Below are 57,671 nucleotides of genomic sequence, written 5' to 3'. Positions count from 1 at the left end.
AAACTTCTAGCTTCTTTAGTTCTTTATAATTTCTGTTTAAACGCTTAATTAAAATTCCATATATTAATTTGTAAAACAACCATATAACAGTTAAGAAAACAGCAGTAAAAATTATTACTATTAAAAGCATTATGGCTAATTGGGCAGAAGAAGCTGTACTTATTTGTTTAGAAAGTTCAGGATGTTCGCTTATGGAGAAAGAAAGCGAAATAGGAATACTTATTAGCGCTAATAACAGGTTATAAATCACATAGTATTTGATTATTTTTCTCGTTTTTAAAATGCTTTCCATTAATTTTTTAGCATTATCTGTTACAGAGATTGCTTTGTGTGCTTTCCATAAAAGATAGATAAATAAAATAATAACAGAATAACTTATTATGTTTAGCCCAATATAAACCCAACTATGACTCATTTCTTCAAGTTGCCCTTTCAAGCTATCTGAAAGTACAAATGGGAGAAAGTTTATCAATATCCAAAAGACCAATTCTGCCATACTAATGTAAAATAATGTTTTTACAATGGTAGACGATTTTTTGTGGCTCATTTTATAGATATCACTATCTGAAAATGACTTATATTGATTGTCGGATTTTTTCCAATCCTTTTTTAATAATTCTAATTCATCCATAATGTTACGGATTTAGTATGGTTCTTAATTTCTTTTTTACGCGATTCATCTTCACTCTTGCATTAACTTCCGTTATACCTAATGTTGCGCTTATTTCTCTGTAGTCTTTGTCTTCTAAATACAAGAAAACTAATGCCTTTTCAATATCATTTAATTGATGTACTGCTTGATACAAGAGTTTTAATTGTTGCTCTTCTGTATCATCATATTCTTCAGCCTTTATTTTGAACTCTACAGCATCAAATTCTTGTGTGTTAATACGTCTTTTCGATTTCCTGTATAACGTAATTGCTGTATTTAATCCCACACGATACATCCATGTACTAAACTTTGCCTCACCTCTAAATTTAGGATAAGCACGCCATAATTGTATGGTAATTTCTTGAAACAAATCGTTATGAGCATCTGCATTGTTAGTGTATAAACGACACACTTTATGTACAATGTTTTGATGCTTTTGCAATTGTTCTACAAAACTATGTTCTAGTTCTTTGTTCAATTATTGAAATGGTTGGTTAACTTATTAGTAGTAAGAGTAACAGTTTTGTTACAAAAATATTTAATTATTATGCTAGGAGAATTTAGAGATTTACTTTTTATATTAAATTTAACTTCTAAATATTGGTGTTATAATTACCCTTTTGTGAATTTAGAGACATAAATATTATTAAATTTTTAAAAATATCCATAAAAATAAGCATCATTGTTTTTTTTACAGATTTTATGATTTTTTGTTAAATTATTAGGTGCTTTTCTGATGTGATAAGTTGTATTTTTGGGGTATAATTTCAATACTTATTTAATGAATATTCCTCAGTCTAACCTACCGAGAATCGTCATAATAGGCGGTGGCTTTGCAGGTGTGAATCTAGTAAAAACATTAGCGAATAAAAATGTTCAAGTTGTGCTTATAGACAGGCATAATTATCACACATTTCAACCTTTATTGTATCAGGTCTCTAGTTCTGGTTTAGAACCAGGGTCTATTGCTTATCCCTTGAGGAAGATAATTAAAAAGCACGATACTACTTTTTTTCGTTTAGCAGAAGTTGAACAAATTTTACCCGAAAGTAATGAGGTTATTACTTCAATAGGAAATTTATCTTACGATTTTCTGGTGGTTGCTACTGGGACAAAAACAAATTATTTTGGTAATAAAGCTATTGAAACCAATAGCATGCCAATGAAATCTGTTCCGCAAGCACTAGATATAAGAAGTCTTATTTTAGAGAATTTTGAAAATGCAGCCATTGCAAAAACTAAAGAAGAACGTGAAGCTTTTTTAAATTTTGTTATCGTAGGTGCTGGACCAACAGGAGCAGAGCTTGCGGGAGCAATTGCTGAATTAAAGAATAATATATTACCTAGAGATTATCACGATTTAAACCCTGATGATATGCACATTCATTTACTTGAAGGAGCAAGCCGTGTTTTGCCTCCAATGAGTGAGCATGCCTCTAAAAAAGCATCAAAATTTTTAAATAAATTAGGGGTTAAAGTACATTGTAATACTTTTGTTAAGCATTATGATGGAAAAACGGTAACAACGAATTCTGATTTGGTATTAGAGTCAGAAACTTTAATTTGGGCAGCCGGAGTTACAGGAGCGCCAGTTCAGGGATTAAAAGCAGATGTTATTTTAGAAAGGCTTAACCGCTATAGTGTAAATCAATTTAATCAAATAGAAGGTTATACTAATATTTTTGCTCTTGGTGATATCGCTTTAATGACTACGGATGCTTATCCAAAAGGACATCCACAAGTTGCTCAACCAGCTATTCAGCAAGGAAAGTTATTAGGTAAAAACTTGTTGAGGTTATTAGAAAATAAACCCATGAAACCTTTTGTTTATAGAGACAAAGGTTCAATGGCAACTATTGGTAGAAATAAAGCTGTTGTAGATTTAAAACACTACAGATTTGGTGGTTTCTTTGCGTGGTTTATTTGGATGTTTGTACATTTAATGTCACTAGTAGGTTTTAGAAACCGTATTATGGTACTCTTCAGTTGGACATATAGTTATATTAACTTTGATAAAGCTGCAAGACTTATTATTAGACCTTATAAGAAGTAGTTTTATTTAAAAACATAAACCAGTAAAACAAATAGTTTTACTGATTATAAATTAGAGTGAAGCCGTTATTAAATAATATTAATAACGGCTTTGGTTTTAATATACTTTAGTGAATTAAATATTGATTTCAAAATAGGTATTGGTATCATCAATTCATTTCGTCATCGATAATTAACAGTTCAGTAAAATAGAATTCATGTTGGCTTAAATATGATTCATGTTTGCATTATCAATTAATTCTGAGTTTAATTCAGGATTTATAATCAATCAAAACATGAACAAGTTAATCACTATATTTATTTTACTTCTAGCAGCTTTAGGGAACTCGCAAACTACAGTTTCAGGAAAAGTATTAAATACTAAAAATGAACCTATTATTGGGGCTAATGTTTATTTAGACGGGACCTATGATGGGGCAACGACAGATGAGGAAGGTACTTTTATATTTTCAACCGATATAAAGGGGACACAAACCTTAGTTATTTCATATTTATCATTTGAAACCAAAAGAATGATTAATGACGTATCAAAATTAAAAAACCTTCACATTAAACTAAGAGAAGATATGGAAGCTTTAGATGTGGTGCATATTAATGCAGGTACGTTTGAAGCGAATGATAATAGTAAGGTTTCTGTGCTAAAACCATTAGATGTGGTTACTACGGCAAGTGCATTGGGCGATTTTGTAGGAGCTTTACAAACCTTGCCAGGTACGTCTAATGTCTCTGAAGATGGACGTTTGTTTGTGAGAGGGGGGAATGCAGAGGAAACGCAGATATTTATAGATGGCGTTCGTGTATTTACACCTTATTCTCCATCAGCGAGCAATACACCAACACGAGGTCGTTATTCCCCTTTTTTGTTTGATGGTATTACGTTTTCTACAGGAGGTTATTCTTCCGAATATGGACAAGCTTTATCTAGTGTTTTGCTTTTAAATACGATAGATGAACCTAGCCAGGAAAAAACAGATATAGGGATTATGAGCCTAGGTGCTAGCTTGGGGAATACTCAAAAACGGAAAAAATCGTCTTTAAGTTTTAATGCTTCTTATGTGAATCTTTCTCCTTATTTATCGGTTTTTAAGGATAAAAATGATTGGAAGACTCCTTTTGTAACGACTCAAGGTGAAACTGTTTTTAGGCGAAAATTAAATAATGGAATGCTAAAGTTTTATGCTGCATTTGATGCGACTAAATTTGAATTAAATCAAGCAGATATTAATTATGATGACGGTATTAATTTTAAATTGAACAATAATAATTTCTACTTAAACACTTCATATAAAGGGGTTTTAGGAAGTGGTTGGAGTGTGCTTTCTGGAATGAGTTATACTTATGCGAAGGATAAAATAGGAATTGAGTCTCAGAAGATCCAAGACACCGAAAACTCAGCACATTTAAAGCTGAAATTAAAAAAACGTTTCAGTAGTCAGTTAAAATTAAGTTTTGGTGCCGAGCAATTTGTAACAGATTTTAAGGAGAACTTTGTAGAAGACGCTTTAAATGAAACTTATGGCTTCAATAATAATATTATAGCCGGTTTTGTTGAAGCAGATGTGGTGTTTTCTAAAAACCTAGCTTTAAAAGTTGGATGGCGTGCAGATTACAGTTCAATATTTAAAACAACAGATATAGCGCCAAGAGCAGCAATTGCATATAAGAGTTCAGAAAATGAGCAGTTTTCTTTAGCTTATGGTAACTTTTATCAGAACCCAAACAGTTCAATTTTAAAATTTGAACAAGATTTAAAAGCACAAAAAACAGCACACTATATTTTTAATTATCAATACATTAATAACGGAAAAATATTTAGAGCTGAAGCGTATAGGAAAGATTACAATCATTTGGTAAAGTTTGATACCGATTTTGCAGCTTATGATAGTAATTTTAATTCATCAGGTGAAGGTTATGCACAAGGTATTGACTTATTTTGGAGAGATAATAACAGTATTAAAACTATAGATTATTGGGTTAGTTATTCATATTTAGACACAAAGCGTAATGATCAAAATTTTGAAACGTCTGTACAACCAAATTATGCTACCAATCATAATCTATCTATAGTTGGTAAATATTGGATAGATAAGTTAAGAAGTCAGGTTGGTTTATCTTATGGGTTTTCTTCTGGCAGACCTTATAATAATCCAAATACAGATCGTTTTTTTAGTGAACGTACAAAAGCATTTAATAGTCTTAGCTTAAACTGGTCTTATTTATTAGATCAGCAGAAAATTTTATACTTCTCGGTAAACAATGTTTTAGGGTTTAATAATGTAAATGGTTATCAGTATGCAGACACTCTAAATCTTGATGGTCAATTTAGTAGAAGAGCACTAACTCCGGCTTCAGATCAGTTCTTTTTTGTAGGATTTTTTTGGACGATTAGTCAGGATGGTAATGATAATCAATTAGATAATCTGTGATCTTGTAAGTGTTTGGTTTTTAGGGGAAAAATGATTTATATCATGATTTGAGATTAGTATATCTGTTACCTTTATAGTACTAAATTAAACGTCATGGAACTCAAAAAAAACCCAAAAGCCAATGTAGGTAGAAACAGCAGTTTATATTTTGCTGTTGGCTTAAATGTAATGTTGCTCTTAACATATTTAGGGCTTGAACATAAGACTTACGAAAAAGAAGAGATAAAGATTGATTTATTAATGTTAGATGATCAGTTTGATGAGGATATACCGATCACTACCATTAATATTCCACCACCACCACCTCCAAAACAGGTTGTTACTGAAGCAATAACTATAGTTGAAGATACTGAAGAAGTAGAAGAGACTGTTGTAGAGAGTACTGAAGTAGGACAAGATGATGTTATTGAAGAAGTAGCTGAAGTTGAAGATGTTGTTGTAGATGAAGTAGAAGAGGATTTAGAGGTGCCATTTGCATTGATTGAGAAAGTTCCTCAATTTCCAGGTTGTAAAGGAAATAATGCTGAATTAAAAGCCTGTTTTGAAGAAAAAATGCAAGCGCATTTACAGAAAAATTTTAGATACCCAGAAGCTGCTGCTGATTTAAATATTCAAGGTAAAGTTTATGTCTTCTTTTTAATAGATAAAACAGGGAAGGTGACTAAAATAAAATCTAGAGGACCAGATAAGCTTTTAGAAACTGAAGCGGAACGTATTATAAGTCTTTTACCAAAAATGATTCCTGGGCAACAGAGAGATATGCCTGTGAGTATGCCTTATAGTGTTCCAATTAATTTTAAGTTAATGCAGTAGCAATATACCCTAATATTATAACCTTAAAATTTTCCTTAATTGAAAACAGAATCCCTGAAAAGGGATTTTGTTTTTTAAATTATTTTAGACATAATTTGTTATAAATTTATTTAAGTAAATTTAAGTCCCTATCTTTTATGTCTCTAAACTTTGAGATAAATAAACTAATAATTTTAAGAGAAATAAATATATTCATATGGAACAAATTATAACATTTGGAGAAGTTTTAATGCGTATTTCGCCAAGAGGTAATAAAAAATTTATGCAGTCTAATATTGCTGAATTTTATTTTGGAGGTACGGAGTTAAATGTAGGTATTTCTATTGCTAATTTTGGAGGTAAAGTAAAACATATAAGTGTTGTTTCTGATGATTTTATTGGCGAAACAGCTTTATCTTATATTAGAAAGTTTGGGGTTAGCACATCTTCAATAGAGTTTTCTAAGCGGCCTTTAGGGGTTTATTTTTTAGAGGTAGGAGCTGTAATGAGACCGAGTAAAATTTCTTATAATAGATCGCATTCTTCTTTTTCAGAAATAGTCCCTTCAATGGTAGATTGGGAAAAAGCTTTAAGAAAAGGGAATTGGTTGCATTGGACAGGGATAACGCCAGCATTAAGTGAAGGTGCTTTTGCTACGTTAAAGGCGGGACTTATATTGGCTAAAGAAAAGGGGATTACTGTTTCTGCTGATCCAACTTATCGAAGTGGTTTATGGAAATACGGAAAAGATGCAAAATCATCTTTGATAGAGTTATTGCATTATTCAAATATTTTTATCGGAGGTGTTAATGAGATTAATGAAGTTTTAGGGACTAATTATAGTTATTCAAACGAAGATTTTCTTAAGGCTAGTAAGGAATTGATGGAAGCGTTTCCATCTATAGAAAAAGTATTTGATAAGATTAGAACCTCTTTAAATTCTTCATGGCATAAAATTAGAGCCAGAATGTGGAATGGAACAGAATTTAAAGAATCTGAAGATTTAGATATTACACATGTTGTAGATAGAATTGGTACTGGAGATGCTTTTGCTGCAGGTTTAATCCATGCTTTACAACAATACGATGATTTTAAGGCTATGCAATTTGCTAGTGCAGCTTGCGCATTAAAACACACTTATGAAGGTGATGTTAATTATGCAAATGCTGATGATGTGATGTCTATTTTAGAAGGTAATATCTCAGGGCGTTTTGTGCGCTAAAACATGTCATTCATTATAAATTAAAATAGTAATAGCTTGCTTGTTCTTTATATAGGCAAGCTATTTTATTTTATTGCTATTATTTAGCGTATGCACCAGATGAGTAGGTTAACTCATAACTGAGTGTGTAAATTTCGAAAACAATTCCAAAAGGATCTTCTACATAACACATTTTAAATGGTTTTTCTCCAGGATAATATTCTCAAATAGGCATACGTTGTTTTCCGCCGTAAACGACAATTTTATCAATTAATTCTTCAATGTTAGGGTCTTGTATGCTAAAGTGAAATAATCTAGTATTAAACAAACTAAATTCAGGAGCTTCTTTAAGGCCATGAGGGAAAGAGAATATCTCTACACCAACACCATCAGAAGTTGATAAATGTGCGATTTTAAATTCGTCCCAATCTTCACAAAACCCATCAATACATATAATACCAATGGTTGTTTCTTTTTCTTCTTTAATGGTAGAAGGTTCCATAATGGTGTAATACAGTTTGTTTTTTTGTTGCAAGAGTTGAATTTAAGGCTCTAAGTATATTTCATTCGATTTTCTGTATTCCGAAGGTCGTTTTCCCATAACCTTACTAAATGTGTTACTAAAGGTTGGTAAACTACTGTAGCCAACCATATTTGCTATTTCTGAAATATTATAATCCGAATTCATTAAATATTCTAAGGATTTAAATATCCGTAATTGGGTGTAGTATTTAATGAAAGACATGCCTACGTCCTTTTTAAAAAGTCTATAAAGTGATTTATCCGTCATGCTAAATTTTGAAGCAAGCTGAGGTAATAAGTGTTCTTGGTGTATTTGGTCTGTTAGGTAATTTATAATATTTGTTAAGCGACCATCCGTAGGTTGTGGTAATTCTAAATGTAGAGATTTAGAGACGGTTTGTTCTAAAAGAGCTTTAAAAGCATAAGCAATTGCATATTTGTTTTTTTGAGACTTCAGAATATCTCCCTTCCAGTTTTTAGTGAATAATAAAAGTTCCATTAATAAATTATTAATAGGGTAAATACCTTCTTTGCTATAGAATTTTGAAGAATTTGTAGGTATGGGGAAATATAGGTTTCTCATAATAACCTTTGGTGTGCTGGGGTAAATGGCATGCCTTACTCGTGAAGGAATCCACATATAGTGCCGAGCTGGTAAATAATATATTCTATTCTTTGTTTTAACGTGTACAACACCACCTTCAGTATATAAAAATTGACCTTTATCATGCCTGTGAGGTTCAATGAATGTTTCCCCCATTAAATTATGGTAACAAAATATGCTTTTAGGATTTTTATCTACCTCGGTTAAGTAATACTTTGTATTCATAATCTATAATACAGTCTTATTTGCACTAAATTAATAAAATATTGTCTTATATCAATAAATAGACATTAGATATCTTGTATAAATTGCATCTTAGTTTTGTGAAAAACATAATCAAACTAAAAATAACAATCAAATAGGTAATTTTTTACCTTAAAAATCTCTAAATATTTAATAATATGCAACGAATTAAATATCCTGATTATTTGGATAAAATACAGACTGCTGAAAAGGCTGCTTTACTAATTAAAAATCGTCACGTGTTGGGTGTTAGTGGTTTTACAAAAGCAGGAGACAGTAAAACAGTTTTACCTCAAGTTGCAAAAAGAGCGCTTCATGAAGATTTGAAAGTAACTGTGTTGAGTGGTGCTTCATTAGGGTACGATACAGATGCCGATTTAGCAAAAAATGGTGCATTGTATAAAAGATTACCGTTTCAGGCAGATCCGACGCTTAGAAAAAGTATAAACAGTCATGAGGTTCTTTATGTAGATCAGCATTTGGGACAAACAGCAGATATGCTTCAGAAAATTGACAAATTTAAAATTGATATTGCTATTATTGAAGCGGTATCTATTACTGAAGATGGTTATATTGTACCAACAACATCCGTTGGTAACTCTCCGATTTTTGCAGAAAATGCAGATCAAATTATTATAGAAATAAATACAACGTTTCCTGAGTCTCTAGCAGGAATTCATGATGTTAAGATTTTAAAAAAACAACCCAATCGAGAGGTGATTCCTATAACAGAATCAGATACAAGAATCGGAGATCCATATATTAAGATTGATCCTAAAAAAGTAGCTGCTATTGTTTATACAGAAGTTCCAGATAGTCCGGCGGTAATAGCTGATCCAGATGAAAAAACAAAAGCGATTTCTGGTCATATACTTAAATTTTTAGAAAATGAAGTAGAAGAAGGAAGGTTAACGGAATCATTATTGCCTTTACAGGCAGGTATAGGTAAAACGGCTAATGCTATTTTATCAGGGTTTACGAATAGTAAATTCAAAAATTTAACGATGTATTCTGAAGTGCTTCAGGATAGTACTTTTGAGCTTATCGATTCAGGTAAATTGCTGTTCGCATCTGCGTCTTCAATTACGGTAACTGAAGCGTGTTCTAATAAAGTGTTTAATAATTTTGAACAGTATAAAGACAAACTTCTATTAAGACCGCAAAACATTAGTAATGCAGCTGAGGTGATTAGTCGTTTAGGTATTATTGGAATTAATACAGCAATCGAAGTAGATATCTATGGAAATGTAAATTCTACACATATTGGAGGGACTAAAATGATGAATGGAATAGGAGGTTCTGGGGATTTTGCTAGAAATGGATATCTAAGCATTTTTGCTTGTCCATCAATATCAAAAGAAGGACGGATTTCTCATGTAGTTCCTATGGTGTCTCATACAGATCATACCGAGCATGATGTAGATATTTTGGTAACAGAACAAGGTTTAGCTGATTTAAGAGGTTTGGCACCTGTAGAAAGAGCACGACTTATTATTGAAAACTGTGTACATCCAGAGTATAAAGATCAAATGTTAGATTATTTTGAAGAAGCTCATAATATTGGTGGACAAACACCACATATTTTAGAAAAAGCCTTTAGTTGGCATACGCAACTTAAAACTAAAGGGACAATGAAAATAGAAATACTTGTTAATCATTAGGCTTAATTATTTAGTTTATAAATGCTACTATTTTTAATTATCTATTACCAATAGCCTGTATTTTTCAGTTTGCTTTAATGACATCAGTTTTTAATATGTGCTAACATTACTATTAAACAAGTTAAGTAATTTTAGTTGTTAATGCTAATTTTGTGGAGAACCAAAAATAAAAACTATGTCATTACTTACTATAATCTTATCCATTTTATTACCTCCGTTAGCTGTGTTCTTAAAACATGGACTAGGAACTGAATTTTTAATCAGTGTTGTCTTAACAATTATTGGTTGGTTACCAGGTGTGATTTATGCATTTTATGTAAATAGTAAATAAAAAAAAGTAAAAAAATAATGGAAAATATATTAGTTGCTGGTGCTAACGGTACCACAGGAAAACAAGTCGTTAACTTATTAAAATCATCACAGTATTTTAATCCAATTGCAATGGTGCGTAAAGAAGAGCAGCAGAAGCAATTTAAGGCTGATGGTGTAAAAACTGTCTTAGCAGATTTAACGGGTGATCTTACAGATGCTGTAAAAGGTGTAGATAAAGTAGTTTTTGCGGCAGGATCTGGCGGAAAAAATGTAATAGAAGTAGACCAAGAGGGTGCAAAGCGCTTAATGGATGCCTCAAAAGAGGCTAATATTAATCGTTTTGTAATGCTGAGTTCAATGGGAGCAGATCATCCTGAGGCTTCAGACGATTTAAGAGATTATTTAAAAGCAAAACAAAATGCTGATAAACATCTTAAGGAAAGTGGGCTTAAATATGTAATTGTAAGACCAGGAGCTTTAAATAATAATATAGGAAAAGGAGAAATAGAATTAAGTGAGAAGTTGAGTAAGCGAGGTGAAATTAGTAGAGCCGATGTCGCTAAAACTTTAGTAAGTACATTAAGTGATGATGCGCCTTATAATACAACTTTCGAGATTTTAGAGGGGGATACTATTATTGGAGAAGCCTTAAGTAGCTTGTCTAATTAAAATAGAAGACAAGAATTCTTAAGACATATAAAGATAAATTTAAATAAAAAGAGAGGCTTTTAAAGTCTCTCTTTTTTAGTATTATATAGGTTTTTATTCAATCTTTTATTTAGCTAATATAATTCCAGATATTTCTGTATTTGCTCATTTGTCTGTACGTGTTAAGAATCACTTTGTGCTCTGGTAGAGTTAAACTTGGGTCTTGCTTTAAGATGCTTTTAGCATAGTGTCTCGCTTCCTGAAGAATGTCTTTATCTTTTACAATATCTGCAATTCTTAGGTTTAAAATACCACTTTGCTGTGTCCCCATAATATCTCCCGGTCCACGTAATTTTAAATCGACTTCAGCAATTTCAAACCCATCGCTACTGCGTACCATGGTTTCTAATCTTGTTTTACTATCCTGACTTAATTTATAGCTCGTCATTAAGATGCAGTAACTTTGTTCTGCTCCACGACCAACACGACCACGTAATTGATGTAGTTGAGATAAGCCAAAGCGTTCTGAGCTCTCAATAATCATTACAGAAGCGTTAGGGACGTTAACACCAACTTCTATAACTGTTGTAGCAACCATGATTTGGGTTTCTCCTTTTACAAAGCGCTGCATTTCATAATCTTTATCGGCAGGTTTCATTTTACCATGAACAATAGAAATTTGATATTTGGGCATAGGGAATTCTCTAGAGACACTTTCATAACCATCCATTAAATCTTTATAATCCATGTTTTCGCTTTCTTGAATTAGCGGATAAACAATATAAATTTGTCTTCCTAAAGCGATTTCATCTTTCATGAATTTGAAAACTTTCAGGCGATTACTATCAAAGCGATGAACTGTTTTTATAGGTTTTCTACCTGCAGGTAATTCGTCAATAACAGAGATATCCAAGTCTCCATAAACAGACATTGCTAGGGTTCTCGGAATTGGTGTTGCAGTCATCACAAGAACATTTGGAGGAAGTGTATTTTTGCGCCACAATTTACTTCTTTGAGCGACTCCAAATCTGTGCTGTTCATCTATAATTGCAAGACCTAAATTTTTAAATTTAACCTTGTCTTCAAGTAAAGCATGCGTACCAATTAAGATCTGTAAATCGCCATTTTCAAGATTTTGGTGAATAATTTTTCTTTCTGAAGTTTTAGTTGAGCCTGTTAATAATGAAACACTGATATTTAGTGGTTTGCATAATTCACTTAATCCTTGGTAGTGTTGGGCTGACAAAATAGCAGTAGGCGCCATTAAGCAACATTGAAAACCGTTGTCAAGTCCCATGAGCATTGACATAAATGCAACAATGGTCTTCCCAGAACCTACATCACCTTGTAAAAGTCGATTCATTTGTGCATTTGAACCTAAATCGAATCTAATTTCTTTTAAAACACGCTTCTGCGCATTGGTTAAATTAAAGGGTAAATGGTCTTTGTAAAAGGTATTAAAATAAGTGCCAACTTTATCAAAAGTGAAGCCTTTAATTTTAGATTTATGGATAAGATTTTTAATAATTAATTGCAGCTGAATGTAAAATAATTCTTCAAATTTTAATCGGAATTGTGCTTTTGCTAAAAGCTCTGGAGTCTTCGGAAAATGAATATTAAAAAGTGCATCTGGTTTCGCAATTAATTTCAACTCCGACATTACAGAATCAGGTAAAGTTTCAACAAAGCGTCCGTTAGTTTCCAAAAACAATTGTTGCATAATTTTGGTCACCACACGATTTGTCACGCCTTTGTTTGAGAGTTTTTCGGTTGATGGATAAATGGCTTGCATGGCCGAGCGTAAATTACCTTCGTGCTCCGTTTGTAATTCAATTTCTGGGTGTGGCATGCTAAATTTTCCGCTAAACCAATTCGTCTTACCAAAAATAACATAGGTTTGCCCTATTTTAAGGTTTTCTCTAATCCATTTCTGACCTCTAAACCAAACGAGTTCCATTGAGCCTGTGTCGTCTCTAAAATTAGCAACAAGACGTTTGCCTCTTTTTTGTGCTACTTCTTTAAAACCTGTGATTTTTCCTATAGTTTGAACTTCGGCATTATTTCGTTGCAGTTCGTTTATCTTATAATAACGGGTACGATCAATATAACGATTGGGAAAAAGGTTAATTAAATCTTGGTAGGTTTGGATGCCTAATTCTGAGCGTAACAAATCCGCACGATTGGGACCAACGCCTTTAAGATAATCTATGGGGGTTTGTAAATTAACACTCATGACTGCGAATTTAATTAATTCCTTTGAAATCTATGATTCATCAATTTATTATTAACTGATATTTAGGAAAGAATGTATTCTATTGCTTAAATTCCAATTGGCAATATCTAAAATAATGTTATTTATTGTCTGTACTTTTTTCGAAACGGCATAAAATCTTTACATTGGTCATTATTCTTGTCGATATTTTTTATGAAGAAATTTTTTATCATCGTTTTTGTGCTTTTAGTAGCTCATGCTTTTGCACAACAAACCAGTTATGTTAATTTTATTAAAGCCAATGCTACATTAAATTTAATACCAGATTCAACTTTGGTTGAAGGTAATGTTTCTTATGAAATAAAAATTTTGAAAGCTACAGATTCTATTTTCTTAGATGCTGTAAATATGAAATTTAATACTGTTGAAATAGCTAAAAGTGATGCTGTTTTTGGTGCGCTATCATATTTAAATATTGATAATAAAATCTATTTTAACTACCCATTTAAAAAAAATGAATCTTATGTGGTTCGTTTTAACTATTCGGCAAAGCCTAAAAAAGCAATGTATTTTTTAGAGCGTGAAAATGCACCACAGGTTTGGACGCAAGGTCAAGGGAAATATACAAGTAATTGGTTTCCTAGTATAGATGATGTTAATGATAAAATTATTTTCAATTTAAGTTTAGTAGGAGATTCTGAATATAAACTTTTATCAAACGGAGCTATAACGGAGCGTATTGAATTGCCAAACGGAAGCGTTAAAACATCTTATAAGATGAAGAAGCCAATGCCAAGTTATCTATTAGCTTTGGTTTATGGTAAATACAATAAAGAAACAAAGACATCTAAAAGTGGTATTCCTTTAGAGTATTACTATTATCCTGAAGATTCTTTAAAAGTGGAGCCCACTTACCGTTATTCAAAACAAATGTTCGATTTCTTAGAAGAAGAAATAGGATTTGCTTTTCCGTGGCAGAATTACAAGCAAGTACCTGTTCATGATTTTTTATATGCAGGTATGGAAAATACAAGTCTTACGGTTTTTTCAGATGCTTACGTGGTAGATTCTATTGGTTTTAATGATAAAAACTATGTAAATATTAATGCGCACGAATTAGCACATCAATGGTTTGGAGATTTGGTTACGGCAAAATCGAGCGAGCATCATTGGTTACAAGAAGGTTTTGCCACCTATTATGCGCTTTTAGCGGAACGCGATATTTTTGGTGAAAATTATTTCAACTTTAAACTTTTAGAATCAATAATAGATCTAAGTCATCAAGAGCTTTCGGGAGAAGGAACATCTTTGTTAGATCCTAAGTCTAGTAGTTTAACCTTTTATCAGCGTGGAGCGTGGGTTTTACATGTTTTAAGAGGTGTTGTTGGTGATCGTGTTTTTAAGCAAGCGGTTATAAATTATTTAGAAAAGCATCAATTTGGAAATGTAGAAACTTCAGATTTTATTAAAGAAGTAGAACGTCTTTACGGTAAGTCATTAACCAGTTTTGTTAATTATTGGATTAAGAATAAATCCTTTCCATACGAAAAAGCATATGAGGTTTTAAGGAAGGAATCAGAATTTATTAATGAATATGCTATGGTAGATTGTGAAGCTAAAACATCTAAGTGTGCAGATTATTTAAAGTATTACGTGTCAGATGAAGCAAAAGCAAAGGTTATTAGTCAAGTTCCGGATTTAGTGACCCCAGGTACTTTTAAAAATGGTATAAAAGTGCGTCAGGCTATTTCGCAATATGTTACTAAAATTCCAGAAAATCTAAAGACGGATTACGAATCGTTACTCGATGATCAATCGTACATCACTATAGAGAAAGCCTTATATAACCTTTGGAATAATTTTCCATTAGAGCGTTCTAAATATTTGGCTAAAACACGAGGTATTTCGGGTTTTAGTGATAAGAATGTGCGTTTATTATGGATTGTTTTAAATTTAAACACGGCATATTATCAAACAGACGATAAACAAAAGTTATTTAATGAGTTGGTAGATTATACAGGAGAAGCTTATAATGTAGATTTAAGAATGAATGCATTTCAGTATTTGTATTTAATGAAATCTTGCAATGAAGAATGTGAAGCAAACTTAGAGAAAGCAAAATCACATTATAACTGGAGAATGGTTAAGTTTGCTAAAGAATTATCTAACAAGTTAGAAGAAAATAAAAAGTAATGCGAGCATTAGTAATATCTGGAGGAGGAAGTAAAGGAGCATTTGCAGGTGGTGTTGCACAATACCTTATGGAACGTGAGAAGCGTGAATATGATATGTTTTTAGGAACTTCAACAGGAAGTCTTTTGGTGCCGCATTTAGCTGTAAATGAAATCGGGAAGCTTTATGATATTTTTACTAATGTACAACAGCAAGATATTTTTAGTGTTAGTCCTTTCATTCAGCGTAAAAAAGGGGATAGAGAATATGTTTCAATAGATTTTGTAAATTCAATATGGCAGTTTATTAGAAGAAGACGAACTTTTGGAGAAAGTAAAGCATTGAAAAGACATATTAAAAAGCATGTAACTTATGAGGAGTATTTAAAGATTAGAAAAGAAAAGCACGATGTTGTGGTAACGGTTGCTAATTTATCTATGAACCGTACTGAGTATAAGTCTATACAAGAATGTACTTACGAAGAATTTTGTAATTGGATATGGATTTCTTGTAACTATGTACCATTTATGTCTCTCGCAAAAGTTGATGGTTACGAATATGCAGATGGAGGATTAGGAAGTGTAATACCTATTCGCGAAGCTATTTTAAGAGGAGCCACTGAAATTGATGCTATTGTTTTAGAGGCAGAAACTTTAGGGAAACAGAAAGTTTTGGGTAAAAACCCCTTTTCACTTATGATTAGTTTATTCGGACATCTACTGAATCAGGTAGAACGAAATGATATTATGATTGGCAAGCTTGCAGCCAGAAACAAAAATGTAAAACTTAATTTGTACTATACACCAACAAGTCTTACTGAAAACTCACTAATTTTTAGTAAAAGATTGATGGAGAGATGGTGGCATGAAGGTTATGATTATGCAGAAAGTCGTCATGAAGAGTAATTGAGGTCATACATGAAATCAAAATACGATTATATCATATTAGGAGCAGGAGCTTCGGGTTTATTGCTGGCGTACCGCATGTCTAAAGATGCTTTTTTTAATGATAAGTCAATTTTAATTATTGATAAAGAGAAGCATAAAGGCAACGACAGAACTTGGTGCTTCTGGGAGGATGGAGCAGGTGAGTGGGATGCGCTTTTAACCAAAACTTGGAGTAATGTTTACTTCGGAAGTAATTCGTTTTCTAAAACCATTTCAATTAGACCTTATGTTTATAAAATGGTGAGAAGCGAACCTTTCTATAATTTACTTTGGACGCGTATAAATTCTAATTCTAATTTTACCTTTATTGAAGGCGTAGTAGATCATTTTGAAGAATCGAATACCGGAGTTGAGGTTATTGCTAATAATGAAACCTATTTTGGGTCTAAGCTATTTAATAGTTTACCTAACTCAGAGGTTTATACAGCACATCCTAAATATCCTTTAATCCATCAGCATTTTGTGGGTTGGTTTGTAAAAACTAAAACAGACAAGTTTGATGATTCTAAAGCTACCTTTATGGATTTTACAGTGCCTCAAAAAGGAAATACACGTTTTATGTATGTGTTACCTATTAATAAGCAAACAGCATTATTTGAATACACTTTGTTTTCTAAAGATTTGTTAGCGTTTTCTGAATATGAAGATGGGATTCACTCTTATTTAAAACAGAGGAATATTTTAGATTATGAAATTATTGAAAAGGAGCAAGGTAATATACCTATGACTTCTTTTGATTTTAATAGCTTAAATTCTCAGCACATTCTGAATATTGGAACAGCTGGAGGTTGGACCAAAGCAAGTACCGGTTATACATTTCAGAATACGTCTAAAAAGACTAAAGAGGTTATTAGTTTTTTTAAGAAGAATGAAGACCTATCAAAGTTTCAGAAGTCTACAAAGTTTCGATTTTACGATTTAATTTTCTTAGATGTTTTAGCAAATCATAATGATGAAGGCGCTTCTATATTCTCTTCAATGTTTAGGAAAACAAATATTAAAACGATATTTAAGTTTTTAGATGAAGAATCAACACTTTTTGAAGATTTAAAAATTATTCTTTCAGTACCACCAAAGCGTTTTATGCAAGCATTTTTTAAGCGTTTTATCAGAAAAGTATAGAGGTTTTTTTTTTAATAAATTAACCATCTAACCATCTAACCATCTAACCATCTAACCATCTAACCATCTAACCATCTAACCATCTTGATAAACTTGTCCTCTGTGTGGTTTTAGGCTATCTCGTATTGGTTTCATCTCAGATTCATCCACAACTAAAAAAGCTAAGCTATGCATGTCGCTTATGGTTTCAACACCTGTAATTGTAATATCTAGTTTGTTTATTACAATATATTCTTTCAAATGAATAAGGTGGTGTTCTGCTGTTTTTTGTCCGGCAGGTCCTTTAAAATCCCATATCAATTTTAGTTTTCGCATTTTTATAATTTCTTTTTTATTTAGATGTATGTACAGAGGTTCCTTTTTCAACAAAACGTTTAAAGTTAGTCATATAAGTTTTGGTATGTTTTTTAAATGCTCCAGGTATTAAAAGTAGCATTATGCTCATTTTGAAATTGGTAGGTTGAAAATTGTTTTTGCAAACCCATATAGTGTAATCTTCTTTTGTCGTTTTAAAATAATTTTCTTGAATGTTTTGTAACCCTTTGCTTGCGTATGTAGTGTGTAATTCGTCTGGCAGATTTTGTTTGGTAATAGTTTCTATGACTTCCATTTTACGATTTCCAAAGCTATAATTTAATTTCATCTTTGCACCCAATTCATTCGGGTTTCCGTAAATATGTTCCATATTAATAAAGCCTTCTTGCCAATGTATTATATTGTCAATAGAGTTCATTTTTTTGATAACTAATGAAATAGGTTTGTTAATTAATATTTCAAAAGTGTGTTTCATAGAAAATGTTTTCTATAAATGTATAAAAAAGGTATAGTAATCGTTTTAACTAATCGATGTCTGTACCGTTTTCATTGTTAAAATCATTATAAATCGTATAAGTTGTTATTCTAGATTGGTTTTTACGCCGTAACTAGCGAGCACTATTGAAATAATGCTTTTTAATCAGCTTGCTAAGTACACTAATTATGTTACTTTTGCTAAGTTTGAAAAATAAATATACTTTATCAATAACTATAAAATAATAAAGGATTAATCATGAATTTAAAATTCAAATGTTTGTTTCTAGTGTTTTTTGCACTAAATTTTTCTTTTTCTCAAGAAAGTGATGAGGTACTTCTTAAAGTCGCTGATGATTCCATTATGGCTTCTGAGTTTATTAGGGTTTATAATAAAAATTTAGATTTAGTTCAAGACGAGAGTCAAAAAGATATTGATGGTTACTTAAAATTATTCATAGAATATCAATTAAAACTAAAAGAAGCTAAGCGTTTAAAGTTAGATGAAGATGTAAGTTACCAACGTGAGTTTTCTAGATACAAGAAACAATTGATTAAAAATTATATTGCAGATAATGAAGTTACTGATGCTTTGGTCAGAGAAGCTTATGATCGTAGTAATATTGATATTAATGCATCTCACATTTTAGTCCGCTTAGATGCTTCGTCTAATGATACTATCAGTGCTTATAATCAAGTTTTAGCTTTAAGAAAACGTGCTTTAGAAGAAGGTTATGATAAAGTAAAAAAGGAAATGCATGATGGTAAAACTATTTTCCTTGAAGACTTAGGTTATTTTTCAGCTTTTAAAATGGTTTACGATTTTGAAACTGCTGCTTACAATACCAAAGTTGGAGAAATTTCTATGCCATTTAGAACACAGTTTGGTTATCATGTTGTAAAAGTTAATGAAAGAAGAGGCAGTAGAGGTACTTTAACCGCAGAACATATTATGGTTAATTTTAATCCTAAAGATTCACTTTCAAATCCAGAAGCTAGAATTAATGATATTTATAAAAAGTTGAATCAAGGTGAAAGTTTTGAATCTTTAGCTAAACAATTTTCAGATGATAAAAACTCTGCTAAAAATGGCGGTAAATTAGCACCTTTTAAAAGTGGTCAATTAAGTTCTACAGAATTTGAAGATGTAGCTTTTGGTTTAGAAAATGATGGAGATGTTAGTCAACCTTTTAAGTCAGCTTATGGATGGCATATTGTAAAAAGATTAAGTTTAGAGCCTGTTGCACCGTTTGAAGATTTAAAAGCAACTTTTGAATCTAAAGTAAAAAGAGACTCAAGATCAAAGTTGATTAATGAGGCGATGATTACAAAACTTGAAAATCAATATCAAATTACTTTCAATGATAAGTCAAAACCTTATTTTGTATCAATATTAAATGACGATTTTCTTAGCCGTAATTGGGTAGAGCCAAAAGACTTTAAAGCGACTGAAACTTTATTCACGATTAATAAAACTATTTTCACATATGAAGATTTTGCAAAGCATTTAAAATCAGCACAACGTATTCATAATGCTAAAAACAAGGATTTTGAAAATATTGTAACTACTGAATTTAAGAATTTTTACGAAAAATCAATTCTTCAGTATAGAGAAGATAATTTAGAAGTTGAAAATAAAGAGTACGCAAACATCTTAAAAGAATATAGAGACGGACTTTTATTGTTCGACTTAATGGAAAAAGAAGTTTGGAATAAAGCTTCTAAAGATTCAACGGGAATTGAAACGTTTTACAATACTAATAAATCGAAGTATTTATGGAAAGATAGAGTAGAGGTTGTTATTGCTTCATCTGCTGATAAATCTAAAATGAAGAAAATCCGTAAATTGATGAAGAAAGGGAAATCTGAAGCTTTTATAGAAGAGAAACTAAATACAGAAGACAAGCAAAATGTTATCTTCTCAAAAGGAACTTATACATTAGAAGACTCTACTTTACCTTCAGACTTTAAAGCTAAAGAAGGTGTTTCAGACGTTTATGAAAACCACGATGCATTTCATGTTATTGATGTAAAGACTATTATACCTGCAGGTCAGAAAACCTTAGAAGAAGCTAGAGGTAATGTTATTAGTGATTACCAAGAGGAAATAGAAGCTAATTGGATTAATGATTTATACGAACGCTTTAAAATAGACGTTAATCAAACAACACTAGATGCTATCAAAGCTAAAATTGGAAACTAATTTGTATTTTTTGAAACACTTTATATATATAGGTATTTTATGTTTGCTTTTTTCTAGCTGTGATTTTATTAAACCATCAGAGGATTTAAAGCCAGTAGCTAGAGTTAATGAAAGCTTTCTTTATGAAGAAGATTTAATTGATGTCGTACCAAGCGGAACCTCTAAGGAAGATAGTACTTTAATCGTCAATTCTTATATAGAGCGTTGGGCAAGGCAATTACTTTTAATGGATGGCGCTTTGGTTAATCTTTCAGAAGAAAAACAATCAGAATTTTCAAAATTAGTAGAACAATATAAAAGTGATTTGTATACAAAAGCATATTTAGAAGGCTTAGTTAAGAAAAGTATAGATTCTTTTGTCCCTAGAGAAACAGCAGAGTTATTTTATGAAGCAAATAAGGAATCTTTCAAGTTAAACGATGATCTTATTCAGTTGAGATATGTAAGTTTACCTTTAAACCCTATTAATTTAGATACTATAACAATGCGTTTTAAACGTTTTGAAGAAAAAGATAAAATCTATTTAGATTCTATTTCTGTACAATTCAAATCGTACTCATTAAATGATTCACTTTGGGTTAAATTAAATCATGTTGCAGAAAAAATTCCTATTATAAATAATACAAATAAAAATGAACTGTTAAAAAAAACAAATTTCTTACACCTCAAAGATTCATTAAACCTATATTTGATGCTAGTAAACGACGTGCGACTTCAAAATGATTATGCACCTTTGGATTATGTTAATTCGTCGATTAAAAAAATTGTTATAAACAAGAGAAAACTAGAGCTCATCAAGCAACTCGAAAATGATATTACAACAGATGCTATTAAAAACAATAAATTCGAAACTTACAATTAAAGCAGCGTTATTAGTTTGCTTTATTTCATTTAACATTATTAATGCTCAAGAAATCATCGATGATGAAATTCTTGCTCCAGTAGAACAACCAAAAGACAGTGTTGTAAAGAAATCGAGGATCAAAGCAGACGGTGTTGCAGCTGTTGTCGGTGATTTTATCATTTTAGAATCAGATTTAGACAGAGAAATTGCACAACTAAAAGCACAAGGAGCAGATTTAAAAGATTTGACAAGATGTGAGCTTTTTGGAAGTTTATTAGAAAGTAAATTGTATGCACACCAAGCTATTCAAGATAGTATTCTGGTTAACGAATTACAGATTAGTCAAACTACAGATCAGCAAATACAAGGTATTTTAGGACAAACACAAGGAGATATGCAAGGCTTATTAGAATTTTACAAAAAAGATTCTGAAGAAGCATTGCGTGAAGAAATGAACGAGATCAATAAAAACAGATATTTAGCTCAAGAAATGCAGGCTAAAATTACTGGAGATATTGAAGTAACACCAGAAGAGGTTCGTACTTTTTTTAATGAAATTCCAGAAGACGAGCGTCCAATATTTGGTACTGAATTAAAGTTAGCGCAAATTGTTGTTATTCCTGAAGTGACTGAAGAAGCTAAACAAAGTGTTATTGATAGACTAAATGAATTTAAAAAGGATATTGAAGAAAATGGATCTAGTTTTATAACTAAAGCTATTTTTTATTCTGAAGATGGTTCTAAAAGTGATGGTGGAAGATTACCAACCATGAATAGAAAACAGCCAAGGATGGTTAAAGAATTTAGAGATGTTGTTTTCTCTATGCAAGAAGGTGAAATTTCAAAACCATTTGAAACTGATTTTGGTTACCATATTGTATTCTTAGAAAAAATTAGAGGTCAAGAATATGATGTAAGACATATTTTATTAAGACCAGAATTAACTCAAGATGCAATACAGAAAGCTAAAGATGAAATAGACGAAGTAAGAGCAAAGATTGTTGATGGTTCTTTAACATTTGAAGATGCAGCAAGAGAGTTTAGTGATGAAAAAGAAACGAAGTTTGAAGGTGGTCAATTAACAAACCCTACAACTCAAGATTTTAATTTCGAATTAACAAAAATGGAGCCAGAACTTTATTCTCAAATTCAAGATTTACAAGATGGAGAAATTAGTAAAGTTTTACAAGATGAAGATCGTGTTAATAGAATTAAATTTAAGATTTTAACTGTAACTGATCGTTTAGATGATCATAAAGCAGATTTCGCAAAAGATTATCTTAAAATTAAAAACTTAGCATTACAAGATAAACAAGTTCAAGCTATTGGTAAATGGCAAAAGGAAACGATTGTAGATACTTACATTAAAATTAATGGAGAGTATAAAGATTGTGATTATCAAAGTAACTGGCTAAAAAAATAAGAATATATGTCTGATGTTAATCTGATTGAAAATTTCGTTAAAAAATTTGCTGACTTAAAGCAAGAAGTTGCTAAAGTTATCATTGGTCAAGATGAGGTTGTAGATCAAATTTTAATTTCTATTTTTTCAGGAGGTCACTCACTTTTAGTAGGAGTACCTGGTCTGGCAAAAACATTAATGGTTAACACAATTGCTCAGGCTTTAGGATTGAATTTTAAACGTATTCAATTTACACCAGATTTAATGCCTAGTGATATTCTAGGTAGCGAAATTTTAGACGAAAACAGACAATTTAAATTTATAAAAGGTCCCATATTTTCTAATATTGTTTTAGCAGATGAGATTAACAGAACACCTCCTAAAACGCAAGCCGCTTTATTAGAAGCGATGCAAGAGCGTTCAGTTACAGTTGCTGGACATCCATATAAATTAGATTTACCTTATTTTGTTTTAGCAACACAAAATCCAATTGAGCAAGAAGGAACTTATCCTTTGCCAGAAGCTCAATTAGACCGTTTTATGTTTGCTATTAATTTAGAATATCCTTCATTTCAAGAAGAAGTCGATGTTGTTAAAGCGACAACAACTGATGTTAAAAAAACAGTTAATTCTTTATTTACAGCACAAGAAATTATAGACTTTCAGAATGTCATTCGTCGTATTCCTGTAGCAGATAATGTTATTGAATACGCTGTGTCTTTAGTTGCTAAAACGAGACCAAAAGAAAATTCTGCTGCAGAGATTGTAAAAGAATTTGTAGATTGGGGAGCAGGTCCAAGAGCTTCACAAAATTTAATTTTGGCTGCTAAAACACATGCTGCAACAAAAGGTAAATTCTCTCCAGATATAGAAAATATCCAAGCCGTTGCTACGGGGATTCTAAGACATCGTATTATTAAAAACTACAAAGCAGAAGCAGAAGGTATTACAGACGAGAAGATTATTCAAAGTTTGTTTTAACTAAAAGAGGTTTAATTTTGTAACCTTAGTGATTTTGTAAATGCAATTCCACCTTTACTTTTTATAATTCATATTTATTCTAAATAAGACAACTCACTCATTTTTTTATTAAAATATTGTTTTTTAGTTGCTTATGTGCGTTATTGTCGATAATTAAAATTAATTGTACTATATATTTAAAGAATATGCAATAATGTTACATATTCTTAAAATGTGTAGATTTGTTTCGTTTAAAAACAAAAACAACTTAAAACAACTCTATTATATACTATATGAACATTTATACTGATTACCTAAAGCAGATAGAAGACCGAAAAGGTCAAGGACTTCATCCGCAACCAATTGATGGTTCTGAATTACTTAACCAAATTATTGAGCAAATTAAAGACGTAAATAATGAATATAGAGAAGATTCTCTAAACTTTTTTATCTATAATGTTTTACCAGGAACCACTGCTGCAGCGGGTGTTAAAGCTAAGTTTTTAAAGGAAATCATTTTAGGGGAATCTACGGTTAAAGAAATTACTCCAACTTTCGCTTTTGAGCAATTATCTCATATGAAAGGAGGACCTTCAGTAGACGTATTGTTAGATTTAGCTTTAGGTAGTGATGCTGCAATAGCTAAAGAATCTGCTGAAGTTTTAAAAACACAAGTATTCCTTTACGAAGCCGATATGGATCGTTTAGAAGAAGCTTATAAAGGAGGAAGTGCTATTGCTAAGGAAATTATAGAAAGCTACGCTAAAGCAGAGTTTTTTACTAAACTTCCAGAATTAGATGAAGAAATTGAAATTGTAACTTTTGTTGCTGGTGTTGGTGATATCTCTACAGATTTATTATCTCCAGGAGGTGATGCACACTCGCGTTCAGATAGAGAATTACACGGTCAGTGTTTATTTGAGCATAACATAGAACAACAAAACGAATTAAAAGCATTACAAGCACAACATCCTGATAAACGTGTGATGTTAATTGCTGAAAAAGGTACGATGGGTGTTGGTTCATCTAGAATGTCTGGTGTAAATAACGTGGCTTTATGGACAGGTATTAAATCTAGTCCTTATGTTCCTTTTATTAATATTGCTCCAGTAATTGCAGGTACAAACGGAATTTCTCCAATTTTCTTAACTACTGTTGGTGTAACTGGAGGTATTGGTTTAGATCTTAAAAACTGGGTACAACAAAAGGATGCTGAAGGAAACACAATTCGTAACGAAGAAGGAGAACCTGTTTTAAAAGAAGTATATTCTGTAGCAACAGGAACAGTACTTACAATAAATACAAAAGAGAAAAAATTATATAACGGAGATACAGAATTAAACGATATTTCTGCAGCATTTACACCACAGAAAATGGAGTTTATGAAAGCAGGTGGTTCTTATGCTGTTGTTTTTGGTAAAAAATTACAAACATTTGCAGCTAAAACTTTAGGTATCGTTGCTCCTGAAGTATATGCAACTTCAAAAGAAATTTCTGTAGAAAATCAAGGACTTACTGCAGTTGAAAAAATATTCAATAAAAATGCAGTAGGAACAACGCCTGGTAAAACATTACATGCAGGTTCTGATGTTCGTGTAGAAGTAAACATCGTAGGATCTCAAGATACTACAGGTTTAATGACTTCTCAAGAATTAGAGATGATGGCAGCTACTGTTATTTCTCCAATTGTAGATGGTGCATACCAATCGGGTTGTCATACAGCTTCTGTTTGGGATGATAAATCTAAAGCGAATATTCCAAGATTAATGAGTTTTATGAACGATTTTGGTTTGATTACTGGTCGTGATCCTAAAGGGAAATATTTCCCAATGACAGATGTTATTCATAAAGTATTAAATGATCTTACAGTAGGAGATTGGGACATCATTATTGGTGGAGATTCTCATACACGTATGTCTAAAGGTGTTGCTTTTGGTGCCGATTCAGGTACAGTAGCTTTAGCATTAGCAACAGGTGAGGCTTCAATGCCAATTCCTCAATCTGTAAAAGTTGTTTTTAAAGGAGAAATGAAATCTTATATGGATTTCCGTGATGTTGTTCATGCAACGCAACAACAAATGCTTAAGCAATTTGGAGGCGAAAACGTATTCCAAGGTCGTGTTATTGAAGTTCATATCGGAACTTTAACTTCAGATGAAGCTTTTACATTTACAGATTGGACAGCAGAAATGAAAGCTAAGGCTTCTATTTGTATTTCTGAAGATGAAACATTAATCGAATCTTTAGAGATTGCTAAAGGTCGTATCCAAATCATGATTGATAAAGGTATGGATAACGAAAAGCAAGTTCTTAAAGGTCTTGTTGATAAAGCAGAAACTAGAATTACAGAACTTAACACGGGTATTAAACCAGCGTTAAGACCAGATGCTGATGCTAAATATTACGCGGAAGTGACTATTGACTTAGATGAAATTGCTGAGCCAATGATTGCAGATCCAGACGTAAATAACGAAGATGTATCTAAACGTTACACACACGATAATATTAGACCATTATCCTACTACGGAGGAACTAAAAAAGTAGATTTGGGATTTGTAGGATCTTGTATGGTGCATAAAGGGGATATGAAAATATTAGCTCAAATGCTAAAAAATATTGAAGCACAACATGGTAAAGTAGAATTTAAAGCACCTTTAGTTGTTGCTCCTCCAACTTATAACATTGTTGATGAGTTGAAAGCAGAAGGAGATTGGGATGTTTTAGTAAAATATTCAGGTTTTGAGTTCGATGATAGCGCACCAAAAGGTTTAGCACGTACTAAGTATGAAAACATGTTATACTTAGAGCGTCCTGGTTGTAACTTATGTATGGGTAATCAAGAAAAAGCAGAACCAGGAGATACGGTTATGGCAACTTCTACACGTTTATTCCAAGGAAGAGTTGTAAAAGATGATGGAGAGAAAAAAGGAGAATCTTTGTTATCATCTACTCCAGTTGTAGTATTATCTACAATCTTAGGAAGAACACCAACTATGGCAGAGTATGAAGCAGCAGTTGAAGGTATTGTTTTAACAAAATTTAAGCCTTCTAGCAAAAAGTTAGTAAGCTAAATTAAAAGTTTATTTATAATAGAAAGCCTGAGTCATTGACTCAGGCTTTTTTGTGTTTATTTAAGACTCAATTTATTGAGTTGAAGGAAGCTTTTTTTTTTTTGATAAGAATTGCTGTTACAAGGTTTATATTAAGCTTAACTTTTTTCTTTTTTATAGTTATTCTATATTTTGTATATTGTAGGATTGAATTAATTTAAAAATAACAAGAAATAATATGGCATTCGACATCGACATGATTAAAGAGGTATATACCAAAATGACAGACCGTGTAGACAAAGCACGTAATATTGTTGGTAAACCATTAACGCTTTCAGAAAAAATACTTTACTCACATTTGTGGGATGGAAAAACTGATAAGGCTTTTACACGGGGAAAGGATTATGTAGATTTTGCTCCAGACCGTGTAGCTTGTCAAGATGCAACGGCACAGATGGCTTTGTTACAATTTATGCAAGCTGGTAAGCCAAAAGTAGCTGTGCCAACTACTGTACATTGTGATCACTTAATTCAGGCTAAAGATGGTGCTGCTACAGATTTAAAGAATGCAAATAATACAAGTAGTGAGGTTTTTAATTTTTTAGAATCGGTATCAAATAAGTATGGTATTGGTTTTTGGAAACCAGGCGCAGGTATTATTCACCAAGTGGTTTTAGAAAATTATGCATTTCCAGGAGGAATGATGATTGGTACCGATTCACACACCGTTAATGCGGGTGGATTAGGTATGGTAGCTATAGGTGTTGGTGGTGCTGATGCAGTAGATGTTATGGCAGGAATGGCTTGGGAGCTTAAATTTCCTAAATTAATAGGTGTTAAGTTAACCGGTAAACTTTCGGGTTGGACAGCACCAAAAGATGTTATTTTAAAAGTTGCTGAAATTCTTACCGTTAAAGGAGGAACAGGTGCTATTGTAGAATATTTTGGACCTGGTGCAACCTCAATGTCTTGTACAGGTAAAGGTACTATTTGTAACATGGGAGCGGAGATTGGAGCGACAACTTCAACGTTTGGTTACGATGATTCTATGGAGCGTTATTTACGTTCTACAGATAGAGCAGATATTGCTGATGAAGCAAATAAAATTAGAGAATACTTAACAGGTGATGCAGAAGTATATGCAGACCCAGAACAATATTTTGATCAAGTTATAGAAATTAATCTTTCAGAATTAGGACCTTTATTAAACGGACCTTTTACGCCAGATTTATCTACTGAAGTTGGTAGTGCAATGACAGAAAAAGCGACTGCAAACGAATGGCCACTTCAAGTTGAATGGGGGTTAATTGGTTCTTGTACAAATTCATCTTACGAAGATTTATCAAGAGCATCATCAATTGCACAGCAAGCTTTAGATAAAGGCTTAAAAATGAAATCTGAATTAGGTATTAATCCAGGTTCGGAGCAAGTACGTTATACTGCAGATAGAGATGGAATCCTTCAAGTATTCGAAAAATTAGACGCTAAAATCTTTACCAATGCTTGTGGACCATGTATTGGACAATGGGCTAGATATAGTGATCCTAAAAATGCACCGAAGAATAGTATTGTGCATTCATTTAATAGAAATTTTGCAAAGCGTGCTGACGGAAATCCAAATACACATGCTTTTGTAGCTTCACCAGAGTTAACTGCAGCAATTGCAATTGCTGGTCGTTTAGATTTTAATCCAATGACGGATAAATTAATAAACGAGAATGGAGAAGAAGTAATGTTCGAAGAGCCAACAGGGTGGGAATTACCACCAAAAGGTTTTGAAGTTAAAGAAAATGGATATTTAAAACCCGTAGAAGACGGAAGTGGTGTTGTTGTTTCTGTAGATCCAACTTCAGAGCGTATTCAATTATTAGAACCTTTTACACCATTAGGAAGTTCTATTACTGGAGCTAAATTATTGATTAAAGCTTTTGGTAAATGTACAACCGATCATATTTCTATGGCAGGACCATGGTTACGTTTTAGAGGACATTTAGATAATATTTCTAATAACTGTTTAATTGGTGCTGTAAATGCATTTGGTAAGAAAACTAATTTTGTAAAAAATCAATTAACAGGTGAATTTGGAGGTGTGCCAGATACAGCAAGAGCTTATAAAGCAGCAGGAATAAAAACTGTAGTTGTTGGAGATCATAATTATGGTGAAGGTTCTTCTAGAGAACATGCAGCAATGGAGCCAAGACATTTAGGTGTTGCAGCTGTTATAGTGAAGTCTTTTGCTCGTATTCACGAAACAAATCTTAAGAAGCAAGGAATGTTAGGTTTAACTTTTGATAATGAAGCTGATTACGATTTAATTCAGGAAGATGATACCTTCAACTTTACAGATTTAAATGAATTTGCACCAGACAAACAATTACATCTTGAAGCTGTACATGCAGATGGAAGTAAGGATTTAATTGCTTTAAATCACACTTACAATCAAGCTCAAATTGAGTGGTATAACGAAGGTTCTGCTTTAAATTTAATTAAAAAAGAAAACAATGCTTAGTTGTTAAGTTATAATTAATAAAAATCCGTTAGAGTTTCTAACGGATTTTTTTGTGCCTATAAATTAGGAAGATAGTACTAAAATAAAAAGAGTATATTCGTTTTTACAATTCAATCCTATGAAAAAATTACTACTCTTTTTAAGTGTCATCTTGTTATTGCAAACCAATGAAATTTTGGCACAAACCATCGATTTACCACCTAGTTTATATTTATGTGAAATGGGTTCTCTTGAGCTTGATGGAACTGTAATAAATACAACAGACACAAATATTACGTATCAGTGGTATTATGGATTATCTCTTGGTTCAACTACAGAAATTGAAGGGGCAACTAATTCTATATTTAATTTAAATGGAGCTGTTAATGAAGGTGGCTTTTATAAAATAATAGCAACATTATCTGATGACAGTAATCATGTTGATTGGGTTCAAATCTTAAAGAGTGATACTGTAACGAATTACAATTATGAATTTGTTCAATGTCCTAATTTTTCAATATATGAATTACAGATTGAAAATACGCTAAATAATGTTTCTAACATAACAAAGAAATATTATGAATATGAGAATGATGCTATTCTCGGAAATGATAATAATGCAGTTGGCTTTTATACTTATGGTGATGCAATTACTATTTATTTACGTATAGAAGTAAATGATGGACTATGTTACGATGTGTTACAAATAGATATTTATACTGATTCATTTTATTTTGCTAATTGGGTTTCTAATATGGGAGATTGTTCTATTGATGCCACGGACAACGTATTTGATTTAACTACAAATGATGCTCAAATTATTGGAGGTCAACAATTCGCAGTGGTTAATTATTTTGTTAGCTATAATGATGCTAGTAATCTAAATAATCCAATTACGAATGCTTCTAATTATACGGCATTGTCGCCTAATCAAACTATTTATGCAAGGGTATATGATCCAAATAACACTAATTTTAATTGCGATCCATATCTAAGCATTACTCAATTTCAATTATTATCAATTTCAGAACCAACACCAAATACGGAATTAGATTATATTGTTTGTGATACTACAAGTGGCTCTGCTACTGATGGCATTGGTGCTTTTAATTTAACGAGTAGAAATAGTTTAGTGCTATCTGGCTTAAGTACATATCGGTATAATATAAGTTATTATAATACTTTAGTTGATGCAGATACTAATACCAATCCCATTTCATCTCCTAATAATTATATAGGAAGTAATGAGGTAATCTACGTTAGAGTTGAGAGTAGTATAAACTCAGAATGTGTTCAAATTTCACAGATGAATTTAATAGTACAAGATATTTGTGATGATATTTCAGTGAATTTACTATCATATTGGTCAGCTCCTAGACCTGGATTTACATATAGAAATATGCTAATTGTAAAGAATTATGGCGAGTCAACGGTAAGTTCTGGTAGTGTAACATTTACTAAAGATGCTATTGTTGAATATTCTGGATCAACAGGATTAAGTGCAGGCAATACCATTACATCAACAGCAACTGGATTTACTTTAGACTTTGTGGATTTACTGCCAGGCGAAAGTGAAGTGATTTATGTGGACTTATTGGTCTCAACTTCTGCGAATTTAGGAGATTTGATTACTAATGTTGCAGAATATACAACAGCAACAAGTGATGTGGTCGCTGAAAATAATACATCTAGTTTATCAGAGATTATTATTGGTTCTTATGATCCTAATGATATTAATGAGTCTCATGGACCAGAAATTGAACACGTTAGTTTCACGGAAGACGATTATTTATATTATACCATTAGGTTTCAAAATGTGGGTACAGCTAGTGCCATAAATGTAACTATCAATAATAATCTAGATGAAAAATTAGATAAAACTACGTTTCAAATGTTAAGAGCAAGTCATTCATATGGGATTGAGCGTGATTTTGATAATTTAACATGGAATTTCTATAATATAAATCTAGCAGATGAAACTACTGATGAACCTAATAGTCATGGATTTGTGTATTACAAAATAAAACCATTAGCAGGCTATGAAATAGGTGATATTGTACCAAATACAGCAGGTATAATATTTGATTTTAATGAACCTGTAATTACTAATACTTTTAATACGGAATTTGTAGATGTTTTAGGAATTGAACAGCATAGTTTGAGTGCGCAATTCTCTTTAGTACCAAATCCTTCAAAAGAAGTTGTGAGTTTAAATTTTAATTCCGCGCAATCTAATGTAGAGATTACTGTTTTTGATGTTTTAGGAAAGACGATGTTAACAAACACAGCAGAACAAACTTCAGTTATTCAACTAAATATTTCTTCTTTAGAAAAAGGTGTTTATTTTGTAAAAGTTAAAGATCATAACGGACAATTAGGATTAAAAAAGTTAATCAAAAAATAATGATTTAAAACATGTTATATAAAGCTCCTGTATATCAGGGGCTTTTTATGTTTATAGCGTAAGTAAATCTACTAACGAGCGACCTATTTAAGTATATTAATTATTCCTGATATTTATGAATAGACTTTGTTTTTTTGATGATGTAAACTTATAAGGAAGAACATGTATTCTCTGGCTATAAAAAGAAAAATTTTAAGCTCAGTAATTAAAGTAACTATTATGGCTAACTAATAATAGAAATGAAAGTCTAAAGTTATCTAGAGTTTTGTTATTAAATTTGAAGCACATTATCGTAAAATATTAATGTGCTTCATTTTTTTATAAAGGATGTATTATGACGAAATCTAAAAAAGGTAGAATTTCTAATATTATTTTTATTGTAATTCTTCTACTATTTTTTATACCTCAAACTAGAGAGCCTATTCAAATATGGCTCCATAAAGGACTCAGTTTTATCAATCAGTCTTCTCTTATAGATAAAGAAGAAAGAGTAAATGTAAGTGATGCTAATTGGGAATTAGAATCGGAGAATAATGTAAGATTAAATTTAAAAGATACAAAAGGAAAGGTTGTGCTGATTAATTTTTGGGCTACTTGGTGTCCGCCTTGTATTGCAGAAATGCCAAGTCTTCAAGAATTATATAATGACTATAATACAGAAGTTGTTTTTCTATTTGTTACCAATGATGAACTTGAAACCGTACAGAAGTTTAAAACTAGCAAAGAGTTTAGTTTTGAAGTTTTTCAACCTATTTCTAAGCCACCTGAAACACTCACAACAAGTTCTATACCTAGAACATTCATTATAGATAAAAGTGGAGCAATCGTCGTAGATGAGTCTGGTGCAGTTAACTGGAATAGTACTGCGGTTAGAAAACAGCTAGACGATTTACTTTCAGAATAAAATAAAAACTTATTTAAAATACTTAAAAGGAACAACAAGCATTCCGAAGTTTTCACCTTTATGCTTCCCTGTGTGTTTATGATGCATTTTGTGTGCACGTCTTAAACCTCTTGCGTACTTATTATCAATATTTCTAAGTAATTTAAAGCGTTGATGAATAAATATATCATGAACAATAAAATAAGCCATTCCATAAACTAATATGCCTAAACCAATAGGAAGTGTATACCAAACGTTTTCATAACTCCAAAGGTAAAAACAAGTGATACTTACAATAGCATAAAAAATAAAGAAGGCATCATTACGCTCAAACCAGCTATCATGATCTTTTTGATGATGATCTTTGTGTAAGTTCCATAAAAAACCATGCATAATATACTTGTGTGTAAACCATGCGTTAAACTCCATGATAGAGAATGTTCCGAAAAAGATAAGTATCCAAAAAAATGTTTGCATAATACTGTTTAAATAAATTTAAAGTAAGTTGAGTTGATATTTAACATAACTTCGAGTGAGTAATTCTATTTTTTTATAATTAGGAACCCTAATTCTAGTTGATTTTATTTGTAAAGCCGGAGTTTGTTTAAGTTTATCTAACAGTTTACTGTAATAACGATAAGCCATAAAAACACCAAAACGCGCTTCTAAAGGTAAACGTTTTATGCCTTCTAAACCTTTTGCGAAATCTTCTTCAATTTCTGTTATAATGGCTTTTTTAGAAGCTTCATCGAGTTGCGTTAAATCGGTATTTGGAAAATAAGTTCTGCTTAAATCTTCAAAATCAGCTTTCAAATCACGTAAAAAATTCACTTTCTGAAAAGCAGACCCTAAACTCATTGCAGAATCTTTTAATTCATCAAATTGAGTTTGGTTTCCTTTTACAAAAACTTTAAGACACATAAGACCAACAACATCTGCAGAGCCATAGATGTATGCTTTGTACTCTTCATCTGTTAAATAATCTTTTTTATGAAGATCTAATCGCATACTATTCATAAAGGCATCAACAAAATGTTTGTCAATTCCGTATTTATGATAGGTTTCTTGAAAAGAATTTAAAATAGGATTTAAGCTAATTTTATTTTCTAAAGCTGCTTCAAGATCTTTTTCAAACATGGTAAAAAGTTTCTCTTTATCATAATCATGAAAAGAGTCTACGATCTCATCAGCAAAGCGTACAAATCCGTATATGTTATAAATATCTTGTCTGATGGTATCAGATAACATCTTAGTAGCTAAAGAGAATGAGGTACTGTAAGCGTTTGTAACGACCTTGCTACATTCTTTAGAAACTGTGTCAAAAATTAATTTCATAGGTGTAATTTTTTCTTAGTTGTTAAACTTCATTTTGTTGAATCAGTTCAGCAACTAGCTTTCCTGAAATTAAAGCCGGCGGAACTCCGGGACCAGGTACGGTAAGTTGTCCTGTAAAATAGAGACTGTCTACTTTTTTACTTTTTAATTTTGGCCTTAAAAAAGCAGTTTGCATTAATGTGTTAGCCATTCCGTAAGCATTTCCTTTATAAGAATTGTAATCTTCTATAAAATCATTAACACAATAAGATTCTTTAAAAAGTATATGTTCATTTAAATTTTGTCCTGTTCTTTTTTCAAATCGATCAATAATCAATTTAAAATATTTTTCGCGTAATTCATTGGTATCTTCAAGTCCTGGAGCAATTGGAATAAGGAAAAATCCTGTTTCACAACCTTCCGGTGCCATACTTAAATCTGTCACTGAAGGGAAGTTAACGTAAAATAATGGATTTTTAGGCCATTTAGGATCATCATAAATTTCTTCCGCATGATTTTCGAAATCAGTATCAAAGAATAAATTATGATGTTCTACGTTTTCTAGTTTCTTATTAATACCTACGTAAAAGAGTAGGGAAGAAGGAGCAAATGTTTTGCTGTCCCAATAGGCTTCACTGTATTGTCTGTAATTTTGATCAAGAAGTGTTTCGGAATGGTGATAATCTGCTCCACTTAAAATGACATCAGAAGTTATCGTTTTTCCATTAACAGTAATACTTTTTGCTTTTTTGTTTTCTACACTAATTTTTTCAACATTACTATTAGTGTGAATAGTGACTCCTAAACTTTCAGCTAAGCTTTTCATGGCTTTTACAATTTCGTACATGCCACCTTTAGGATGCCAAGTTCCTAAGCCAAAATCAGCAAAATTCATAAAACTATAAAATGAAGGTGTTTGATTAGGTTTTGCTCCTAAAAACAATACAGGGAATTCTAATGTTGAAATTAATTTAGGGTTCTTAAAGTTTTTACGAACTTCAGAACTGATGGTTTTATAAAATTGATCTAAACGAGTTATAGTATCTTTAGTCACAAGCTCTAAAGGCGATAAACCTGGTTTTAGTACAATTTTGTTTATGGCAATGTTATAATTGTCTTGGGCTTTAGTTATAAAGTTACGCAAGGGAATTGAACTTCCTTTTTCAATACGTTCAAATTCTTTACAAATTTGATCCATGTGATCTCCGATAGTAATAACATCATCCGAAAAGAAAATTTTATACGCAGGACTCAATTTATCGAGTTGATAATAGTCGCTTGTTTTTTTACCAAAATCGTTAAAAAATTTATCGAATATATCAGGCATCCAATACCAACTTGGACCAATATCAAAAGTGAAACCGTCTTTTGTGATTTGCCTTGCTCTTCCTCCAACGGAATCATTTTTTTCGTATAAAGAAACTTCATATCCTGCTTTAGCTAAATAGCATGATGCTGATAAAGCTGAAAAACCAGAACCTATTATAGAGATTGTTTTGCTCATTATAATGTGTCAGTTAGAGATTTAATGGTTTTGAATGCGGTAATGTTGTTTGCTAATTGTTCTGTTTCTAGATCATTAACTCTGTTTCCTAGAATCCAGAAATTTGTATTTGAATCCTTTATTAAACGATCTTTGAACTCATTAATATAATTTAATAAATTTTCTTTTTCTGGTTTTATTGTGAAATACGATATAAATGTAATATCGTCATAATAATTTTTAAGCTCAATTAAACTGTCTAAAGGAACGCTTGGTCCTAAAAATATCGATCTGTGACCATTACTGATAATTTCGTGATGAATAAATGTTAAACCAAGATCGTGTATTTCATTATCAGGTAGATAAAGTACAAAAGTTTTAAGAGGTTTGTGTGATTGAGTAGATTGTATTTTTTCTGTATTTATTAAAATCTTCTGGCGGATGAGTATGGATATAAAATGCTCATGAGCTGGATTTATAGTATCTGTTTGCCATAATAAGCCAATCTCTGTGAGTAAAGGTATAAATATGTTATAAAAAATATTTTCAAAAGATTTTTCTGAAAGTAACGTTTCGTATGTTTTATAAAATAATGCTTGATCAAAATTTAGCATCGCTAATTTAAAAGCATTTATTGCATGACTATCTAAATTTGTTTTAGTAGCAAGTTCTCTTACTAATTGTGGAATTTCTTGCGGTTCAATAGTTGCTATTTTAGAAATTTTATAACCATTATTATTAAGATAACTTACATTAAGTAATTTTTGAAAACTAGCAAGATCATAATATCTTATATTAGTTTCCGTACGCTTAGGCTCAAGAAGGCTATAGCGTTTTTCCCATATTCTTATGGTGTGTGCTTTAATTCCTGTGAGGTTTTCTAGATCCTTGATACTGAATCTATTCTTAATATTGTTCATTTTTTTATAAAAATAGTTAAACAAAAGTAATCTTTATACTAATATCAAGGCTATAATTAACAAAAAAAAAAGAAAAGAAGAGAAGAAAGATGAAAATAAAGTGATTAAAGGCTTAAAAGGAGTATTATTAAAGTAGTGATAATGTGAGTATTTGTGCGCACGAGAAGACTCGAACTTCCACGGACTAATGTCCACCAGCCCCTCAAGCTGGCACGTCTACCAATTCCGCCACGTGCGCAAAATATATGAAGTAAAGATAAAAAAAAAGTTAAGCAGAGAGCTTAACTTTTTTTAGTGACCAGTCTGGGGCTCGAACCCAGGACCCTCTCCTTAAAAGGGAGATGCTCTGCCAACTGAGCTAACTGGTCGTTATGTTTTTCTAACGGGGTGCAAATATAACACCTTTATTTAAATATAAAGAATAAAAATTAAATTTTTTTAAACTTTTTTTGTTGGCTAATTATTCAAAAAAAATGCTAAGCATTACACTTAACAATTTTAGTGACCAGTCTGGGGCTCGAACCCAGGACCCTCTCCTTAAAAGGGAGATGCTCTGCCAACTGAGCTAACTGGTCTTTATCGTTTTTTCTAACGAGGGTGCAAATATATAAGCTTTCTTTAATTTAACAACACTTTTTTTAATTTTTTTTCGTTTTTTTTGTTGTGTCAAAACCTATAGGTTTAATAATCAATTTATAAGCATTATGATTGTAGTTTTAATAGGGTATATGGGATCAGGAAAATCAACTCTTGGAAAGGAGTTGGCTAGATCCTTGTCGTACAGTTTCTTAGATCTCGATGATTACATCGCGGAAAAAGAAACAGCCTCAATATCAGAAATATTTAAGTCAAAAGGAGAAATCTATTTTAGAAAAAAGGAAACAGAATATTTAATCGAAGTTATAAATTCTTCAGAAAATATTGTTTTAGCTTTAGGAGGAGGAACGCCTTGTTATAGTAATAACATGCCATTATTGATCAATAATACAAATGTAAAGAGTTTTTATCTAAAGCTTTCTATTCCGCTTTTAGTGGATCGTTTATTTACAGAAAAAGAAAAGCGACCATTAATTAGTCACTTAACTTCTAAAGAAGATTTAACAGAGTTTATAGGAAAACACCTATTTGAGCGTTCTCAATATTACAGTCAATCTCAATATATGATTAATACAGATCGTAAAACACAACTTGAGATCTTAGATGAACTGAAAGCTCAATTAATCTAAATAAGCTTCATACGGCTGTTTAGATAAATGAACATGTACATGTTCATATAAAGATGTAGAAAGAGAAATCCCTTTAAAATCTGCTTTTACTGGGTATTTTTTGTGATTACGATTTACTAATACAGCTGTTTTAAATTGTTTTAATGGTACATCTAAAAAATGTTTAATACCGTAAATTAAAGTGCTTCCTGAGTTTAAAACATCATCAACAAGAACTAAAGATTTATTAGTATAATCTTCTGCAGCCATAGATGTTTTTATAGGATCTGTCGGTGCTGTCTTGTTAATTTTAACTTTGCAAAGCGTAGATTCGATGTCAGAAATATTATCTAGGTTCGCTTTTATTTTTTTAGCGAGCAAATACCCATTGCTTTCAATACCTGCAATGATAAGTTCTGTTTCATTAACGTTGCTTTCATAAATTTGATAAGCAATACGTTTTATTTTATGCTCTATCTCTTTATGACTTAGAATTGTATTTTTTGTAAGTGCCATTTACTCTTTTTTTCAAAGATAAAAAACAGTTCTTTACCTTGTATTTCTTTTATGAAATTAATTAATCGTTCTAGTATTTTTTATTCTTCTTCATCATCACGGTAATCATCAATGTCTCTTCGGTCTTTTTTAGTTGGTCTTCCGGTTCCTTTTTTTCTATAGTAGTCTTTACTATATTTTAAAAGCTCTTGAGCTTCAAAAGCAGATTTAGGAGTCGTATCCACTCTATATAAATCAACAAGTTTTGCACCAACTCGGTTAGGAGGTAAGTCATTAACCGTTAGTTGATAAATTACTTGATCTTTTCTAAGTTCAATTTTATCTGTAGGAAAAACTTCTCTCGAGGGTTTAACAGCTGCACCATTAACTTTTATTTGCCCTTTTTTACATGCTTTTGTAGCAATGCTTCGGGTTTTGTAATAGCGTACACACCATAAATATTTATCAATTCGCATATCATTTCAATAAAAAACTACATTAATCTAGTAGTACAAAAATATTATATTATTGTATCTTGAGCGTTAAAATTAAGCAATAATGAATATCATGTACAAACTATGATAATTTAAACTTTAAAATTTAGTCTTTTATTAATAGCTATTAATCATAGTTGTAGTTTCTTGTAAGGATGATGAAGATGATGGAATATCTTTTGTAGAAGAAGATAGAACAGAGCAACAAATTAAAGATAATGATTCTATAATTACATATTTGTCAACACATTATTATAATTCTAGTTTTTTGAAATAGGGACTAACCATAAATCTGCAGATATTATAATTGAAGAATTGGCTGAAGGAGAGACTTTACCTACAGGAAATACTTTATTAATTGATGCTGTAGAAACTAAGACGACTATATATTTAGAAGCAGATTATAATTATTATATCTTAAGATTAAATCAAGGAGATGGTGATTCTCCTTATTTTACGGATATCGTTAGTGTTAAATATGAAGGTATTTCAATAAATCAAGCTTTAGATGGTAATAATAAATCTTTTGATTCTAGTGTGCTACCTGCTCTTTTTAATTTGCAAACAGGTTTAAATTCAACCGGAGTAATACAGGCGTGGCAACTTGTAATGCCAACTTTTAATGCTTCTTCTGGTTATGATATTGATGAAAGTGGAAATGTAGATTTTACAAACCCTGGTTTAGGTGTTATGTTTGTACCTTCAGGATTAGCATTTTTTCATCAACAAGTACAGGTTATTCTTATGATAATTTAATGTTTAAGTTGTTACAATTCGAAATTGAAGACCATGATGATGATGGTGTACCTTCTTATCTAGAAGATTTAGATAATGACTTAGATGTTACTGATCATAATACAGATGATAATGGTTTTCCTGATTTTGTTGATGCAGATGATGATGGTGTTGCTACAATTGACGAAGTTCTACAAAATACATATACAGTAGATACTAATATTGGTGAAGAAGAACCTACACTTACTGATAATGAGTATATAAGTGCAAAATCAAAATTAGAAGGTGTTATTACTATTAAAACAGTAATTTTAGTAGATTCTAATAATGATGGTACTCCAGATTATTTAGATCCAGAATATTAATGAATAAATTTTATTAAATAAGTAACTATAAGAAAAGCCACTCAATTTGAGTGGCTTTCTTTTTTATAAAAATTATTTGCTCTTCTTAAAGAGCAATAGATAAACTTAAGATCAATTGATCTGGTCTAGCATCAATTCTATTTAAAAAATTGGTTGTCTCTAAGTTGTTATTGATAAAAGTAGCTTCGTTATGATTAAAACCTCTTTCGTATCTTAGATCTATTCCTATGTTGTTAAAACTAAGAGCAAACCCAAAATTTAATCCTACAGAAAAATCTTCTTCAAAATCATCAACAGTAATACCTTCAAAATCGGTATCTAAAATGTATTGAAAAGAAGGTCCTGCAAAAACACTAAGAGGGCCAATTATTTTAACACCAACTAAGACCGGTAAATCAATTTTCTTCATTGAAAACTCATCGCTATTGTAATCACTTTTTGTAGCGGTGTACATTAGTTCTGGTTTTAAATACAACCGATTTCCTATTTTTCCGAAAACACCAATATGGTATCCAATATTACGATCCGAACTTCTAGCTTCGCTAGCAGATTCAAAATAGTCACCGTTAGCACTATAATTTAAGCCTCCTTTAATCCCGAAAGAATTTCCATTCTGCGCTGTTGCTGTAAATCCAACAAGAGCAAAAAAGGCACTGGCAACAATTGATTTTTTTAAATTATTCATAATGTTCGTTTTTTTTAAGATTAAGCACTTACTTTCAAAAACGGTGCCAGAAGAAAATTATTTCCTTTTCAATACTTTTTTAACAGCATTCTGAATTGCTTCACTATTTAATCCGTATTTCTCCATTAATTGAGCAGGAGTACCAGATTCACCAAAAGTATCTTTTGTAGCAACAAATTCTTGAGGCGTTGGGTTGTGTTCAGCTAAAACTCTAGCAACACTTTCTCCAAGACCACCCATGTAATTATGTTCTTCAGCAGTTACAATACATCCTGTTTTTGCAACAGAGTCTAAAATTGCTTTATCATCTAAAGGTTTAATAGTATGTATATTGATAACTTCAGCAGAAATACCAGCTTCGTTTAATGCTTTAGATGCTTCTAAAGCTTCCCAAACTAAATGACCAGTAGCTACAATAGTTACATCTGTACCTTCTGTAAATTTAACTGCCTTACCAATTTCAAACTTCTGATCAGCAGGCGTAAAAACAGGAACAGCAGGACGACCAAATCTTAAATATACAGGTCCATCATATTCTGCAATTGCTAAAGTAGCTGCTTTTGTTTGGTTGTAATCACAAGGATTAATAACGACCATTCCTGGTAACATTTTCATTAATCCGATATCTTCTAAAATTTGATGCGTTGCTCCATCTTCACCTAAAGTGATTCCGGCATGCGATGCACAAACTTTTACGTTTTTACCAGAGTAAGCGATAGATTGACGTATTTGATCGTAAACTCTTCCTGTAGAGAAGTTAGCGAAAGTTCCTGTAAAAGGAATTTTTCCGCCAATTGTTAAACCTGCAGCAATCCCCATCATGTTAGCTTCTGCGATTCCGATTTGGAAAAAACGCTCAGGATTCTCTTTAATGAATTCGTCCATTTTTAAAGATCCAATTAAATCGGCACAAAGTGCAACTACATTAGGATTTGTTCTTCCTAATTCAGCTAAACCAGCTCCAAAACCACTTCTTGTATCTTTTTTTTCTGTGTATGTATATGTTTTCATATGTATTGTTTTTACTGTCACATGCTATTCATTATAAATCATTTTCTTAAAGAATGATGATTTTTAGCATGCTCGGTCATAATAATGCCTACCTAAGTAGGTATCTGTATAATTAGACTTTATTTAGTAATCTCCTAATGTTTCAGGATTTTGAGCTAAACCTTTTTCAAGTTGCTCATCGTTTGGAGCTTTACCATGCCATGCGTGTGTATGCATCATAAAGTCAATACCATTACCCATTACAGTATGTAATAATACACAAACAGGTTTTCCTTTTCCGGTTAATGATTTAGCTTCTTTCATTCCTTTAATGACAGCTTCAACATTATTACCTTCTTCGATATCTAAAACAGTCCATCCAAAAGCTTCAAATTTAGCTCTGATGCTTCCCATAGGTAAAACATCGTCAGTAGAACCATCAATTTGTTGCTTGTTTAAATCAATTGTAGAAATAAGATTATCTACTTTTTTAGCTGAAGCATACATAATAGCTTCCCAATTTTGACCTTCTTGTAATTCACCATCTCCATGAAGACTATATACTAAATGATCGTCATTGTTTAATTTTTTAGCTTGTGCTGCTCCAATAGCAACAGACATTCCTTGACCTAAAGAACCAGATGCAATTCGGATACCAGGTAAACCTTCGTGTGTTGTTGGGTGACCTTGTAAACGCGAATTGATAAGTCTAAATGTGTTAAGCTCTTCTATAGGGAAATAACCAGCTCTTGCTAAAACACTGTAATATACAGGAGAGATGTGTCCGTTGGATAGAAAAAATAAATCTTCCCCAATACCGTCCATATCAAAACCTTCTTTGGTTTCTAATAACTCGTTGTATAGTGAAACAAAAAATTCGGCACAACCCAATGATCCACCTGGATGACCAGAATTGACCTTGTGCACCATTCGTATGATATCTCTACGAACTTGTGTTGTTAAATCGTTTAATTCTTTAATGTTTGGCATGTTATGTTGCTTAAGTTTTATCGTGCAAAAATAACTTTTTAAAGGGACTTTATCAAAGATTGAATCTAGGCACTTATTAACGAATTATAAGATTTGCTAACAATATTTTCATATTTCAACTTTAAAACAGCCAATGCTTCATTAAAAAATAGAAAAACGGTAGCTAAATAATGATAAGCTTATTTTTTTAAAACTAATTTAAGAAGGAATCTTGTAGAGTTATTTATATTTGCCGTCTGACTTACAATACATGAAATTTCAAAGAGTAGCAAAAGATAAACAATCTAAGGCAAGAGCCGGATCAATTACAACAGATCACGGTACAATAGAAACCCCTATTTTTATGCCTGTTGGTACAGTTGGTTCTGTAAAAGGAGTGCACCAACGCGAATTAAAAAACGATATTAATCCAGATATTATTCTTGGAAACACCTATCATTTATATTTAAGACCACAGACTCCAATTTTAGAAAAAGCTGGAGGATTACATAAATTTATGAACTGGGATCGTAATATTTTAACCGATTCTGGTGGATATCAAGTTTATTCTTTGTCTTCTAACCGTAAAATTAAGGAAGAAGGTGTAAAGTTTAAATCACATATTGATGGAAGTTACCATGTGTTTACGCCCGAAAACGTAATGGAGGTACAACGTAAAATTGGGGCTGATATTATTATGGCTTTTGATGAGTGTACACCTTATCCTTGTGATTATAATTATGCAAAACGTTCTATGCACATGACGCATCGTTGGTTAGATCGTTGTATAAATCACTTAGAAAAGACACCATTAACTTACGATTACGGTCAAACATTTTTTCCTATTGTTCAGGGAAGTACATATAAAGATTTAAGACAACAATCTGCAGAATATATTGCAAATGCAGGTGCAGCAGGGAATGCTATTGGAGGACTTTCTGTAGGTGAGCCAGCAGAAGAAATGTATGCTATGACCGATGTGGTTTGTAGTATTCTTCCAGAAGATAAACCGCGTTATTTAATGGGCGTTGGTACACCAATCAATATTTTAGAAAATATAGCTTTAGGTGTCGATATGTTTGATTGTGTAATGCCGACACGTAATGCAAGAAACGGAATGTTATTTACAGCTTACGGTTCTATTAATATTAAGAATCTAAAATGGGCTGATGATTTTTCTCCTATTGATGAAATGGGTATAACATTTGTAGATACTGAATATACTAAAGCGTATTTAAGACATTTATTTTCGGTGAATGAATTATTAGGAAAGCAAATAGCAACCATTCATAATCTAGGTTTTTACCTTTGGTTAACTAGAGAAGCTAGAAAGCATATTATTGCAGGTGATTTTAGAGAATGGAAAGATAAGATGGTTAAACAGATGGATAACAGACTGTAAAGTCTTTATTTTATATTGAAAAGAATAATAACTTAATAACGTAACGATACATTGAAAATATTAGATTGGTATATCATAAAGCGGTATTTATTTACATTTCTGATGATGTTAATATTGTTTGTTCCTATCGGGATAACAGTAGATTTAGCAGAAAAAGTAGGTAAAATGATTGAGAATGAAGTGCCTTTTGGAGAAGTTGCATTTTATTATTTAGATTTCACAGTTTATTTTGCCAACCTTTTATTTCCTTTATTTTTATTCTTATCTGTTATTTGGTTCACTTCAAAATTAGCAAATAACACAGAAATTGTAGCTTTTTTAAGTTCAGGTGTTTCTTTTTCTAGATTTTTAAGACCTTATATGATTGGCGCTACAATTGTAGCTTTAATCGCCTTATTTCTAGGGATGTATTTGGCTCCAATTGCAAGTCAGGGATTTAATGAGTTTAAATTTAAGTATTTAAAAAAGAATAAATCCGTCCAGCAAACCCGAGATGTTTTTCAACAGATTAATGATAATGATTACATTTTTGTGAGTAATTTTATTCCTAAAACAAAATCAGGTTTAAACTTTACCTATGAGCATTTTGAAGGCAATGAATTAAAATATAAAATTTTTGCAGACCGAATTAATTATGTTGAAAAGGATAGTTCTTATAAACTCACAACATATTTAAAACGTTCATTTAAAGATGGTGTAGAAACGGTAGAGAAAGAAAATCAGAAACTGATGGATTTTCCTTTTGAGCTCGAAGATTTAACACCTGTTGAGTACGCTGCAGAAACAAAATCTTATGGAGAATTACTTTCATTTATTGCTGCCGAAAAACGAAGAGGTTCTCCTAATATAGGCCGTTACCAAGTGGTAAAGCTTAAGAAGTGGAGTTTACCTGTCTCTATATTTATCCTTACTATTATTGCTGTTGCTGTGTCTTCAGTAAAACGAAGAGGAGGAATGGGAGTAAACCTAGCATTTGGTATTGCTATTGCTATGATCTACGTGTTCTTCGATAAAGTTTTTGGTGTTATGGCAGAGCAATCTAATTTCGATCCTGTAATAGCAGTATGGTTTCCAAACTTAGTATTTGGTGCTTTAGCTGTATATCTGCTTCAAAATGCCAAACGCTAAACTAAAAAATTATTTACACTTACATTTCCTTGTTTTAATAGCAGGATTTACGGCTATTTTAGGTGAATTAATCACCATTGGATCCATAGAATTGGTTTGGTTTAGAATGGTTATGGCTGGAATTTTAATGTTTATTTACATTAAGATTAGAGGGGTCAATATTAAAATATCTAGAAATACTTTTTTACAGTTTTCCGCCGCAGGAATCATTATAGCATTGCATTGGATAACCTTTTTCGAAGCTATTAATCAGTCTAATGTGTCTATTGCTTTAGCAATGTTTTCTTCAGGTGCTTTTTTTGCTTCCTTTATAGAGCCCATTTTTTTTAAACGTCGCATACTTGGTTCTGAAATAATCTTTGGTATTATAGTAATACTTGGGGTATTTTTAATTACTAGTGGACAAATGGGATACATTAATGGTATCGTTTTAGGATTGATTTCTGCTCTATTATCAACTCTGTTTGCTGTTATTAATGGCCGTTTTATAGAAAAACACGATGCTACGGTAATTTCATTTTATGAGTTTTTATGTGGAGTACTTTTTTTAACGGTATTTATACTTTTATCAGGTAAAACCTTCAATGCAGAGTTTTTTACACTTTCAGGTTCCGATTGGGTTTACTTATTTATTTTAGCTTCAATCTGTACAGCTTATGCATTTATAGGTTCAGTAGAAGTTATGCGCTTTATAAGTCCTTTTACTGTAATTCTTAGTTATAATTTAGAACCGGTATATAGTATTGCTATGGCACTCATGCTTTTTCCTGAAAAAGAAATGATGTCACCACAGTTTTATTTAGGCGCTATACTTGTTTTAGTTACAGTTTTATTTGATGCAATTTTTAAGAACTATATGAGACGGAAGAGTAAAACAGATCGTATTCCCAATTAAAGTTTTTATATTTGCATCCTAATTAATACTAACAAAAGACAAAACTAATTTCAAATTGTATGGAATACTTAGAGTTTGAATTACCCATAAAAGAATTAGAGCAGCAGCTAGATAAATGCGAAATTATTGGTAAAGAAAGTGAGGTAGATGTTTCTGAGACCTGTAAGCAGATTGAAAAAAAATTATCTGAAACTAAGAAAGAGATTTATAAAAACTTAACGGCATGGCAACGTGTTCAGTTATCTCGTCACCCTAATAGACCTTATACTTTAGATCATATTAAAGCCCTCTGTGGTGATACTTGGTTAGAGTTACATGGAGACCGAAATGTTAAGGATGATAAAGCAATGATTGGTGGTTTAGGTAAAATTGGAGATCAATCTTACATGTTTATTGGCCAGCAAAAAGGTTTTAATACTAAAACAAGACAATACCGTAATTTCGGAATGTCTAATCCAGAAGGTTACCGTAAGGCATTACGTCTTATGAAATCTGCTGAGAAATTTGGTATTCCTGTAGTAACTTTAATAGATACTCCGGGTGCATATCCAGGTTTAGAAGCTGAAGAACGTGGCCAAGGTGAAGCTATTGCTAGAAACATCTTAGAAATGGCACGTCTTAAAGTACCAATTATCACTATAATTATTGGTGAAGGTGCTTCAGGTGGAGCTTTAGGTATTGGAGTAGGTGACCGTGTAATGATGTTAGAGAATACATGGTATTCTGTAATTTCACCAGAATCTTGTTCTTCAATTTTATGGAGAAGCTGGGAATACAAAGAACAAGCGGCAGAAGCTTTAAAGTTAACGGCTAAAGATATGAAGCGCATGAAACTTGTAGATTCTATTATAAAAGAACCTTTAGGTGGTGCACATACAGATAGAGCAAAGACTTTTTTAGCTGTAAAAAATGCTATCGTTAAGTCTTATGATGAGTTGAAAGAATTATCAGCAGCAGATTTAGTAAGCCAACGTATGGCAAAATATGATGAAATGGGAGTTTATAAAGACTAACCTTATTCTTCTTAAGGAATTTAAAAAAACTGAAGTTTTATACTTCGGTTTTTTTTGGCACTATTAACAATTAATTCGAGTTATTAACAGTTAGATTGTTGACGATTTGTTGAAATCGAAAAACGATTATTATCATTTACTCAACACTATTTAACTACTTTTGTTACCTATGAAACAACCCAATGCAGTACAAGGCTATAAAGTTGATAAAAGCACAATTATCAATTTAGAAAAAGGAAAAATACCACCACAAGCAACTGATTTAGAAGAAGTTGTGCTTGGTGCGATGATGATAGATAAGAAAGGGGTAGATGAAGTAATTGATATTTTAAGTCCAGATGCATTTTATAAAGAGGCACACAAACATATTTTTGAAGCTATTTTTAAATTGTTCGAAAACAGTGAGCCAATTGACTTATTAACCGTTTCTAGTCAATTAAAAAAAGATCAGAAGTTAGAAGTTGCAGGTGGTGATTTTTACCTGATTTCTTTAACTCAACGTGTCTCATCTTCTGCGCATATTGAGTTCCATGCACGTATTATTCTTCAAAAATTTATTCAGAGAAGTTTAATTAAAATTTCAAACGAAATTATAGAAGAAGCTTATGATGAAACTAAAGATGTTTTTGATCTTTTAGATACAGCTGAAGCTAAATTATACGAAGTCACCCAAGGTAACGTTAAGAAATCAACAGAATCTGCTCAGAGTTTGGTAATTCAGGCTAAAAAGAAAATTGAGGAGATGTCTAATAAGGAAGGAATGAGTGGTATTCCTACCGGTTTTAATAAATTAGATGAATTAACTTCAGGATGGCAACCCAGTGATTTAATTATTGTAGCTGCACGTCCAGGTATGGGAAAAACAGCAATTACGCTTACCATGGCAAGAAACATGGCTGTAGATAGTAATATTCCTGTAGCGTTCTTCTCTCTGGAGATGTCTTCAGTACAGTTAATTACGCGTCTTATTTCGAGTGAAACAACCTTGTCTTCAGAAAAACTAAGAACAGGTAAACTTGAAAAACACGAATGGGAACAATTAAACGTTAAGGTAAAAGCATTAGAAAATGCACCTTTGTTTATTGATGATACGCCGTCGCTTTCAATTTTCGATTTAAGAGCAAAAGCACGTCGTTTAGCATCTCAATATGGTATTAAAATGATCATGATTGATTATTTGCAGTTAATGACCGCTGGAGGAAGTCAGAAAGGAGGAAATCGTGAACAAGAAATATCTATGATTTCTCGTAACCTTAAAGCTTTAGCAAAAGAGCTAAGTGTACCAGTAATTGCTTTATCTCAGTTGTCCCGTGCTGTAGAAACGCGTGGTGGAAGTAAACGCCCATTACTATCAGATTTACGTGAATCTGGTGCAATTGAGCAAGATGCCGATATTGTATCATTTATTTACAGACCAGAATATTACAAGATTGATGAATGGGATGATGATGAGCGTTCACCAACAGCAGGTCAGGGTGAATTTATTGTTGCAAAACACAGAAATGGTGGTTTAGAAAATATTAGATTGAAATTCGTTGGTCACTTAGGTAAGTTTGAGAATCTTGATGATTTTGATACACCATTTGGTGAATTTCATTCTAAAATGAATGAAACACCAAGTGATAATGCATTTACACCAGATAATTTTCCTTCAGCATCTGATGCCTTTGGTAGTCCCGATGATGATGGAGTTCCTTTTTAAGAACATTTTATAGAAATGAAAACTGTATTTAACTTATCTTTGAATTTTGTAGTTAAAACCAAATCTGCCTCATGTTAGAAGAAAGACGCACAACAAATATTTTGTTGTTAATCATTACGGTTCCTTTAGTATTTTATTTACTTAAGATCTTGTCTTTTATATTTATACCATTGTTTTTTTCAATGTTTATAGCGCTATTGTTTTTACCATTAATGAGATGGTTAGGCCGTAGAAACGTACCAAGAGTAGTGAGTATTATTATTGTACTGCTATTAGTGGCACTTGGTCTTAAATTAGGTATAGAATTGGTTCAGTTATCTAGTAAGCAAATATTAGCGAATAATGCTGAGTTTTTAATGAAAGCCGAAGTGAAAATGGCTGACCTTAAAATTTATCTATTAGAGAATTTTGGTATTGTTGTAGAGCAAGAACATGGAATTTTAGGACAGTTATTTCAGAAAGAAAATCTAGGGTCTACTTTGGGATTCTTAAACTCATTTTTAACAAGTTTATTAATGACAGTTTTCTTTGTAGTACTGTGGTTAGCAGAATCTATTAATGTGCATAAGTTACTTAATAGTACATTGTTAAAACGTAAACATACTTCTGTAAAAACGTTTATGAAGATAGAGAAAGATCTTATTAAATTCATAAAAGTTAAGGTCTTGGTAAGTGCTTTAACCGGAATATTTACAGGATTAATGTGCGTGTTTTTTGATGTAAGTTTCCCTATATTTTGGGGCTTATTTGCCTTTGCTATTAACTTTGTGCAAATGGTAGGTTCTTTTATTTCCGTAATAATGTTGTCTATCTTTGCCTTTGTAGAATTAGATCCGACTAGTGTATTATTTTTCTTTATACTTTCTATATCTTTTGTTCAAGTTACTTTTGGAGCTGTTTTAGAACCTATTTTTATGGGGAAATCTTTCTCTATAAATATCATTGCTGTACTTGTTATGCTTATGTTTTGGGGATTCCTTTGGGGAATACCAGGTTTAATTATGGCAATTCCTATAACTGTTTTTATTAAAATTATATTAGAGCAGTTTGAAGGGACTAAAGTTATTGCAACACTACTTTCTGGTAATGAAAATTCAATAAACTAAATTTTATATTTTCAGGATTTTAGTTATACTTCTTATTTTATATTAAAAGGATTAAGTCTAGTTTGATATTAAAAGAATGATAAATACAGGCTTTATAGATTAAAATTTAATTATATTTCGTTCTAATTCTATGGCCTTGAAGAAAATCATTCTATTTTGTTTTGCACTATTTTTAAGTATGAAGACCTATGCGTCTTATATTCTTATTCCTATGGATGCAGAAACACAAGAAAACCACTTAAAAGCATACGGTATCACTTATTGGACATTAGAACGAGAGCTAAAGGTCAAATGGTTGCTTAACTACAGAGGTGGTTCTTTCTTATTACCAGATGCAGAGATCATTCAACGTGAGTGTCAGATTAGAGGGGTTTCGTTTGAAGTGATTTCAGATGCTAAAGCAGCACAAATTTTAGAAGAAATAGCAAGTCCAGCCGTTAACCAAGATGCAATTGTTTTAGAAAAAGCACCTAAAATAGCCGTTTACACACCTTCAGGAACAACACCTTGGGATGATGCTGTAACGATGGTGTTATCTTATGCCGAAATTCCATACGAAACTATTTATGATGAAGAAGTTTTAAATGATGAATTACTGTTATACGATTGGTTGCATTTACATCACGAAGATTTTACAGGTCAATATGGTAAATTTTACAAGAGCTATCGCTCAGCCGCTTGGTATATTGAAGACAAAAAAAATGCAGAGGCTTTAGCTGAAAAGTTAGGCTATAGTAAAGTATCTGATGAGAAATTAGCAGTGTCTCTAAAAATTAGAGACTATGTTGTAGGTGGTGGTTTTATGTTTGCCATGTGTTCAGCAACAGATAGTTTTGATATAGCTTTATCTGCAGAAGGTGTAGATATTTGCGAACCTATGTTTGATGGAGATGGTAGTGATCCAGCTTATCAAACTAAAATAGATTTTTCTAAAACATTTGCTTTTAAAGATTATGTATTAGAACGTAGTCCTAATGTTTATGAGTTTTCATCTATAGACATGACAACAAAGCGTCAAATACCTAAATTGACGGATTATTTTTCTTTAATGGAATATTCAGCAAAATGGGATCCTATTCCAACGATGTTAACTCAAAATCACACAGCGTTAGTTAAAGGATTTATGGGACAAACAACTTCATTTACTAAAGATCAAATAAAATCTAATGTTCTGGTGATGGGGGAGAACAGAACAAATGGAGAAGCCAAATATATACATGGAATAAAAGGTAAAGGTTTTTTTACTTTTTACGGTGGTCATGATCCTGAAGATTATACGCACAAAGTAGGAGATCCTAAAACCGAATTAGATTTACATCCAACTTCACCCGGATATCGATTAATTTTAAATAATGTATTATTTCCTGCAGCTAAAAAGAAGAAGCAGAAAACCTAATATGAAGTATTTTAAATTTACGTTTTTCTTATTTATATTTCATTTGTCTTTTTCTCAAAGTGATTCTATTATAGATTTCGGTCAAAAATTAATAGATGATAATAAATTAGACAGTGCCCTTACTTATTTTGAAGCTCATTTATTAGATAAAACAAGTAAAACTCAAGAGATCAAATTACTTATTGGTTTAGCTGAGATTTATAAATTGAAACTCGATTATAATAGTGCTAATAATTATTATTGTAAAGCATTAGCAGTAATAAATGGCAGTAATAATAAACAGTTAGAGTTTTATTATGATGTTAAAATGGCTGAGTTTTATAGAAAAAGAACACTTTTTAAAGAAGCAGAACAGCATTTAGATAGAGCAACACTACTTTTAAAATCTCATAAAATTGAAAATAAATATTTAGTAAAATATTATAGCAGAAAAGCAGCTTTATTTACAGAATATTACAATAATGCAGATTCCACATTCTTTTACGCAGAAAAAGCATTAAAGCTTTCAAAATTATTAAATGATAAAGATGGAGTTTTTTCTTCTACTCTAGAGATTTCTGGTGTTTATGAAGAAAATAAGAATTTTGATAAGACCATAGAGACTTTAGAAAATCTAATTTATTTTGCTGATCACAATAATTTAATTCAAAATAAGGTCGATGCATATATAAATTATACTAGAGTGCTAATAAAAGATAAGCAATATAATAAGGCTTTAGAAGAATCTTTGAAAGCTTTAGATTATGCGATAAAAAATGAACTTTTTTATGGAGAGATTCTATTTACCGATAATATTAGAAATATTTATGAAAAATTAGGAAATACAACTAAGGCTTATGAATATTTAAAAATACGATTAAGGCTCACAGATAAATATTATAAATTAGAGCACAGTAAATTTTTATTTGAGTTAGAAGAAAAATATAAATTAGCAGAAAAGGAAAATCAAATTCACATAAACAAATTAGAAATAGCTAATAAGGATAAAGAATTATCTACAAATAAAACGCATTTGTACATTAGTGTTAGTTTATTTTTTAGTGCAACTCTCATTGCTTTATTAACTGCTATATTTTTTAAAAGAGCTAAAAAAGATAATAAACAGCTTCAATTTTTATCACAACAAAACGAATTTTTATTAAGTGAAGCAAATCACCGTATAAATAATAATTTACAATTAGTCATTATTCTTATTTCAGATCAATTAAAGAAGCCATCAGAAGATACGACTTTGCAGTTTAAAAATATTTTATCTAAAGTTGAAGCCATTTCAACACTTCATAAACATTTATACAGAAATGAAGATAAGCAAGGAGTAGATATAGCAAACTATTTAGAGGATGTAAGAGATAGTTTTCTAGATGTATTTAAAGAGCATAAGATTAAAACCAATTTTAGTGTTGATCCTATTAATATTTCTTCTAATTATGCTATGTATTTTGGACTGTTATTAACAGAGTTAAGTATTAACTCTATAAAACATGCTTTTAGTTCACAAGAGTATAAAGAGATTAATTTTAACTTAAAAATCAAAGAAAGTAAATTATACTTTAAATATTCAGATAACGGGACAACAGCCACAGGAAAAAAACTAAAACTAAAATTAGTAGATAAGCTTTGTAGACAGTTAAAAATTGAATATAAAATTGATACCAGTAAGGGGTTCTTGTTTTTATTTGAAAAAGAAATGAATAATGCATAATATAAAGAATATAAAAATCCTTATTGTTGAAGATGAAGTTTTAATTGCAGATCATATTTTTGAAATTTTAGAAGAAGAATCTTTTAATAATCTAAAAATAGTGCATGATAAAGAATCGGCAAAAATTGAAATGATGCATTTTTTACCAGATATTATTTTAATGGATATTAATTTAGATGGTGAAAATTCAGGGATTGAATTGTCTAAAATTAAAAACAAGAATGCAGCTTTAATCTTTTTAACCGGTCAATACGATGCTCTTTTAATGAGTAAAGCGTTAAAAACAAATCCAGATGCATATTTAACTAAACCGATAAAACGTGTAGATGTATTAGCTTCTATAAATTTAGCATATATAAAAAAACAGGTAAAAACACTTCAAATTAAAGATGGTCATGATACAGTTTACGTACAATTTGATCACATTATTTACGTTGTTGCAGACGGGAATTATATAGATATTCATACCGAGAATAAAAAGTATACATTAAGGCAATCGTTAAATACATTTTCAGAACAATTATCATCAGAGACTTTTGTAAAAACACATCGTTCGTATATCGTTAATAAAACAAAAGTAGAGCGTGTTTCTTCAAATTCTATTTTTATAAAAGATATAGAGATTCCTCTATCTAGAACTTATGCTTTTCATTTTAAATAATATTAAACATATATAGTTAAGTAGTTAACACCTTATTATTTTTATGAGACTAAAATTCTACTTTTATTGCTGGCTTTTATAAGTCGTATATTATTTCAAGTATCGAATATAGATCTTTTAATAGGAGAGTAAAGTTATTTTATATATCAAAGATCAAATTCTTTAGAACTTTTAATTTTTTCTTATGCAGATGGTCAAAATCAATAACAACAAACTACATATCAATATAGTATAAGAATATAGTTAGTAAGACAGTAGATAAAGTTATGATCAATCACTTATTATGCACCTAACGCATACAATGTGACTTATATTAAAACATATTTATCAAATACTTCTGAAATAGCATCATTTTATTAATACGCTATTTTTATATAAAATTATTTCAAAAACATTATAAAAAGATAAATGATATATTAGTGTATTCACATACAAAATAATGTATTTCAAACCTTCTTGTTTTTAAGTAAAAAATTTAAATGTACATTTATTACTTATAATTTTATGAAGATAAATCCAACGTTATTATTAGTTTTTGTCTTTAGTCATATATTCTGTGCATCTTATTTTTTATAAAAAAGATAAGATAATTATTTTCTATTATTATACAGAACTACTTAAATAGATTTAGATAAAGTATAATACAATTGATATTTTCAGAGTTTAATATTGAATATATCATTTAAAATAAATTCGAGGTTTGGGGAAATTTCGAAAAAGGGTGATTAAGAAGTAGGGTTTTTAATCATTAAAAGAAAGGTCGCTTATTAGCGACCTTTCTTCTTTTCAAATACTTTCTTTTTTAATGTGTGTTTTTATTAATTTGAAAGCATTTATGTTTATTATTGATGATAATTATTCATGAATTATAATAAGAAGTCAACATGAAGTTCTTTCAAAAAGAAATAAAGCTAAATTCATTTACTAGAGGTTTTCATTTAATAACATCAGAAGTGAATAAAGCCATACCTGAAATTAATGAGATTAAAATAGGACAGTTACAAGTCTTTATTAAGCATACATCTGCAAGCTTAACCATAAATGAAAACGCAGATCCTACAGTAAGATTAGATTTTGAAAGTCATATAAATAAAATGGTACCCGAAAATCAATCTTATTATCAGCATACTTATGAAGGGGCAGATGATATGCCTGCACATATTAAGGCGTCTTTAATGGGGAGTTCTGTTGAAATCCCAATTACAAATGGAAAGCTTAATTTAGGAATTTGGCAAGGTATTTACCTTTGTGAACATAGAAATAATGCTTCAGGAAGACAATTAGTTTTAACTGTTTTCGGAAATTAATTGTTCTAAAACAACTTCAACACCAAAGTTATCATTAGACAGAGTTTCGTAATTAGCTACTGACTTTACTTCTGGATGTGCATTTTCCATAGCATAACTATACTTACAACATTTTAAAAGTTCTAAATCATTACTATAATCACCAAAAGCCATAGTTTCTTCTGGTTTAATATTGTACATGTTTTGTAGTAAGGTTATGGCATTCCCTTTGTTATTAATAGCTTTAGAGATATCTAACCAATGATTTCCAGAAACAACAGCGCTTAATTTAGGTTTTAAATGTTTTACAAAAGGTAAAATATGTGCTTCAGAATTAACTTTGTGATATAAGGCAATCTTTATAACTTCATCTTTAATTTCTTCAAAAGAATCAACAATTGTATACTTTGAATAATATTCAGAAAAAATCTTCACCATATCTTCCGATGCTCGTAAAATATAAGCTTGCTTTTGTGTACAGAAAATAGGGTAGGTGTTATCTATTTTAGTTACCAATTCATAAAGCTCTAAAACTAATTTTGAATCTAAAGTATTTGCTAATAAAACGTTTTCATTTTCAATAACTAAACCTCCATTTTCTGCTATAATTGTAATATCAGTTTTTATGGCTTGTAGCTTTTCTACGATACTGTAATAAGGTCTTCCACTAGCTGTAACAAAACGTATATTTTGTTGTTGTAGTTGCTTAAAAACTTTAAAAAAGCGTTCACTAACTTGGTGATTAGTATTTAATAAAGTACCGTCCATATCTGTGACAACCATTTTAACGTCTTTCATATTTACTTATTTTAGAGGCTTAATTTATAGTTTAAATATATAGAAATAAAAAATCCGATTCAAATTAATGAACCGGATTTTTATAAGCGAAATGATGTTATTAATTTGGCTAAAAGCCTTACTTAACTTTGTTAATTATAGCTTCAAAAGCTTGTGGGTGATTCATTGCTAAATCAGCAAGAACTTTACGGTTCAAGTCGATATTGTTAGCTTTTAATCCTCCCATAAATTTTGAATAGCTCATTCCATGTTGTCTTGAACCTGCATTAATACGCATAATCCATAATGAACGGAATGTTCTCTTTTTTACTCTACGGTCTCTATACGAGTATTGCATCGCTTTGTCAACCGCATTTTTTGCTACTGTCCAAACGTTTTTACGTCTTCCGAAGTAACCTTTTGCTTGCTTAAGAACCTTTTTTCTTCTGGCTCTTTTTGCTACTGAATTTACTGATCTTGGCATTTCTTTTAATTTTGTTTTGTAGTAGGCGGTCTATTTATGACACTTGCTAAATTGTTTTGCCTAACTCCAGGGTTTATAATTTATTGTAACCGGTTAAAAAATATTACTTTAAACGTAACATTATTTTAACATTCTTCTCGTCAGCCTTATGTACTACTGTATCATGAGTTAACGCAAGCTTACGCTTTTTAGATTTTTTTGTCAAGATATGACTCTTAAAAGCATGCTTTCTTTTAATTTTACCAGTGCCAGTTAGTTTGAAACGTTTCTTAGCACTCGATTTAGTTTTCATTTTAGGCATTTTGTCCTCTTTTTTAATTTCGTTTCGCTTATTATTTTAATACACCCTATGCCAAAGGCATGGATATTTCTTCATTTTTAATATCAACTATTTAATATAATAGTGATATGTTATAGCCTAGACTATTTTTTCTTTGGTGAGATGAACATAATCATTCGCTTACCTTCAAGCTTAGGAAGTTGTTCTACCTTTCCATATTCTTCAAGATCTTGGGCTAATTTTAATAATAAAATTTGTCCTTGCTCTTTAAAAACAATAGATCGTCCTTTAAAGAAAACAAAGGCTTTTAACTTCGCCCCGTCTTTTAAAAATTTCTCAGCATGTTTCTTCTTGAACTCATAATCGTGGTCATCTGTTTGAGGACCAAAACGAATTTCTTTAACAACAACTTTAGTTGCTTTAGATTTTAACGTTTTTTCTCGTTTTTTCTGTTCGTAAAGGAATTTTTTATAATCCATAACTTTACAAACAGGAGGAGTCGCGTTTGGTGAAATCTCTACGAGATCTAAACCTTGTTCATCGGCAAACGATAATGCCTGTTTAACGGGGTAAACCCCTATTTCAACATTATCTCCGACTAATCTAACTTCCTCAGATCTGATCTTAGAATTTATACGGTGTTTATCTTCTTGAGATACACGTCTTGTAAAATTCTTTCTGTTTCTACGTATTGCTATGGCTTCTGTATTTAAATTAAACTTATATTACTTAAAAGTTTTTAGACTTTTATTAATGTTATCTTTTATTAATGTTGCAAAGGCTTCTACAGTAATTGTACCAAGGTCTTCACCTCCTCTTTGGCGTACTGTTATTGTATTATCCTTTTCTTCTTGCTCACCGACAATGATCATAAACGGAAACTTTTGTAACTCAGCTTCACGAATTTTCTTACCTACAGTTTCATTTCTGTTATCTGTGAGGGCGCGAATTTCGTCATTTTCTAGCACATTTAAAACTTTTTCAGCGTATTTTTCAAATTTCTCACTTATTGATATAATAACAACTTGCTCTGGCATCAGCCATAGTGGGAAATCTCCGCCTGTATGTTCTAATAAAATAGCGATGAAACGTTCCAGACTTCCAAAAGGAGCACGGTGAATCATAACCGGTCTGTGCATCTCGTTATCACTACCTTTATAAGTCAAGTCAAAACGCTCGGGTAAGTTGTAATCAACCTGTATAGTTCCTAATTGCCACTGTCTACCTAAAGCATCTTTCACCATAAAATCTAACTTAGGTCCGTAAAAAGCAGCTTCACCTGTTTCTACAACATAATTTAATTTTTTATCTATGGCAGCATTTAAAATTGCTTTTTCTGCTTTTTCCCAGTTTTCATCACTTCCAATATACTTGTCAGGATTCTCAGGATCCCTTAAAGAAACCTGTGCAGTGAAATCTTCAAATCCTAAAGATCCAAAAACATAAAGAACTAAATCTATAACAGCTTTAAATTCACTATCAAGTTGATCCGGAGTACAGAAAATATGAGCATCATCTTGTGTAAAACCTCTAACTCTCGTTAAACCATGTAATTCACCACTTTGTTCATATCTATAAACAGTACCAAATTCTGC

At 31.3% G+C, this 57,671-nt stretch carries 51 protein-coding genes, 3 tRNA genes and 1 pseudogene (2 of these 55 only partly in view); 31 read left to right on the top strand and 24 right to left on the bottom strand.

From position 1 onward, the window contains the following. Both H0I32_RS01945 and H0I32_RS01940 read right to left on the bottom strand, forming a co-directional pair. On the bottom strand, positions 1-631 hold the 5' portion of the coding sequence (locus H0I32_RS01945) for a hypothetical protein (RefSeq protein ID WP_173586991.1). Its footprint begins 2 nt before the window's first position; 631 of the gene's 633 nt are visible here — the first part of the coding sequence; it begins with the start codon at positions 629-631; its stop codon straddles the left edge of the window (only 1 of its three bases is visible, at position 1). Between the two features lie 4 nt (positions 632-635). Continuing rightward, a complete protein-coding gene (locus tag H0I32_RS01940) occupies positions 636-1,130 on the bottom strand; it encodes an RNA polymerase sigma factor (RefSeq protein ID WP_173586992.1) in 495 nt (164 codons plus the stop codon). Positions 1,131-1,433: 303 nt separating this feature from the next. Between H0I32_RS01940 and H0I32_RS01935 the strand changes: the two genes are divergently transcribed. The 4 genes from H0I32_RS01935 (at position 1,434) to H0I32_RS01920 (ending at position 7,144) form a co-directional block, all read left to right on the top strand. Beyond that, complete coding sequence (locus tag H0I32_RS01935; protein ID WP_173586993.1) at positions 1,434-2,705, top strand: NAD(P)/FAD-dependent oxidoreductase; 1,272 nt, start codon at positions 1,434-1,436, stop codon at positions 2,703-2,705. Positions 2,706-2,979: 274 nt separating this feature from the next. Further along, positions 2,980-5,130, top strand: coding sequence for a TonB-dependent receptor (locus H0I32_RS01930; protein ID WP_179313899.1), 2,151 nt, complete (start codon positions 2,980-2,982; stop codon positions 5,128-5,130). 93 nt (positions 5,131-5,223) lie between these two features. Continuing rightward, positions 5,224-5,943 carry an energy transducer TonB gene (locus tag H0I32_RS01925; RefSeq protein WP_179313898.1) on the top strand — a complete coding sequence of 240 codons (720 nt, stop codon included), beginning with the start codon at positions 5,224-5,226 and terminating at the stop codon, positions 5,941-5,943. 196 nt (positions 5,944-6,139) lie between these two features. After that, the gene (locus H0I32_RS01920; protein ID WP_179313897.1) at positions 6,140-7,144 is read left to right on the top strand and encodes a sugar kinase; all 1,005 of its coding nucleotides are present in this window, start codon (positions 6,140-6,142) and stop codon (positions 7,142-7,144) included. Positions 7,145-7,223: 79 nt separating this feature from the next. Here H0I32_RS01920 and H0I32_RS01915 read toward each other — a convergent pair. Next, positions 7,224-7,637, bottom strand: a pseudogene (locus tag H0I32_RS01915) (glyoxalase); the annotation flags it as partial. 30 nt (positions 7,638-7,667) lie between these two features. Further along, complete coding sequence (locus tag H0I32_RS01910) at positions 7,668-8,474, bottom strand: AraC family transcriptional regulator (RefSeq protein WP_179313896.1); 807 nt, start codon at positions 8,472-8,474, stop codon at positions 7,668-7,670. Between the two features lie 176 nt (positions 8,475-8,650). Between H0I32_RS01910 and H0I32_RS01905 the strand changes: the two genes are divergently transcribed. From H0I32_RS01905 to H0I32_RS01895, 3 genes are all read left to right on the top strand, one after another. Continuing rightward, positions 8,651-10,153, top strand: coding sequence for a succinate CoA transferase (locus H0I32_RS01905; protein ID WP_173586997.1), 1,503 nt, complete (start codon positions 8,651-8,653; stop codon positions 10,151-10,153). 175 nt (positions 10,154-10,328) lie between these two features. After that, positions 10,329-10,484, top strand: a complete 156-nt coding sequence (locus H0I32_RS01900) for a YqaE/Pmp3 family membrane protein (RefSeq protein ID WP_173586998.1) — start codon at positions 10,329-10,331, stop codon at positions 10,482-10,484. Positions 10,485-10,501: 17 nt separating this feature from the next. After that, entirely contained in the window at positions 10,502-11,134 is a 633-nt protein-coding gene (locus tag H0I32_RS01895; protein ID WP_173586999.1) for an SDR family oxidoreductase, read from the top strand. 109 nt (positions 11,135-11,243) lie between these two features. On the opposite strand, the gene recG is transcribed toward H0I32_RS01895, so the two are convergent. Next, positions 11,244-13,346: an ATP-dependent DNA helicase RecG gene (gene recG / locus H0I32_RS01890; RefSeq protein ID WP_179313895.1), complete on the bottom strand. Its 2,103-nt coding sequence runs from the start codon at positions 13,344-13,346 to the stop codon at positions 11,244-11,246. Between the two features lie 192 nt (positions 13,347-13,538). On the opposite strand from recG, the gene H0I32_RS01885 reads away from it, so the two are divergent. Genes H0I32_RS01885 through H0I32_RS01875 form a run of 3 tightly spaced genes read left to right on the top strand, consistent with a single transcriptional unit; the run spans position 13,539 to position 17,566 of the window. Next, positions 13,539-15,518 carry a M1 family metallopeptidase gene (locus tag H0I32_RS01885; protein ID WP_179313894.1) on the top strand — a complete coding sequence of 660 codons (1,980 nt, stop codon included), beginning with the start codon at positions 13,539-13,541 and terminating at the stop codon, positions 15,516-15,518. Next, complete coding sequence (locus H0I32_RS01880) at positions 15,518-16,402, top strand: patatin family protein (RefSeq protein ID WP_173587002.1); 885 nt, start codon at positions 15,518-15,520, stop codon at positions 16,400-16,402. Before H0I32_RS01885 ends, H0I32_RS01880 begins: the two co-directional genes overlap by 1 nt. Before the next feature lie 12 nt (positions 16,403-16,414). Continuing rightward, entirely contained in the window at positions 16,415-17,566 is a 1,152-nt protein-coding gene (locus H0I32_RS01875) for a lycopene cyclase family protein (RefSeq protein ID WP_246293610.1), read from the top strand. Positions 17,567-17,641: 75 nt separating this feature from the next. On the opposite strand, the gene H0I32_RS01870 is transcribed toward H0I32_RS01875, so the two are convergent. Together H0I32_RS01870 and H0I32_RS01865 are read right to left on the bottom strand one after the other, a co-directional pair. Continuing rightward, complete coding sequence (locus tag H0I32_RS01870) at positions 17,642-17,881, bottom strand: hypothetical protein (protein ID WP_173587004.1); 240 nt, start codon at positions 17,879-17,881, stop codon at positions 17,642-17,644. A gap of 16 nt (positions 17,882-17,897) precedes the next feature. After that, on the bottom strand, positions 17,898-18,356 hold the full coding sequence (locus H0I32_RS01865) for an SRPBCC family protein (RefSeq protein ID WP_173587005.1): 459 nt from the start codon (positions 18,354-18,356) through the stop codon (positions 17,898-17,900). 258 nt (positions 18,357-18,614) lie between these two features. Here H0I32_RS01865 and H0I32_RS01860 point away from each other — a divergent pair, with 258 nt between their 5' ends. From H0I32_RS01860 to H0I32_RS01825, 8 genes are all read left to right on the top strand, one after another. Continuing rightward, positions 18,615-20,558, top strand: a complete 1,944-nt coding sequence (locus tag H0I32_RS01860) for a peptidylprolyl isomerase (protein WP_179313892.1) — start codon at positions 18,615-18,617, stop codon at positions 20,556-20,558. Positions 20,559-20,568: 10 nt separating this feature from the next. Next, on the top strand, positions 20,569-21,420 hold the full coding sequence (locus H0I32_RS01855) for a peptidyl-prolyl cis-trans isomerase (protein ID WP_246293609.1): 852 nt from the start codon (positions 20,569-20,571) through the stop codon (positions 21,418-21,420). After that, entirely contained in the window at positions 21,368-22,825 is a 1,458-nt protein-coding gene (locus H0I32_RS01850) for a peptidylprolyl isomerase (RefSeq protein ID WP_173587007.1), read from the top strand. The genes H0I32_RS01855 and H0I32_RS01850 overlap by 53 nt, the downstream gene beginning before the upstream one ends. A 6-nt stretch (positions 22,826-22,831) precedes the next feature. After that, positions 22,832-23,785 carry an AAA family ATPase gene (locus tag H0I32_RS01845; RefSeq protein ID WP_179313891.1) on the top strand — a complete coding sequence of 318 codons (954 nt, stop codon included), beginning with the start codon at positions 22,832-22,834 and terminating at the stop codon, positions 23,783-23,785. Between the two features lie 272 nt (positions 23,786-24,057). After that, a complete protein-coding gene (locus H0I32_RS01840; RefSeq protein ID WP_179313890.1) occupies positions 24,058-26,835 on the top strand; it encodes a bifunctional aconitate hydratase 2/2-methylisocitrate dehydratase in 2,778 nt (925 codons plus the stop codon). A 217-nt stretch (positions 26,836-27,052) separates the two neighbouring features. Continuing rightward, the gene (locus H0I32_RS01835) at positions 27,053-29,323 is read left to right on the top strand and encodes an aconitate hydratase (RefSeq protein ID WP_173587010.1); all 2,271 of its coding nucleotides are present in this window, start codon (positions 27,053-27,055) and stop codon (positions 29,321-29,323) included. 118 nt (positions 29,324-29,441) lie between these two features. Further along, positions 29,442-31,706 (top strand): T9SS type A sorting domain-containing protein, encoded by a 2,265-nt coding sequence (locus tag H0I32_RS01830; protein ID WP_179313889.1) that lies wholly within the window; start codon positions 29,442-29,444, stop codon positions 31,704-31,706. A gap of 334 nt (positions 31,707-32,040) precedes the next feature. Then, positions 32,041-32,610, top strand: coding sequence for a TlpA family protein disulfide reductase (locus H0I32_RS01825; protein WP_179313888.1), 570 nt, complete (start codon positions 32,041-32,043; stop codon positions 32,608-32,610). A gap of 9 nt (positions 32,611-32,619) precedes the next feature. On the opposite strand, the gene H0I32_RS01820 is transcribed toward H0I32_RS01825, so the two are convergent. From H0I32_RS01820 to H0I32_RS01790, 7 genes are all read right to left on the bottom strand, one after another. Further along, positions 32,620-33,066: a sterol desaturase family protein gene (locus H0I32_RS01820; protein WP_173587013.1), complete on the bottom strand. Its 447-nt coding sequence runs from the start codon at positions 33,064-33,066 to the stop codon at positions 32,620-32,622. 18 nt (positions 33,067-33,084) lie between these two features. Further along, positions 33,085-33,924 (bottom strand): phytoene/squalene synthase family protein, encoded by an 840-nt coding sequence (locus tag H0I32_RS01815; RefSeq protein ID WP_173587014.1) that lies wholly within the window; start codon positions 33,922-33,924, stop codon positions 33,085-33,087. A gap of 22 nt (positions 33,925-33,946) precedes the next feature. Then, positions 33,947-35,407 (bottom strand): phytoene desaturase family protein, encoded by a 1,461-nt coding sequence (locus H0I32_RS01810; RefSeq protein ID WP_179313887.1) that lies wholly within the window; start codon positions 35,405-35,407, stop codon positions 33,947-33,949. Further along, entirely contained in the window at positions 35,407-36,306 is a 900-nt protein-coding gene (locus tag H0I32_RS01805; RefSeq protein ID WP_179313886.1) for a MerR family transcriptional regulator, read from the bottom strand. The genes H0I32_RS01810 and H0I32_RS01805 overlap by 1 nt, the downstream gene beginning before the upstream one ends. 154 nt (positions 36,307-36,460) lie before the next feature. Next, positions 36,461-36,544 (bottom strand) — tRNA-Leu (locus H0I32_RS01800). A gap of 57 nt (positions 36,545-36,601) precedes the next feature. Further along, positions 36,602-36,674: transfer RNA gene (locus tag H0I32_RS01795), tRNA-Lys, on the bottom strand. Positions 36,675-36,808: 134 nt separating this feature from the next. After that, positions 36,809-36,881: transfer RNA gene (locus H0I32_RS01790), tRNA-Lys, on the bottom strand. 129 nt (positions 36,882-37,010) lie between these two features. Here H0I32_RS01790 and H0I32_RS01785 point away from each other — a divergent pair. Then, positions 37,011-37,532, top strand: a complete 522-nt coding sequence (locus H0I32_RS01785; RefSeq protein ID WP_179313885.1) for a shikimate kinase — start codon at positions 37,011-37,013, stop codon at positions 37,530-37,532. Here H0I32_RS01785 and H0I32_RS01780 read toward each other — a convergent pair. After that, entirely contained in the window at positions 37,524-38,027 is a 504-nt protein-coding gene (locus H0I32_RS01780) for a phosphoribosyltransferase family protein (protein ID WP_173589586.1), read from the bottom strand. The two genes, H0I32_RS01785 and H0I32_RS01780, sit on opposite strands and share 9 nt — an antisense overlap. A gap of 80 nt (positions 38,028-38,107) precedes the next feature. Continuing rightward, complete coding sequence (locus H0I32_RS01775; RefSeq protein WP_173589587.1) at positions 38,108-38,482, bottom strand: RNA-binding S4 domain-containing protein; 375 nt, start codon at positions 38,480-38,482, stop codon at positions 38,108-38,110. 333 nt (positions 38,483-38,815) lie between these two features. On the opposite strand from H0I32_RS01775, the gene H0I32_RS01770 reads away from it, so the two are divergent. Both H0I32_RS01770 and H0I32_RS01765 read left to right on the top strand, forming a co-directional pair. Next, a complete protein-coding gene (locus tag H0I32_RS01770) occupies positions 38,816-39,256 on the top strand; it encodes an FKBP-type peptidyl-prolyl cis-trans isomerase (RefSeq protein ID WP_173589588.1) in 441 nt (146 codons plus the stop codon). Between the two features lie 8 nt (positions 39,257-39,264). After that, entirely contained in the window at positions 39,265-39,600 is a 336-nt protein-coding gene (locus tag H0I32_RS01765) for a hypothetical protein (protein ID WP_173589589.1), read from the top strand. An 85-nt stretch (positions 39,601-39,685) separates the two neighbouring features. Here the strand turns inward: H0I32_RS01765 and H0I32_RS01760 are convergent, their stop codons facing one another. From H0I32_RS01760 to H0I32_RS01750, 3 genes are all read right to left on the bottom strand, one after another. Further along, complete coding sequence (locus tag H0I32_RS01760; protein ID WP_173589590.1) at positions 39,686-40,285, bottom strand: outer membrane beta-barrel protein; 600 nt, start codon at positions 40,283-40,285, stop codon at positions 39,686-39,688. Between the two features lie 57 nt (positions 40,286-40,342). Then, the gene (locus tag H0I32_RS01755) at positions 40,343-41,296 is read right to left on the bottom strand and encodes a transketolase family protein (RefSeq protein WP_173589591.1); all 954 of its coding nucleotides are present in this window, start codon (positions 41,294-41,296) and stop codon (positions 40,343-40,345) included. 123 nt (positions 41,297-41,419) lie between these two features. Further along, positions 41,420-42,265 (bottom strand): transketolase, encoded by an 846-nt coding sequence (locus tag H0I32_RS01750; RefSeq protein ID WP_179313884.1) that lies wholly within the window; start codon positions 42,263-42,265, stop codon positions 41,420-41,422. Positions 42,266-42,515: 250 nt separating this feature from the next. Between H0I32_RS01750 and tgt the strand changes: the two genes are divergently transcribed. The 10 genes from tgt (at position 42,516) to H0I32_RS01700 (ending at position 54,556) form a co-directional block, all read left to right on the top strand. Continuing rightward, entirely contained in the window at positions 42,516-43,646 is a 1,131-nt protein-coding gene (gene tgt / locus H0I32_RS01745) for a tRNA guanosine(34) transglycosylase Tgt (RefSeq protein WP_179313883.1), read from the top strand. 105 nt (positions 43,647-43,751) lie between these two features. Further along, positions 43,752-44,774 carry an LptF/LptG family permease gene (locus tag H0I32_RS01740; RefSeq protein WP_246293619.1) on the top strand — a complete coding sequence of 341 codons (1,023 nt, stop codon included), beginning with the start codon at positions 43,752-43,754 and terminating at the stop codon, positions 44,772-44,774. After that, on the top strand, positions 44,761-45,669 hold the full coding sequence (locus tag H0I32_RS01735) for a DMT family transporter (RefSeq protein WP_173589595.1): 909 nt from the start codon (positions 44,761-44,763) through the stop codon (positions 45,667-45,669). Before H0I32_RS01740 ends, H0I32_RS01735 begins: the two co-directional genes overlap by 14 nt. A 59-nt stretch (positions 45,670-45,728) precedes the next feature. Beyond that, positions 45,729-46,682: an acetyl-CoA carboxylase carboxyltransferase subunit alpha gene (locus tag H0I32_RS01730; protein ID WP_179313882.1), complete on the top strand. Its 954-nt coding sequence runs from the start codon at positions 45,729-45,731 to the stop codon at positions 46,680-46,682. Between the two features lie 169 nt (positions 46,683-46,851). Then, the gene (gene dnaB / locus H0I32_RS01725; protein ID WP_173589597.1) at positions 46,852-48,384 is read left to right on the top strand and encodes a replicative DNA helicase; all 1,533 of its coding nucleotides are present in this window, start codon (positions 46,852-46,854) and stop codon (positions 48,382-48,384) included. 71 nt (positions 48,385-48,455) lie between these two features. After that, positions 48,456-49,490, top strand: a complete 1,035-nt coding sequence (locus H0I32_RS01720) for an AI-2E family transporter (RefSeq protein WP_179313881.1) — start codon at positions 48,456-48,458, stop codon at positions 49,488-49,490. 178 nt (positions 49,491-49,668) lie between these two features. Further along, complete coding sequence (locus H0I32_RS01715) at positions 49,669-50,886, top strand: asparagine synthetase B (RefSeq protein WP_173589599.1); 1,218 nt, start codon at positions 49,669-49,671, stop codon at positions 50,884-50,886. 1 nt (position 50,887) lies between these two features. Then, the gene (locus H0I32_RS01710) at positions 50,888-52,588 is read left to right on the top strand and encodes a sensor histidine kinase (protein ID WP_179313880.1); all 1,701 of its coding nucleotides are present in this window, start codon (positions 50,888-50,890) and stop codon (positions 52,586-52,588) included. Next, positions 52,581-53,249, top strand: coding sequence for a LytR/AlgR family response regulator transcription factor (locus tag H0I32_RS01705; protein ID WP_173589601.1), 669 nt, complete (start codon positions 52,581-52,583; stop codon positions 53,247-53,249). Before H0I32_RS01710 ends, H0I32_RS01705 begins: the two co-directional genes overlap by 8 nt. A gap of 884 nt (positions 53,250-54,133) precedes the next feature. Continuing rightward, complete coding sequence (locus tag H0I32_RS01700) at positions 54,134-54,556, top strand: secondary thiamine-phosphate synthase enzyme YjbQ (protein WP_173589602.1); 423 nt, start codon at positions 54,134-54,136, stop codon at positions 54,554-54,556. On the opposite strand, the gene H0I32_RS01695 is transcribed toward H0I32_RS01700, so the two are convergent. From H0I32_RS01695 to thrS, 5 genes are all read right to left on the bottom strand, one after another. Further along, positions 54,536-55,333, bottom strand: a complete 798-nt coding sequence (locus tag H0I32_RS01695) for an HAD family hydrolase (protein ID WP_179313879.1) — start codon at positions 55,331-55,333, stop codon at positions 54,536-54,538. The genes H0I32_RS01700 and H0I32_RS01695 overlap by 21 nt on opposite strands. Positions 55,334-55,451: 118 nt before the next feature. Continuing rightward, positions 55,452-55,796, bottom strand: coding sequence for a 50S ribosomal protein L20 (gene rplT, locus H0I32_RS01690; RefSeq protein ID WP_173589604.1), 345 nt, complete (start codon positions 55,794-55,796; stop codon positions 55,452-55,454). A gap of 103 nt (positions 55,797-55,899) precedes the next feature. Then, positions 55,900-56,097 (bottom strand): 50S ribosomal protein L35, encoded by a 198-nt coding sequence (rpmI, locus tag H0I32_RS01685; RefSeq protein WP_173589605.1) that lies wholly within the window; start codon positions 56,095-56,097, stop codon positions 55,900-55,902. A gap of 122 nt (positions 56,098-56,219) precedes the next feature. Then, positions 56,220-56,768: a translation initiation factor IF-3 gene (gene infC, locus H0I32_RS01680; RefSeq protein WP_173589607.1), complete on the bottom strand. Its 549-nt coding sequence runs from the start codon at positions 56,766-56,768 to the stop codon at positions 56,220-56,222. A gap of 33 nt (positions 56,769-56,801) precedes the next feature. Further along, positions 56,802-57,671, bottom strand: partial view of a threonine--tRNA ligase gene (gene thrS / locus H0I32_RS01675; RefSeq protein ID WP_173589606.1) — the final stretch only. The gene runs 1,071 nt beyond the window's last position; only the last 870 of its 1,941 coding nucleotides appear in the window; its start codon lies beyond the right edge, outside the window — the gene reads right to left on this strand; it ends in the stop codon at positions 56,802-56,804.

Origin of the sequence: Winogradskyella sp. HaHa_3_26 (assembly GCF_019278425.1) — a bacterium.
Taxonomy (GTDB): Bacteria; Bacteroidota; Bacteroidia; order Flavobacteriales; family Flavobacteriaceae; genus Winogradskyella; species Winogradskyella undariae.
The sequence above is the reverse complement of the archived record's forward strand: the minus strand, read 5'-3'. Positions and strand labels throughout refer to the sequence as shown.

Bases quoted from the DNA above. Each gene is read 5' to 3' on its own strand.
- H0I32_RS01935 (WP_173586993.1), top strand. From the start codon at position 1,434: ATGAATATTCCTCAGTCTAACCTACCGAGAATCGTCATAATAGGCGGT.
- H0I32_RS01930 (WP_179313899.1), top strand. From the start codon at position 2,980: ATGAACAAGTTAATCACTATATTTATTTTACTTCTAGCAGCTTTAGGG.
- H0I32_RS01925 (WP_179313898.1), top strand. From the start codon at position 5,224: ATGGAACTCAAAAAAAACCCAAAAGCCAATGTAGGTAGAAACAGCAGT.
- H0I32_RS01920 (WP_179313897.1), top strand. From the start codon at position 6,140: ATGGAACAAATTATAACATTTGGAGAAGTTTTAATGCGTATTTCGCCA.
- H0I32_RS01910 (WP_179313896.1), bottom strand. From the start codon at position 8,474: ATGAATACAAAGTATTACTTAACCGAGGTAGATAAAAATCCTAAAAGC.
- H0I32_RS01905 (WP_173586997.1), top strand. From the start codon at position 8,651: ATGCAACGAATTAAATATCCTGATTATTTGGATAAAATACAGACTGCT.
- H0I32_RS01900 (WP_173586998.1), top strand. From the start codon at position 10,329: ATGTCATTACTTACTATAATCTTATCCATTTTATTACCTCCGTTAGCT.
- H0I32_RS01895 (WP_173586999.1), top strand. From the start codon at position 10,502: ATGGAAAATATATTAGTTGCTGGTGCTAACGGTACCACAGGAAAACAA.
- recG (WP_179313895.1), bottom strand. From the start codon at position 13,346: ATGAGTGTTAATTTACAAACCCCCATAGATTATCTTAAAGGCGTTGGT.
- H0I32_RS01885 (WP_179313894.1), top strand. From the start codon at position 13,539: ATGAAGAAATTTTTTATCATCGTTTTTGTGCTTTTAGTAGCTCATGCT.
- H0I32_RS01880 (WP_173587002.1), top strand. From the start codon at position 15,518: ATGCGAGCATTAGTAATATCTGGAGGAGGAAGTAAAGGAGCATTTGCA.
- H0I32_RS01875 (WP_246293610.1), top strand. From the start codon at position 16,415: ATGAAATCAAAATACGATTATATCATATTAGGAGCAGGAGCTTCGGGT.
- H0I32_RS01870 (WP_173587004.1), bottom strand. From the start codon at position 17,881: ATGCGAAAACTAAAATTGATATGGGATTTTAAAGGACCTGCCGGACAA.
- H0I32_RS01865 (WP_173587005.1), bottom strand. From the start codon at position 18,356: ATGAAACACACTTTTGAAATATTAATTAACAAACCTATTTCATTAGTT.
- H0I32_RS01860 (WP_179313892.1), top strand. From the start codon at position 18,615: ATGAATTTAAAATTCAAATGTTTGTTTCTAGTGTTTTTTGCACTAAAT.
- H0I32_RS01850 (WP_173587007.1), top strand. From the start codon at position 21,368: ATGATATTACAACAGATGCTATTAAAAACAATAAATTCGAAACTTACA.
- H0I32_RS01845 (WP_179313891.1), top strand. From the start codon at position 22,832: ATGTCTGATGTTAATCTGATTGAAAATTTCGTTAAAAAATTTGCTGAC.
- H0I32_RS01840 (WP_179313890.1), top strand. From the start codon at position 24,058: ATGAACATTTATACTGATTACCTAAAGCAGATAGAAGACCGAAAAGGT.
- H0I32_RS01835 (WP_173587010.1), top strand. From the start codon at position 27,053: ATGGCATTCGACATCGACATGATTAAAGAGGTATATACCAAAATGACA.
- H0I32_RS01830 (WP_179313889.1), top strand. From the start codon at position 29,442: ATGAAAAAATTACTACTCTTTTTAAGTGTCATCTTGTTATTGCAAACC.
- H0I32_RS01825 (WP_179313888.1), top strand. From the start codon at position 32,041: ATGACGAAATCTAAAAAAGGTAGAATTTCTAATATTATTTTTATTGTA.
- H0I32_RS01820 (WP_173587013.1), bottom strand. From the start codon at position 33,066: ATGCAAACATTTTTTTGGATACTTATCTTTTTCGGAACATTCTCTATC.
- H0I32_RS01815 (WP_173587014.1), bottom strand. From the start codon at position 33,924: ATGAAATTAATTTTTGACACAGTTTCTAAAGAATGTAGCAAGGTCGTT.
- H0I32_RS01810 (WP_179313887.1), bottom strand. From the start codon at position 35,407: ATGAGCAAAACAATCTCTATAATAGGTTCTGGTTTTTCAGCTTTATCA.
- H0I32_RS01805 (WP_179313886.1), bottom strand. From the start codon at position 36,306: ATGAACAATATTAAGAATAGATTCAGTATCAAGGATCTAGAAAACCTC.
- H0I32_RS01785 (WP_179313885.1), top strand. From the start codon at position 37,011: ATGATTGTAGTTTTAATAGGGTATATGGGATCAGGAAAATCAACTCTT.
- H0I32_RS01780 (WP_173589586.1), bottom strand. From the start codon at position 38,027: ATGGCACTTACAAAAAATACAATTCTAAGTCATAAAGAGATAGAGCAT.
- H0I32_RS01775 (WP_173589587.1), bottom strand. From the start codon at position 38,482: ATGCGAATTGATAAATATTTATGGTGTGTACGCTATTACAAAACCCGA.
- H0I32_RS01760 (WP_173589590.1), bottom strand. From the start codon at position 40,285: ATGAATAATTTAAAAAAATCAATTGTTGCCAGTGCCTTTTTTGCTCTT.
- H0I32_RS01755 (WP_173589591.1), bottom strand. From the start codon at position 41,296: ATGAAAACATATACATACACAGAAAAAAAAGATACAAGAAGTGGTTTT.
- H0I32_RS01750 (WP_179313884.1), bottom strand. From the start codon at position 42,265: ATGCCAAACATTAAAGAATTAAACGATTTAACAACACAAGTTCGTAGA.
- tgt (WP_179313883.1), top strand. From the start codon at position 42,516: ATGAAATTTCAAAGAGTAGCAAAAGATAAACAATCTAAGGCAAGAGCC.
- H0I32_RS01740 (WP_246293619.1), top strand. From the start codon at position 43,752: ATGTTAATATTGTTTGTTCCTATCGGGATAACAGTAGATTTAGCAGAA.
- H0I32_RS01735 (WP_173589595.1), top strand. From the start codon at position 44,761: ATGCCAAACGCTAAACTAAAAAATTATTTACACTTACATTTCCTTGTT.
- H0I32_RS01730 (WP_179313882.1), top strand. From the start codon at position 45,729: ATGGAATACTTAGAGTTTGAATTACCCATAAAAGAATTAGAGCAGCAG.
- dnaB (WP_173589597.1), top strand. From the start codon at position 46,852: ATGAAACAACCCAATGCAGTACAAGGCTATAAAGTTGATAAAAGCACA.
- H0I32_RS01720 (WP_179313881.1), top strand. From the start codon at position 48,456: ATGTTAGAAGAAAGACGCACAACAAATATTTTGTTGTTAATCATTACG.
- H0I32_RS01715 (WP_173589599.1), top strand. From the start codon at position 49,669: ATGAAGACCTATGCGTCTTATATTCTTATTCCTATGGATGCAGAAACA.
- H0I32_RS01710 (WP_179313880.1), top strand. From the start codon at position 50,888: ATGAAGTATTTTAAATTTACGTTTTTCTTATTTATATTTCATTTGTCT.
- H0I32_RS01705 (WP_173589601.1), top strand. From the start codon at position 52,581: ATGCATAATATAAAGAATATAAAAATCCTTATTGTTGAAGATGAAGTT.
- H0I32_RS01700 (WP_173589602.1), top strand. From the start codon at position 54,134: ATGAAGTTCTTTCAAAAAGAAATAAAGCTAAATTCATTTACTAGAGGT.
- H0I32_RS01695 (WP_179313879.1), bottom strand. From the start codon at position 55,333: ATGAAAGACGTTAAAATGGTTGTCACAGATATGGACGGTACTTTATTA.
- rplT (WP_173589604.1), bottom strand. From the start codon at position 55,796: ATGCCAAGATCAGTAAATTCAGTAGCAAAAAGAGCCAGAAGAAAAAAG.
- rpmI (WP_173589605.1), bottom strand. From the start codon at position 56,097: ATGCCTAAAATGAAAACTAAATCGAGTGCTAAGAAACGTTTCAAACTA.